Here is a 57,671-nt window from a genome sequence, read left to right as displayed (position 1 = left end):
CATCACATGTTCGTCTCCGGACAGTCGATGTACGCCAGTTTGTTTTTTTCATTAATGAGTTTTTTGGTGTCGATCCCGTCAGCGATCAAGGCCTATAACTGGACTGCGACCCTGTACAAAAGCGACCTGACGCTGCATGCGCCTTTTTTGTTCGCGCTGACCTTCATCGGGCTGTTTTTGATCGGTGGCGTGACCGGGTTGTTTCTAGCCTTGTTGGCGGCAGACCTGCACGTGCACGACACCTATTTTGTGGTCGCGCATTTTCACTACATCATGGTCGGCGCAGCGGTGGCCGGGTACTTCGGAGCGTTGCACTTCTGGTGGCCGAAAATCACCGGGCGGATGTACTCCGCGCTGTGGGGCAAGATCACCGCCGTGATGATTTTTTGCGGTTTCAATCTGACGTTTTTTCCGCAATTTCTACTGGGTTACTTGGGCATGCCCCGGCGCTACCACAGCTACCCGGCGGAATTTCAATTCCTCAATGTGTTGTCCTCGGCCGGCGCTTCTATCCTGGCGATCGCTTACGTGTTGCCGTTCTTCTACCTGTTAGCGTCGTTGCGTTATGGCGACCGGGCGCCGATGAACCCCTGGGAAGCGGCGGGGCTGGAATGGCGCATTGCGTCACCGCCGCCGACGCATAACTTCAGTGGTCCGGTGACCGTGGATTTCGAGGCGTATGACTATTCGCCGGAGGCGTCCCGTGAACCGCTCTGACGCGCAACCGCATCCGGACGAGCCCTTCGTCAGCTGGAAACAGCAACGCGAAGCCGCACAACTGGGCATGTGGTTGTTCCTTGCCAGCGAAGTCATGATGTTTGGCAGCTTGATCATGGTCGCCTGGTTTTATCGGTTCGAGCATCCCGACGGCGTGGGCGAAGCGGTGTCCGAACTGCACTACTTATTAGCCGGTGGCAATACTGCGCTGCTGTTGACCAGCAGTGTGTGCATGAGCCTGGCATTGGAAGCGGCGGGGCGCGTGCAACTGGAAAAACTGCGGCGTTACCTGTTGCTATCGGCGGCGCTTGGACTGGGGTTTCTGGGGTGCAAGCTGCTTGAATACAGCCTTGAATTTCACGAAGGACTGCTGCCGGGATTTGGTCTGAATTCGCCACTGAAACTGCCGTCGGCGCGGTTGTTCATGAACCTGTATTTCTGTGCGACGTTTCTGCACGGCATTCACGTGTTGGTGGCGGTAGGTCTGGCGCTGCATCTTTTTGTCGGGCTGAAACGTCGCTGGCTAGAATTGCCCCAGGCCAGCGTGCGCGTCGAAATGACCACCTTGTATTGGCACTTGGTGGATGCGATCTGGGTGCTGCTGTACCCGTCCCTTTACCTGATCGGGCGCTGAGCATGAACTCACTGACAACCTGGCGGGTGTATGCGGCGCTGATCGGTTTATTAGTGCTGGAACTGCTGTGTGCCCGTTCGTCACTGGCGCTGAAAAACTGGCTGGTGGCGAGTGCGGCGGTTGCTCAGTTCAGTTTGCTGCTGCTGGTGTATCTGGGGATTGGCAGGACACGGGGTTGGGTGAAGTTGTTTGGGTGCCTGTATCTGTTGTGGCTGGCGGTGATGTTCGTGTTTGTGCTGGGGGAGGCGGCGACGCGGTGAATCTGAGACACCGCATTAAGCCTCTCGCCAACACGTTGGGTCCTGCAGGGGGTTGAACTGCGCGTGAGATGCCGCCTCGTCTTCGGCACCGCGCTGAAGCCTTCCCGAATAAATTCGGTCCCACAGATAATCCGCGATCCAGGTTCGGCCGCATGGTTTCATGGGGCCTCTTTGCGCAATTTGATATTCAATTCACGGGCGATCTGTAGGCGGGCGGCCATCTGTAGCCAACGTGTTGGCAAAGGTCCTTCCGACCGCATCGCAGCCTTCGGCAGCTCCTACAGATGCAGCAGCCGGAGCGGTTCCCACAGGGCAATCCGCGATCCAACTGTGGACCTCACCAAGTGTCCACAAACCCGCGTTTTTTATCGATGGGTGCCGCTGGTTTACCCGGCACTGCGTTGACCCCGCGTGTGAGCCAGCGGCGGGTTTCTTGGGGGTCGATCACGGCATCGATTTCCAAGAAGCTGGCCATGTTGATCGCCTTGCCGTTCTGGTAGGCCTTGGCGACCATTTTGTCGAACAGTTGCTGGCGTTCTTCGAGGTTTTCCAGCGCGGCCAGTTCTTTAGCAAAGCCCAGCCGCACAGCGCCTTCGAGGCCCATGGCGCCGAATTCAGCGCTGGGCCACGCGAGGGTGAACAGGGGCGAATGAAAACTGCCGGCCGCCATGGCTTGGGCGCCGAGGCCATAACCCTTGCGCAGGACAACGGTGAAAAACGGCACCGTCAGGCTCGCGGCGGTGACGAACATGCGCGAAACGTGGCGCACCGTGGCCTGTTTTTCTGCGTCTGGGCCGACCATGAAACCGGGGGTGTCACACAGTGAAACCATCGGCAGGTCGAACGCTTCGCAAAGCTGCATGAAGCGCGCGGCCTTGTCCCCGGATTGCGCGTCGATAGCGCCCCCCAAGTGCATGGGGTTGTTGGCCAGCAACCCGAATGCTCGACCTTCGATACGGATCAACGCCGTGAGCATTCCCGGCGCGAATTGATGCCGAAGTTCAAGCACTGAGCCGCTGTCGGCCAAGGTCTCGATCAGCCCGCGAATGTCGTAGGCGCGCAGGCGGTTTTCCGGGATCAGTTGTCGCAACGCGCGTTGGTCGGCGCATGCCCATTGGCTCAACGTGCCCTGGAAATACGACAGGTAACGTTGGGCAACCTCAACCGCTTCAGCCTCGTCTTCCACCAACACGTCGATCACCCCGTTGGGCGCTTGCACGGAGGTCGGGCCGACGTCTTCAGCGCGGAAGCTGCCAAGCCCACCGCCCTCGATCATCGCCGGCCCGGCCATGCCAATGCTGGCGTTACGGGTGGCGATGATCACGTTGCAGCAGCCCAGCAGCGCGGCATTACCGGCAAAGCAACGACCGGAGACCACGCCAATCAGCGGCACCAAACCGGAGAGCTTGGCCATGCCGACGAAGGTGTGGCAATCGAGCCCGGCCACGCCAACGAAATCGGTATCTCCCGGTCGTCCGCCGCCACCTTCGGCAAACAGTATCAACGGCAATCGCCACTGTTCGGCGAGGTTGAGCATGCGGTCGGTTTTTTTGTGATTTATCACCCCTTGAGTGCCGGCGAACACCGTGTAGTCATAAGCGATGACCATGCAGCGTGCGGCTTCGTTGCCAAACTGCTGCGCGTTGACCGTGCCGATTCCGGCGATCAGGCCGTCTGCCGGGCTTTGCTGAATCAAGTCTTCAACTGAGCGACGGCGGCGTTGGGCGGCCAGCGCAAGGGTGCCGTATTCAATGAAGCTGTCGGCATCGATTAAATGGTCGAGGTTTTCGCGGGCGGTGCGCTGCCCGGTCTTGCGGCGCCGGGCCACGGCTTCGGGGCGGCGGGCGTCGCCGGTAAGGGCGTGGCGTTCGAGCGCTTCGGCCAAATCGGCGCGCAGGTGATCGAGGTCGAGGCTTTCTTCGGTGAAGGCAGCGCCGGGGTCGACATCGGCCGGCTCGATGAACAGCAGCGCGGTGCCTTCGAAGACGCTGTCGCCCGGCGCGATGACCAGGGTATGGACAATGCCGCTGTGGCTGGCCTTGACCACGAACTCCATTTTCATGGCTTCGAGAACGGCGATGGGTTCGCCGACGGCAATGGCATCGCCCACCGCCACTTCAAAACAGACCAATATGCCTTGGCTCGGCGCACTCAACGACAGGCAACCGGCGGGCGCCGTCATTTGCGTGTGCAGTGGGGCGTCGGGCAGGGCACGACTGCTGAAGAACAGCGTGCGATGCTCTGAGGCCGAGGTGTTCAGCAGTTCACCGATGTGCCGCTCGATAAAGCGCGTATCAAGGCGATTACTCGCCAGTTCGGGTCGACGCAGCAGGTTTTGCAGAAAACCGATATTGCTGGCCACGCCTTCCAGACGGAACTCACACACGGCTCGGTAGGCGCGACGCAGGGCAACGGTATAGTCATCGCCGTGGACGATCAGTTTGGCCAGCAATGAGTCGTAACCGGGGTTGCTCGTATAACCGCCATAGCCGTAGCCATCGACCCGAATGCCTTGGCCGGTGGGCGGTTCGTACACCCTGATAACCCCACCGCTGGCGCGAACGCTGCCATCTGCTTGCATGCTTTCCAGGTTGATCCGCAGCTGGATGGCGACGCCGCGCGGTGTGACCGGCTCGGTTAAACCCAGCTCAAGCAGCGTGGCGCCCATGGCTATTTGCAGTTGCGTTTGCACCAGGTCGACACCGGTAATGGCTTCGGTGATGGTGTGCTCGACCTGAATACGTGGGTTGGCTTCCATGAATACAAACTCGCCGGTGGCGTCGTCCACCAGAAATTCGAACGTACCGACTCCGCGATAGTGCGTGGCACTGGCCAAGGTCAAGGCTGCGTCGAGAATACGTTGACGCAGCAGAGGATCAAGGCCGGGGCTCGGGGCAATCTCGATGACCTTTTGCTGGCGCCGCTGAAGCGAGCAATCGCGCTCCCACAGGTGAACCACGCGCTCACCATCGCCCAGTACCTGAACTTCAATATGCCGGGCGTTTTCGATCAGGCGTTCGACGTACAGCGCATCGCTGCCGAAGGCCGAGCGCGCTTCGGATTGGCAGCGCTCGAAGGCTTGGGCCAATTCGCCGGGCTGATGCACCACGCGCATGCCCCTACCTCCACCGCCGACCAAGGCTTTAAGCATGATCGGGCCGTGGGCGAGAAACGCTTCAGCTTCTTTCAGTGTGGTGGCGCGGTTACTGCCTTGGGCCAGCGGCACGCCGCAGCGTTGGGCCAGGGCGCGGGCTTGGGTTTTGTCGCCGAACAGTTCCAGGGTGTCGGGCGTGGGCCCGACAAAGCAGATGCCCGCCTCAAGGCACAGGCGGGCGAACGCAGGGTTTTCACTAAGGAACCCATAGCCGGGGTGCAGCGCGTCGCAGCCATTGGCCAGCGCAAGGTCGATCAATTGCTGTTGATCCAAATAGGCTGCTGCACCACGGCCGTTGAGCGCAACGGCGACATCGGCTTTTTGGCAGTGCAGCGACGTTGCGTCATCTTCAGCGTATACCGCGACGCTGCGGATACCCATCTCGGCAGCCGCGCGGGCAATACGAATGGCGATCTCGCCGCGATTGGCGATCAACAGGCAACGCATGGCGTCTGGGTTCATGCAGCTCTTCTTGTTTTTGACGGGCAGGAGCAGGGATCTTAGGCGGGTGATCGCGAAAGACAAACGCGGATGAGCACACAATCCAGCGCATGAATAGGCGGTGATGGGTTGTGTTGAATCGTCGGCGCCAGTGTGGATATTTACAGTGTGCGTACGCGCCGCATTGCAAACCTGACCACTATCTGTTTAGTCGATACTGACCATCACTATTTGAGACGGGGGCTTTTCCGAAAGAAGGTTCAGGATGGCGTTCTGCCAACCGAGGCCTTGGAGACGTACATGAAGATTCGAATTGCAGCGTTGCTTGCCCTTATGGTCGTGTTGGCCGGTTGTGCTACCGGTGCTGCTCAGTCCTCCGACAATAAGGACGGCGTGTTCAGAGCGGCGACCCAAGCTTCGGGCGTTGCGTTGAAACACACCCAATCGGTTGGCGTTGTCTTCAGTGAAAACACTGTGACTAATCTGGCTTACCTTAAGCGTTACCATGCGGTCGCCCAAAACAGTCAACAACTCGATGAAGAAATACAACGAGCGTTTGTCTCAAGTTCTGACCCCGCGTTGGCCATCGACTGGTTGACGACCTCGCTGCAGGCCCAGTTCGCGTCGGTTAATTTCTACGACAACCTGGATGCGCTGATGGCCGCCAGGCCTGATGTCATCGTGTTACTCGACACCAGCAACGTGCTCGTGACACCCCGCAGCCCCGACGTACAGGCCAGTATCGTTGCCGAGTTCTTTGATGCTCAACTGAACTACATCGGTAAAGCCGAAGGCCACGCCGGCAAAGACCTCTCGCCCGTGTGGGCGCTTAGAAAGTCTGCACCTGAAGTGGCGGCCGAGATCAATGGGCAACGCGTCGTACAGGTCGACGCGCTAGAACAATTCGACGCTTCGCTTTACACCTTGCTTAACGCCAAATCGTAAGTGGGTTGGCCAAAGCTCAGCGAGCTTTCAAGCCTTCGATGATTCGTTTGATCAGCGCGCTATGTCCGGCCTGATCATCGGCCCGCGAGACCACTTGAACCACTGACATATGGTTGCCCGAACCGGACAGGAAGGTGGTGTTCAGGGTGTTGCCGCCGCCCATGGTGGCCGTGCTGTCAATCTCGCGGATGCCCAGCCCTTTGATGGTCATTCTGTTTTCGCTGGTTTGCTTGAAGCCAGGCAGGGCTTCACTCTGCTGACGCACGAAGCCAGCCACCGAGTTGTCGAGAAATACATCGTCGTTATCGCTCGCCTTCAGGCCATTCGGGAGGGCGTTTTCAGCCGCGATTATCACGCGCTTTTCGTCCTTGTTGACGTACATCGTCCCCGTCGCCCCGGCTGTTCCGTTTTTCGCATCGCCAGGCGGCAACGGGCGGGCGATGTAGCCGGTAGGCAAGCTAAAGGCGAATTTGCCCCCCAGCGTCGACAGTTTGGTGGCCGCAGCCGCAGGGGTCGCGGCGTAGCTGCTGATGCCGGCCAACAGTGCCGTGAGGCTCAGCGCCATGACAACGGTGTTCTTGCTGAAAAACGACATTCGAATTTTCCTCATTAAATAACCAACAACGCAGCATGGACAAGTGTATCCATTTGGCATGATCTCGATCGAGTTCATTGCGTTTGAATGGACAAAATGCCGTGTGCGAATAAGCGATCACGTTTATTAACCGCAGTCATCGAACTGACGCCAGCCCTCAATGCTAGCGGGGTTGGACAATAGCAATATTCAATTTCTCTTGCGCAGCGCAGCCGCTTTAACTCACCGATAACTATGACAACAGGGAGTTAAATGGATGCCATTGATGCGCGACGACGACGGGGCAAAAACCACCACGCCAACCCGGATCAGCGGCTACCGACCGGATATTGATGGTCTTCGTGCTATTGCAGTGGTGCTTGTCGCGCTGTATCACGCCAAGTTCCCGGTGTGGGGCGGGTTCGTTGGGGTGGATGTGTTTTACGTTATTTCCGGCTACTTGATCACCTCAATCATTCACCCGAAAATTAGCGCTGGCACCTTTAAATTTCGTTCCTTTTACGAACGACGAATCAAGCGGCTATTGCCCGCTTATTTATTTCTGTTGTTTTGGTTATTTTTATATTGCAGTCACTTTCTGTTTGCCGATGAGCTGATTTCGTTTGCGAAAAGCGCCATTTATTCGTTGATCGGACTCAGCAATGTGTATTTTCTGTTTGGCACCGGTTATTTCGGCTCGGCCGGTTATGAACCGTTGCTGCACACGTGGTCGATTTCGGTGGAAGAACAGTTCTATGTGTTCTGGCCGATCATCCTTATTGTCTTGTTCAAACTCAGGCGCCGGGTTTCGCCGACGTGGATTATTGCGGGAATTTTCCTGCTGTCGTTGGGGCTGTCAGAGGTGTTCTCGCACCATCATCGAAATGCGGCCTATTTGTTACTGCCGTTTCGGTTCTTTGAGTTGTTGATCGGCAGCTACCTGGCTATCGCTTCCGATAAAATTGCCAAGTACATCCATTACCCGACGCTGTACTCGGTGGTCGGGTTGGGATTGATCATCGCCAGCGCGTTCATGCTGAACGAGGGTTCGGGCTTTCCGGGAATTGATGCGTTGCCGGTGTGTTTGGGCGCGGCGTTGATCATTGCTTGCGCAATGGGGCCCCAGCCGGGAATCGTCAATCGATGGCTAAGCCTGGCGCCTGTGACCTATGTCGGCAAGATTTCTTACTCGTTGTACTTGTGGCATTGGCCCGTATTAATCCTCGCCGAATACCGTGGCATTGCGCTGACGCCATTGAATTCGACGCTGCTTCTGGCGGGCGCTTTTGCGGCGTCCTGTGTGAGTTATCACTGGGTCGAAAAACCGTTCAGGGCCATTAAGTCGGGGCAGTTTCAGAAAGTGTTCTTATCACTTTATCTAGTGCCATCGGCGGCCATTGTCGTGGTCGCATTGCTCATGGTTAGGTTTGACGGTTTCCGTTCAGAGGCTGACATGGCGGTGGCGGAACTCCAGGAACAGAACACATCCCACGTCATGCGCAGCAACTGCATGGAGGCCGCGAAAATTGGCAATATTGAGGAATGCCATTTGGGCGCCAATAAAAAGTCCATTGATGGGGTGTTGATCGGCGACTCATTTGCCAACGCCTATGCGCCCTTCATTAACGCCCTGGCTGCCGATGCGGGCTTGATGATTCACGACACGACGATGAGTTCGATGCCCTCTATCCCTGGGGTATTTGTCATGGACATTCAAAGCCAACTGTCTCCGGAAGCGGCGGCGGCGATCCTCAAATACTCCACGGACAGGTTCGAGTTCGCCAAGAAACAACGGATTGCCATTCTGTCGAACTTTTGGAACGCCTATGACCATCAAAACCCGCGTTACAGCATCCACAACGCCCAGCTTGAAGACCTGACCGAAAAAATGGATCAGTACTATTTCAATGCGGTGGGTGAATTGCTGGCGGCCGGGGTGAAAGTGGTGATCGTTGCCCAGCCGTTTGCCGAAGTCGGGCGGGTTAAAGTCAATGAGCTGCGGCTGATGAAGCTTCATCATCTGGACCTGCAAGCCATCAGATTCAAGCCTGCCGAAAGCCATTCACAACGCATCGAATACAAGATCAAAGCCAAGTACCCCGCTGTGGTGCTGATCGACCCTAACGACGAACTCTGCGCCCCTGAGTGCAGCCCGATGGTCAGCGGAAATATCATTTTCACCACCGACGGCACGCACCTTAACTCCATCGCCGCTGCTGCGTTGGGTGGTCAGTACATCAAGGACTTGGGCAATCCGCTGAAAAACCTGTGAAGAGGGTGCTAAACCCTCATTCACCGAGCCTTATCAGACTCTGAAGCGCTGGACCATTTGGTGGAGCCCCACCGCGAGGCGCGACAGCTCGTTACTGGCATGGAGGGTCTGGCGGGTGCCGTGATCACTCTGGATGGCCAGGTCGCGGATACTGGTTAAGTTGCGGTCCACCTCGCGGGCGACGCTGGCTTGCTCTTCGGACGCCGTGGCGATTTGCGAATTACGGTCATCGATTTGGCGCACTGAGTGGGTGATGGATTCCAGTGAGCGCCCGGCTTCGTCAGCAGCCTGTTTGGTCTCATGGGCCAAGTCCGCGCTGAGTTGCATGGCGGTGACCGCAGAAACACTTTGCTGCTGAATGGCAGAAATCATTTCTTCGATTTCCTGGGTTGAGGTGTGCGTGCGGTGCGCCAGTGCACGGACCTCATCGGCGACCACGGCAAAGCCTCGTCCTTGTTCGCCTGCACGTGCTGCTTCGATCGCGGCGTTTAGCGCCAGCAGGTTGGTTTGTTGGGCTATCGCACGAATTACACTCAGCACTTTGCTGATGTCTTGCGCCTGACCGGCCAGGCCTTGGATCTGTTGCGAGGTGACTTCAACTTGAGCCGTCAGGGTGTTGATAGCCTTTAACGTATCACCAACGCGCAGGTTTCCTGTCCTGGCGGACTCGGTGGACTCACGTGCAGCCTCAGAAGTGGACGTTGCGTTTTGTGCCACTTCTTCCACCGCGGCACTCATCTCGTTAACGGCGGTGGCGGCTTGCTCAATCTCGCTGTTTTGCTGGCGCAAGGTTTTGCTGGCGGCTTCGGTAATGGTCGTCATTTCAACCGCCGCGTCACTCAATTGAGTAGAAGACTTGGCGATTTCCTGGATAGTGTCCCGCAGACTTGTTTGCATCTGGGCCAAGGCTGCGGTTAAACGAGAAGCTTCATCGGTGCCGCTAATAGTAATTGGCTGCGTCAGGTCGCCTTCGGCAATGCCTTGTGCCAACTGCAACGACTCGTTAATAGGCGTGACGATACTTCGGGTTAACAGCAAGGCCAGAACAATGGTCATGATCACCGAGACGCTAACGACAATGCCGACAACTAATACGCTGTTTGAATAGGCCGCTTTAGCGGAAACACCTGATTGAGTGGCTCCTCGTGCATTAAGTTCACGAAGTTCAGATAACTTGGTCTGTATCGCTAATGCTCGCTGACGCAGTTCACCGTTAGCAAAAGCAACGGCTTGCTCAGTGTCGTTAGCACTGACTTCCTCCAATTGAGTGGTGCCTTCGATGTAGCGTGTCATCAGCGCAGCGGTGTCATTGAACAGTGTGCGTTCTGCGTCGCTTGAGATCAGGTTCGCGCGATAGTAATCAAGGCGCTCCGCCAGCGCTGAGCGGGCCTTGGTGATCTGTTGAGTTGTGCTGGCGCGCTCCTCGCCGTTGCGCGAACTCAGCAGGCGGGTGGCGGATAACCGCAGTTCCAGAAGGGCTACCTGAATGTCGTCACTGGTTCTGATGCTCGGTAACCAATTTGTTTCGATGGCTTGTTCTGCGTCTCTAAGGTTTCCCATTTGAAGGTACGAAAACACGCCTAGACCGACAACGAGTAGCGTAATCAGGGCAAAGCAGAGGCTGGCTCGAGGAGCGATGTTGAGAGACCTTAGATTCATAACGTTGATCCATAATTCACAGGCCTCATCGATCCACTTGGCAAGTGGTCTCTGGCCTATTACTAATGCTCTATAAACTAAAGGGTGTGGTATGCCTACTGGATAATCTTTATCTTGGGTGCTCGACAGGTTTCAGACAGCTAAACGCCTGTTTGATCAATAACTGTCCGGGCCGTCAACAATGTCGAATCATTAAAGCGACGCTTATTGCTGCTTGGTAAAAATCCAATTTACTGTCTTAAGGTGCGCTTAAGGTTCGGCTGCGAATTTAGCGTCGATTCCGATCCGCACTTTGAGGCAAGAGTATGAATAACAACGCTCGGTATCATGACCTGACCATCGCAATGCACTGGGCGACGGCCATAGCCATCTTTGTCGCCGTAGGTTCTGTACTGCTGCGAGAGGTGGTGGAAGACGATAATTGGCAAAGCTTGTTGATTGGCCTGCATCGCTCCATGGGTGTATCGATTTTGTTTTTGGCGGTTGTTCGACTGCTGACCCGCTTGGTCACCAATTCCAGCGGAGTTAACGCTGGCTTGTCCAAATCCGTTCGCCTTGTCGCCAAGGCGGGTCACAGCGCCCTGTATTTTTTTCTGCTGGCCGTGCCATTTGCCGGCTGGCTCCTAACCAGCGCCCAAGGGGAACCCCTCACCCTTTTCGGGGTGTACGACCTGCCGGCGCTGGTCTCTAAAAACCGCGATCTGGCGGACCAGTTAGGCGACCTTCACGAAACCGGTGGCTGGGTCTTTATCGCCTTAATCGGGCTGCACATTAGCGCTGCACTCTGGCACCACTTCTGGCGTAAAGATCAGGTGCTGCGCTCTATGCTTCTTGATTCGCCGCAATGAATCGCTCCAGGGGCGAACACGTTCGATCGTTAGAACTTCAGTGCTGGTCTGCTTGGCTTGAGCGCGGATATTCACCCCGGCACAACCTCGGGTACTACTAACAATTATCGCGACGTACGGCTGGACGCCACCTATCAGTACCTAGGTACTGGTCGGCATGTGTTTACCCTCAACAGTAGCTTGATTCGTGAAACCCAGAATCTAGGCGCTTCACTGGCGGCGGGTCTGGACTGCCCTTTAATGACTGCGAGAGGGATGAACATGCTCAAGTCCAAAACGACGACCCTAAGGTATATTTGGATGATTACGTGTCTGGCCGCAACGGGATTGACGCCTGTTGCACGCGCCGCCGACGCGACCGCGGGGGCTAAATCCTACGACGCCCATTGTGCGCGATGCCACAGCCTCGCCAATCCGTTGAAAAACAAGAAAGGTCCTGGGCTTTTCGGCGTCAGCGGGCGGGCTGCGGGTAGCGCTCCTGGCTACCGAAAGTATTCCGAGGCCATGAAGACCGCAAACCTTACATGGACACCGGACAAGCTCGACGCTTACGTGACCAACTCCAGAGCAATGTTGCCGGGCACAACTATGAAGTTTAAGGGCATAAGTGAACCTAAAGAGCGTGCCGATCTGGTGGAGTTCCTCTCGAAGCAAAAGTGATTGGCCGGCGCGCATCGTTGAAAAACCGGCTCTGATATTAAAGAGGGCCGTTGCCGTTTCGGCGGGTTACGCGGAAACGGTAACGACCCTAATCGGAGTGATGGCGTTCAGCGAGCGGCTGGAGCACCGTGGCTAGGGCTTTGAAAATTAACCAAGCGGTATTTTCAAGCTTGCACGAAGCCCACCGGACGCCAAATTGTCGAGGCTTATTTCACCGCCGACCAGCAGAGCAACCTTTTTTACGATAGCCAGCCCAAGCCCGACCCCCTGATCATTGCCCCGACTGTAGAAGGGCTCAAACAGTCGTTCGCGCTCCATCTCGTCGATACCGGGGCCTTGATCGTCGACCGTCAGCCAGTAGTGATTTTTTGAGAAAAATAAGCCCACGGTGACTTGTCCGCCGGCAGGGGAGAAGTTGACGGCATTGGTGATGAGGTTGTGGAGGGCGATGTCGATGGCCGCAAAATCGACGCTTACCTCGTGGGTCTGATCGATGCATTCGTAGGACAATTCCAGTCCTTTGTTCAGTACCCAAGGTGTCAGTTGCACAAGGCTTTCGCGCACAGCGTTGACCACGTCCACAGGCTTTTTGCTGACGGATAATGGGCTTGGTTCCAAGCGGGCGATGGTCAGCAGTTGATTAATCAATCGGGTAGTGCGATCGACACCAATGATCAGGTAGCTCAACGATTCGCGCCGCTGTTCTTCGTTACGTGCCTCCAGCACGTTTTGCGCATGAACCCTGAGAATGGCCAATGGTGTGCGCATCTCATGGGCTGCGTCAGCAATTAATCGTCGTTCGCGACTGAGTAAGTCCTGGATTTGCCCCAGTAACCTATTCAACGCGGCCTGCATCGGCTCGAGTTCGCTCGGCAGTGGCGATAGACGCAAAGGCTCCAACGAGCCAGAGTGACGCTCCCTGAGGGTACTTGCAAAGTTGGCCAGCGGTTTGAGTCCCCAGCCGATGGCCAGCCAAATAGATATGATCAGCAGCAGGCTGCCGATCATATTGGGTAAGACCGTGTGACGAACGATACGGTTGACGATGTCCGAACGTACATCATCACGCTCGCCCACCCAAATTCGCAGCCCGTGCTCTGCATCAATAAGCACAAAACAGCGCCAATTCTGTTTGTTCATGTCAATCAAATCGCTGAAGCCGGTTCCTTGCGCAGGGTTGATAAAGGCCGGTGCGCTGGCGGTATGCACCACCGATTTGCCGTCTTTGTCCCACACTTGAAAGGCAATCTTGCTTTCGTAAGGATGCCCGTCGACTCGTGGCTCCGCTTGGGCCAGCGCATGATTGAAGGCCTGATAAAGTTTTTCGTGTTCAATATGCTCCAAGGGCATGCGCATAACGCCCTCCAGCAGACGCGCATTTTGCGCCAGTTCGGCATCGTATACTTCGGCAATCTCGTGGTTGCTGTCATGCACATTGAAGACGGTCAGGATGAGTAGGCCCACCAGCAGCAGGCCGATGATCAGGGTCAGGGTGCGGTGACGGATCGAATTCAAGAGCGCTCTTCCACCAGATAGCCCACCCCTCTAATCGTACGGATCAGGTCGCTTGAGAATTTTTTGCGCAGATGGTGGATGTGCACTTCAAGCGTGTTGCTCTCGGCTTCCTCGCTCCAGCCGTACAACAATTGCATTAAGCGATCTCGCGTCATCACGCGACCAGGCGGCGAGAGCAGTTCGTACAGCAACTGATATTCCTTGGGCGTCAGGGCGACCGCCTCGTTGTTGTAGCTCACCAGCTGCGTGCTCGGGTTTAGGCTGATGCCTGCGTGCTCAATCAGCACCTTGGCGCGGCCAGCGCTGCGGCGCAACAACGCGCGTAGCCTAGCCTTCAGTTCAGAGACATCAAAAGGTTTTACTAAGTAGTCATCAGCACCAATGTCCAATCCGGCAATCCGATCCTCGGTGGCGTCGTGTGCGGTGAGGATCAGCACTGGCAGGTTCGAGCCGCTATGGCGCAGGCGACGCAACACCTCCAGGCCATCAAGCTTCGGCAGGCCAAGGTCGAGAATCGCCAGATCAAAGGTTTCACTGAGCAACGCGTGCAGTGCACTGCTTCCATCCTTTAGCCAGTCGACGGTATAGCCCTCTCGACTGAGGGCTTGATGAATGCCTTCTCCGAGTGCAACGTCGTCTTCGATGAGCAGCAAACGCATGGTGTCTCCGTTATTTAAGCTTCTTGTTCACATCGGCTAGCAATAGCTGAATTTCTTTTTTGCGGCCCGCATCCGCCTGTTCACGACCTGGGCGGCGCGGCGCCTGTAACGCTTTGTTCAACGCGTCTCGGGCTTGAGCATAATGCCCTTGACGGAACAGGTGGTCACCCCAGAAGTAAAGCGTGTCGATACCCCCGGGATTGAGCAACAACCCTTGTTCTAGAAGCTGTTGTGCCTTGTCCGAGTCACCAAAGCCTATTGGCCAGCCAGGTACGCGATCATACAGTGCCGCGAGGCTGGTATAAGCGGACCCCTGTAAAGCGTTGGGGTCTAGACTCAACGCTTTTTCCAGGTCGGTTTTCGCTTGCTTGGCTTTGCTCAACGCACCGAGTCCGCCTTGAGCGCCGGCCCAACTGCTGGTGACAATACCGGACCAGATCCACGCTTCAGCTGTATTCGGACGATCCTCAACGAAGGCCAAAGCCTGCGTTGACAGTGCTTCAAAAGCAGCGACACGTTGCTCTTGCGGCAACTCGTATTGAATACGCGCCCAATCCTGCTGGATGGCGACGAGACGTTGTTGGTCAGTAGCGTCCATCGCCCAAAGGGGCAGACTAAACATGCCTAAAAGAGCAAGTGCGATTCTTTTCATGGTGTTATTTCTCTTTTGACGGTACGTCGCTCAGGCGACGAATTAAAGGCAGGTGCTTACGCAGTGCTCGGTCGACCAAGGTTGGCAAAATGCTGTTGATCCCAACAAAAAATCGCTCCGGCCAGCCTAGATAGAGCTCTCGCTGGTCACCGGCGATCGCGTGAAGAACGGCCTTAGCTACGTGATGGGGGTCATCAACGTTGGATTTCAACGCATCATTCAACGCTTGGGCGGCGGTGCTATTCATAGCGGTTCGGGTAGCCCTTGGCGCCACATACAGAACGCCGATGCGGGTATCCGCCAGCTCACGGCGAAGCGCTTCAGAAAACCCGCGTAACGCAAATTTGCTGGCGCAATAAGTTGCGTACCCTGCATAGCCGATGGAGCCATAGGTCGAGCCGACATTCACGATCATGGCTTTTTTTGCTTGCTTTAGAACGGGCAGCATCAAGCGGGTCAATAGGATCGGCACATGCAGGTTGATCGTCAGCATCGAATCGATTTCGCTGGCCGGCAACTGTTCCAGCATCGCGAACTGGTTGGTGCCAGCTGCATTGATTAGCATATTGATGCCGTGTGGGGCTCGCGCTTGCGCGTACATCAGAACGTGCCTACGGCCATCTTCAGTTGATAAGTCCGCTTGCACCCAATGCAGCAGATGGGGATATAGCACCAACAACGGCAGCAGCGGCTCCCTATGCCGAGAGACTGCCAAGACCTCGGCACCCCCTCTGCACAGTGCTTCTGCGATGGCCAAACCAATACCACCACTGGCACCCGTGAGTACTACCCTTGTTTCAGCGAGCCGCATGAACTGAGTCCATAAGAGGGTGAGCCTGAGCGCCGGGCAGCTCGCGAAACATTTGCGTGTATAAGCGATAAACGACTTTGGACGCGTGAATCACCGCCGCTTGATCGTTTGGGTCGTCTACCCGGTCCATCAGCTTTCGGTAGGTTTCCATATGGCCAATGTCGAGGCTGCCGTGCGAACTTAAATAGCTAAATGCTGTAGGTGGAAGCTCAAGTCGTTGGCGAATGCTGTCTGCGGCGTGAGTCGCCAGTGCGATGCTGGTGCCCTCAAGGACGTTGACCATGCCAAACAGACCCACCGGGTTTGCGCGTGCGGTCAGGTCATAAAGGAACGCGACCATCAGTTCTATAGGCATTCCGGGTTGCCCATCACGCACTGCATCTGCATCAGCACCACACGCGCTCAAATCATTGAGTATCCATTGCTCATGGCCGTACTCTTCTTCGATGTACTCGCATACTGCAGCGCGCAGCCATTCCAGATGCGCGGGCAAGCGCGCACCGCAAGCCATCATCAGTGGCACGGTATGACGCACGTGGTAATAGGCTTGTGACAGGAACGCCCGGTAACTTTCCAGGCTGACTTGGCCGTGTAATGCGTGATGAATGATCGGCAGATTGAACAGGGTTTCACGTTCTTCGCGGGTGGCGTCTTGCAATGTCTGAAAAAAACTCATGATGAAAGCCCTTCGACTGGGTTCGATGAAATGAAGTGATGACCGTACTGATTCAGGATTGCGTCCCGGCGCGGTCGACCATTGGCTGTGGATAGGCCGTTGGTGGTGCTGAACGGTTGTTCGAGTCTTGTCCAACTATGAACTCTGGCGTAGTCGGGCAACGTCAGATTGGCCTGGGCGACGGCGTCGCCGAGCTCAAGATCAGTGATTTCTGCGCGGTATGGCCAGAGCAGCGCGTGGTTGTGAGCCATGGCCTCGCCGTAGACGAAAGCCTGCGCGATTTGCCCACCCTGGGTGAGTTCCGCTTCTACCCATTCAGGATTGACGTTGCGACCAAAACTGGTGACAAATTGATTTTTTTGCGACCCTTTAAGTAGAGATAACCTTGGGCGTCGAACTCACCGAGATCACCTGTCGGCCACCAAGACGGTATAGGTTGCGTATCGCCTAGATAACCGAGCATGGGCACGCTACCAATGAGTACCTCACCATCCTCAGCCAATCGCACCTGAACATGGGGAAGCGGTTTGCCCACGCTGCCCACCCGGTGCGCGGCTGGACGATTGAGGGCCACCACTGACGCACATTCCGACAGGCCATACCCTTCGTAAATCGGGATGTCCGCCGCTTGGGCGCGCAGCAGTAATTCAAGGCTGACGCGGGCACCGCCCACAGCGACGAAGCGAAGCATCGTGGAGTCGAGGGCGCCCATCTCGCAGGCCGTCACCATCAGCAACAGCAGTTGCGGTACCAGAATCATACTGTCTGGACGTCGCTGGTTCAGATACGTCAGTAAGCGCGGGGTGTCGACACCGCTGGCACCTTGAATACCCAGCGTTTGCTGACTCGCAAGGCTGATGCTGGCGCCGGCATACAACGCCGCGTAGCACCCGATATTTTCCAGCAGGATCGCCAATGGCAACAGTGTCACGTGATGCACGGGCCGAACCGGCTGGCTGGCCTCGTACAGCTCCCGAGCAACGGTCAAGAGGTTGTCAGCACTGAGGCAAACGCCTTTAGGGGCACCGGTGGTTCCTGAGGTAAAGGTTAACTTGGCAGTTTTCGGCGGCATGTTTCTAGAACTGGAAAACGTGCGCCGCCAGAACTGCCTGGATACTTCGTATTGCGCCGCTTCAAGTTCCGCGTCATAGGCACGCTCCGCTATGACTAGGTCGGCATGGCTTTGCTCCAGGCAGTGCAGTCGCTGACTGGCGCTAAAAAAAGTGGGCAATGCTATGCAGGTCAAGCCTTCGAACAGGATTGCCAAGTCCCAGATCAAAGCGTTGGGGCCGTTGTCCAGAATGAGCGCCACTACACCCGCGTCGGCGTCGCGAAGCAGCTGTCGACGTAACTCGATTTCGGCCAGAAGCGCCGAATAATCCAACTTTAGGTCATCGCCCCATAAGGCGGTTTTTTGTGGTTGTTCATTGGCAAAACTCGACAGCCGCAGCCAAAAGGCTTCACGTTCAAGCGACATAGCAGCGTTGCTCCAGAGTCAGCGGAAGACCGAAGCGTTCGAAAATGCCCATGCTGCTGAGGTGCAGGAAGCCGGACCGAATGTCGCCCACATGAACGCAAGGCTGAGTTTCGTAGTAACTGCCCCACGCGTAACGTTCATCCCCAAGGCGCAATGGATCTGCCTCACATAAGGTGACTGGACGCAACCCAAGGCGATTGAAACTGTTCACAAGGCCAGTGTTGCCGGTGAAAGAGACCCACTCCAGTCCGCCCATCGCCAGCAACCAAGTGATGGTAATAATGCTTAGTCGCGCGCTGCCCAGGCTACTGGCAGCGAGATTGCCGACTTCGACGATGCTTTGCCGATCAATAGGGCGTCCCGCAGCGACGTGAACTTGATGTTCGATGGGCTCATCAAGATAGTTCTCTAGAAATAGCTTTCCTGAAACAGCTAAGCGGACACCGGTGACAGCGCAAAGCGTGCCAGTACTGTCGATCAGGCCGAACAGCTCCGGCATGAAGTGCTGGACATCGGCGTTGTGAGCCTTGCGAAAGCGCTCCTGAATAAATAGTTCGAAGTCATCGCGCAAAGGTTCTTGCGGCAGTGCACGGATAAGTGTCAGAGCGGGTGCCCTGGCGCCGCCGAAATTCAGCGGCAAACAGATATTCCAGTTGAGATCAGACATTGGTAAGGTTCCCCCCTACAGCCAGCGAGAGGGGGAGTATCGATGCGGTTTCTTAACGGAGTCTGAAGGTGGAAAAAACGATCTGGCCGGTCTTCAGGCGGCCTTAAGATTGCCTTCAGATTGCCTTAAGACTGGGCGGTTAAACTGTATTTACATTTTACTTACGGGTCTCGTTCATGAAGCAATCCTTAGTGTCACCACGTTATGGAAAGCTATCAATGACTCTGCATTGGTTAATGCTGGCGTTATTTGTTGGTGTGTATGGCTGTATTGAACTCAAAGGCTTGCTCCCAAGAGGCAACTCGCTAAGAGGCGTTTTTCTGGGGCTGCACGGAGTATTTGGACTGTCGATTTTTGCGCTGGTGTGGATTCGTTTACTTGGACGCTTGAGTCCTGCACCGAGCATTTCGCCTCCGCCGCCCCGCTGGCAATCAGGCAGTGCTCATCTTATGCACCTGGCACTTTATGTATTGATGATTGCGACGCCGATACTTGCTTGGCTGATGCTTGCAGCATCAGGGAAGCCAGTGCCGTATTTTGAGTTTTTCTTGCCTGCGCCTGTGGCGGTTGACCCGGTGTTTGCCAAGCAGCTCAAAGGCTGGCACGAACTGCTCGGCAATGCCGGTTATTGGCTGATCGGCTTACATGCTGCGGCAGGTCTGGCTCATCACTATTTATTAAAAGACAACACGCTAGAGCGCATGCTGCCGAGACGTTAACCTGGATCGGCCCTATCCCCTGGTCCCCTATCTCATTGATACCTGTCAAGCGTCGCCCTGGGTTAGGGCCGCTGGAAATGCTCAATAGCCCGCTGTAACGCGGGCTTTCAGCGCCGGTTCAATACCTGGCAAATCCCGCTTACGATCATCTCCACTTCGTCATCGTTGATAATCAACGGCGGCAATAACCGAATGGTTTGGCCACGGGTGACATTGATCAACAGCCTGTGTTCGCGCGCTGCGATCAAGGTTAAATCCCGCAAGGGCGTGGCCAGTTCGAGGCCGATCATCAACCCCAATCCGCGTATCGCCATCACGTTTGGATGGTCGCCCAACACTGCGCGTAAGCGGGCAAGTAGTTGTTGGCCCTGACGTTCAGCATTTGTCAACAGCCCTTGGTCTTCGATGATGTCCAGTACGGTGCAGCCCACCCGGCAGGCCAATGGATTGCCACCGAACGTGCTGCCGTGGCTGCCGGGAGTGAACAGTTTCGCGACTTTTTCCCGGGCCACGCAGGCGCCAATCGGGATGCCGTTGCCCAGGCCTTTGGCCAAGGTCAGCACGTCGGGCACGATGCGTTCGTGCTCAAAGGCGAACATCAGACCTGTTCTGCCGATGCCGGTCTGGATTTCATCGAGCATCAGCAACCAGCCTCGACGACTACAGAGGTCGCGCACTGCCTGGAGGTAACCGGGGGGCGCTACTTGCACACCAGCTTCACCCTGAATCGGCTCCATCAACACGGCAGTAATTCGGTCACCGTAGGTCTCGGCGATTTTCTCGAGTGCCGCGCTGTCGCCGAACTTGACCTTAAGAAAATCCCCCGGCAGCGTGTGAAACCCCAAGCGCACAGCGGGTCCATCACTGGCTGACAGCGTGCCCAGTGTCCTGCCGTGAAACGCGTTATCCATAACCACAATCAACGGCCGCTCAATGCCCCTTTGCCAGCCATGCAGCCGCGCCAGCTTCAGCGCGGTTTCATTGGCTTCGGCCCCTGAGTTGTTGAAAAACACCCGGTCAAGCCCCGACAGTCGAGTCAGTTTTTGCGCCAGGCACTGCTGCCAATCGATGGTGTACAGGTTCGAGGTGTGCAGCAAAAGACCGGCCTGCTCGCTGATTGCAGCGACGATGCGCGGATGGGAATGACCGACATTGGTCACTGCGACACCGGCCGCAGCGTCCAAATATTCACGATTCTCTTGATCCCACAATCGCGTGCCGAGACCTCGGACAAAACTGATGGGTAAGGGTTGGTAGGTGGTCATCAGGCACGCGGTGGTCATGATATTGAGCTCCTTATTCGTTCAGATCTGCAGTATCGTTAATAACGCGTGTTGGATAAATGTGTGTTTATTTCAATCAATTTAAAGCTGAGCTTGATAATGGACCTGTTCCAATCGATGACCGTTTACGTAAAAGTGGTGGAGGCGGGCAGCATGACCGCCGCCGCGCAGCAGTGCTCGATGTCCACCACCATGGTCGGGAATCATTTGCGCGCACTGGAGCAACGTCTCGGTGTCAGTTTGCTCAAACGCAGTACACGGCGCCAAAGCCTGACCGAGTTCGGCAGTGCTTATTATCAACGCTGCCTCGAAGTGCTTGGGTTAGTGGCCGACTCCGAGCGTTTGGCCGAACAGGCCCAGGGCGTGCCGAGCGGGTTATTGCGCATCACCGCGCCGCCTGCTTTTGGCGTCGAATGCCTTGCGCCGGCCATGAGCGGCTTTGTGCAGCGCTTTCCCGAGGTCAAGCTGGACGTGGAATTGACCAATCAGGTCCTTGATCTCATCGACGGCGGGTTCGACGCGGCGATACGGTTGGGCACGTTGGAACCGTCAGGTCTTATTGCCCGGCCTTTGCAGGACTACACCCTGACCATGTGCGCTTCGGCCGCCTATCTTCAGCGCCGAGGTACGCCGCTCAAACCCCAAGACCTGCGGCAGCATGACTGCCTGGCATTCGCTTATCCGGCGGGCGATGAATGGCGCTCCGCTGCAAAGCAATGGATCTTGAAAGGTGCGGAAGGTGAGGTGGTGGTTCCGGTTTCCGGGCCAATGGCAATCAACAGCACACCCGGTTTGCGCCAAGCAGCGATCGCCGGGATGGGCGTGGTAATGATGCCCGACTTGCTGATCAGTCAGGATCTGCGCGACGGCAAACTGGTAGCGCTGTTGCAGGATTACCAACTGCCGCGTCGGCCGATGCACCTGGTGTACGCACAGGACCGTTATCGATTACCGAAACTCAGGCGTTTTGTCGATTACGCGGTAGAGCTTTGGGGGCGGGAAGGTTAGCACGTCGGCTGCGGGCGTTTGCCCGGCGTGAATCAGAGATGCAGCAATGCGATGGAAAACGAAATGACGATGGTCCAGGCAATGGCAAGGTTGAGGTACATGTGCTTTAGATCCGCGCGATTAAATAGGGCGCCATCTTCCTCTGTCAGCGAACAAATAAATAATTCCATTTAACGATTTAGATGATCACGTTAAATGATGACGGGATGTGTACCATTCTGTGCACTGCGCTTGGCGGCTCTGTAAATCGCGTGCAACTTCAGCTGGAGGCATCGGTGTCATCGTCCAGACGCGCATGCAGCGACTTGGCCATGGCATGCAACTGGACCTCAAGTGCTTCAACATTCTGACGGCTCAACCTGGTTACTTCGGGCGCTGAGCCTGCACTCAAACCCGGGCACCGCTGTTCGTTGAGGTAACGCCCAACGCGTCGCGCAATACACTGTGATGAGGGTTTGGTAGCCGATGCCTTTTTCATTCGCTTGGCCCCGAGCAGCGTGAATGACGGCATCGTTGAGCATGATTGTGATGCGCCTTTTACCCTTGGTCGGCGCTACCGCACCGCGTTTGGCAAAGGAAAAGTCGTAAATATTTTTCATTGGCATTCACCGTAATACTGTTTTAGTTCGGCCTTGTCTGGCAGGGATCAGCCTAATGAAATCTGGGTCCTGGTAGGTATAAACGAATACCAGTATTTGACGAAACTAAGCATTGCCAATGGGTGACCCAGCGCAGCTCGTGATGGTCGTAGTTGCCGACGGCCTTTAAACCACTGCGGCGATAAAGGTTTCACACCTCGCTTCAGCTCTCATCTGAGGCAATGTTTAACGGCAGCTCAAGGACGAACGTTGCGCCCTTGCCCGGCCCGTCGCTGTGGGCGCTGAGGCGTCCTTTCATTTCGATGGCGGCGAGGGCGCAACTGTGCAGGCCAAAGCCGTGGCCTTCTTTGCGCGTGGTAAATCCGTGGGCAAAGATACGGGTCATGTTTTCGGGAAGAATGCCTTCTCCTTCATCTCTTATGCTGATTCGCAAGACGGTGTTGTCGATGAATTTAACGCCCACGGTCATATTCCTGGCGCGCTCATCCATGTTGCACATCGCGTACTTGGCGTTGCTGATCAGATTGATCAGGATCAGTAACAGCCGGTGCTTGTCGGCCAGAATATCGGGAACATTACTGAAGTCCTTGATGACCTTGACGCGATGGCGGGTCAACGCGCCCGAATTCATGCGCAGGGCGTCTTCGAGCAGGTCGTTGATGTTCAAGCTTTCGGCAAGGCTGGTAATGCCCGCGTACGACTGCTGAGTTGAAACGATGTCCTTGATGTGATCGACGCTGCGGGTCAGGCGCGCCAACTCCTCGGTGATGCTCTGTTGCTCTGCGAGCAAGGCTTTGTCCAGCTGGTTGAGGTAATTCGGGAGCAACTTGCCTTTGGGGTCGCGACTAATAAACTCGCCAAGGTCGTCGGCGTGCTCGTTGATCAATTGCACCGCTTTTCCCAGACCAATGACCTTGCTGCCTGCCACCGTACGGCTGACCAGTTCAGCGGAAATGTTCACGCTGTTCAGCACATTGCCAACGTTATGCAACACGTTGGTGGCGATTTCGGCCATGCCCGCCTGGCGGGCGGTATCGAACAACTCGCTTTGGGTGTCTTTGAGTTCGCGGGTACGTTCTTCGACTCGTTGTTCGAGGTTTTCATTGGCGGCGTGCAAGGCGCTATTGATGCGGCGGTTGATCTCGGCGTAACTGCGCAGCAGACGAAACCCGAGGTACAGCATCAGCACGAACATCAGTGCTGAAAGGACCAGTAGGCAGAGGTGGTACATCCGAGCGACGCCAGCCGCTTGCTCCTGATAACCGTTAAGCAGGACATTAATGTCGTCCAGGCGTGCCGCGACCGGAACAGCGCCGATACGTTCTACCAGGTCATTGACCATCGGTTGCTCACGAAGAATCAATCGCACATGGCTGAGCAATATCTCCAGCGGAAGGTGCAACTTGGGAGGCAGGCGTTCCTTGTCCACTTCCAGTTGGTTTAGTCCCACCTGAATATCCGCTGCTTTTTCATCAGAAATAACTTGGGAGAACTCCAGGCAGTCCAGCAGCAAATCATACATATCGATCAAAGTGGGTTGCAGCAGCGGTGTGCTCCGGTCCAATTGCTGAAATTGAAACTGGATGTCGTCTTGGGCAAGGGGTAGAAAGGCTAAGGAGTTGTGCAGGATCGCGTTGTGCGACTTGAATTGCTCCACCAGCCGGGTCTTTTCGGTAATTGCATCCAGATAAGCTTCACCTGCATTACGCCAATCAATGACTGTATGACGTGTACGACCCAGCTCCAGCGGGACGAATTGTTCCCAGAGTTGGTTGATAGCAGTCAAGGGCTCGACCAGTTCGTCGTAATTTTGATTGGCGGTGATTCGCGCTTTCAAAATCGCGGTTTCCCATTGGGCGTTCAGCTGTTTGATTTGGCTAATCAAGTCCCGCGACTCGATGTAGTTGGTGGTGTTGTCGGTACTGGACTTGATATAGAGAAACAGCAGAGTAGAGGCGAGCATCAGCGTCAGGCCCCCCAGCAACAGTGAGATCAGTCGACGGGACAGCTTCATAAAGGTTTACCTGCCAGCTCCCCGGTCAAGGTTTTGAGGAACTCGATGATCAGGCTTTTATCCAGCGCTGAGGGCGTGCGCCCCAACTGATACTTAAACATCACTGCGACGGCCTCATCCAACGTTTTGGCGGATCCGTCGTGGAAGTAAGGTGCCGTCAGGGCCACGTTGCGCAGGCTGGGAACTTTAAAGACGTTGCGGTCTGCCTCGTCCTTAGTCACCAGATATCGCCCCAGATCAGCCTCAGTCGGGTGGCCACGATCATTCATGTAATCGTTCATTACGCCGAATTTCTGATACATATTGCCGCCAATATTCACGCCTTGATGGCAGGCGATGCAGCCGTACTGTTTGAAGCGCTGATAACCGTATTTTTCGTCTTGAGTCAGGATGTCTGTGTCGCCCTTTAAATAGAGATCAAAGCGTGAGTTGGGGGTTAGCAGTGTTCGCTCATAGGCGGCTAAAGCGTTTTGTACGTTGGCGGCAGTGACACCGTCCGGGTAAGCGTGGTTGAACGCGGAGCGGTAATCAGGGGTGTGGGACAGGGTGTTGATAACAGCGGCCCAGGTGTTTCCCATCGCCATGGGACTTCTGATGAATTCGTCAATTTGTGCCTCCAAAGAGTCGGCACGGCCATTCCAGAATTGCCTGAAATTCAGACTCGCATTCAAGACCGTGGGCGTATTGACGTCCGTCGGCTTGCCGTTGGCGGCAATGGAATATGCAACGTCGTCGGCACCACCTTTTTGCAGTTGATGGCAACTTGCGCACGCCACGGAATTGTTCACCGAGAGACTCTTTTCATTGAACAGCCGACGGCCTAATTCGACCTGGGCAGAATCATGTACTTGCACATCCGGAAGTGGTTTGAGCGGCTCATTCAGCGGCGCCGATATCGCCGGCCTGCAGAGGCCCAGCAGCAACGCCAATGCCGTAATCATGCGCACGGTTGATTCCTTGCTGGCTAGCAACTTGATGTTGAAGGCCCTTGAAAGACCGCTTCCATCTTCCCGGCGCTTAGTATTTCGGCGAAGGCTGCAGGTTCAATCGCGCGGCTGAAGAAATAGCCTTGGCCTTCTTCGCATTGATGCTCCCGGAGAAAGTCCAGTTGTGCCTGGGTCTCGATGCCTTCGGCAATAATATTCAGCTTCAAACTTTCACCCAGGCTGATGATCGCGTCGACCAACGCCTCGTCATTACTGTCGGTTCCCAGCGCACGGATAAACGACTGATCGATTTTCAAGACGTCGATGGGGAATCGGCGCAGATAGCTCAGGCTGGAATAGCCGGTGCCAAAATCATCGATGGCCAGATGAATGCCCATTTCCTTGATGGCCAACAGCACCAAGACGGTTGAGTCGGCATTTTGCATCAGCACCCCTTCGGTTATCTCCAACTCTAACTGGTCAGGGCTCAACCCGGTTTCATCCAGAACCGTGCGGATACTTTCGAGAAAACCTTTCTGACGGAACTCCGTGGCAGAGATGTTTACGGACACACGAATGGCCGGCAATCCGGCGGCTTCCCAGGCGCAGGCTTGGCGGCACGCCTCACGCAACACCCATTTACTGAGCGGTACGATCAAACCGCTGTCTTCGGCCACTGGAATGAAATCGGACGGAAACACCCAGCCGTGGTCGGGTTTGAACCAACGAATCAACGCTTCGGCACCAACTATCTTTCCGGTTTTCAAATTGAGTTTGGGTTGGTAATGCAGCACGAACTCATCCCGCTCCAGTGCAAGTCGAATGCCCGACTCGATGGATTGATGTGCCCGCGCGCGTTCATTGAGGTTGTCGGCAAAAAAACAGAAGTTATCCGGACCCATAAGTTTGACGTTGCGCATGGCGTTTTCAGCTTTTTTGATCAGCTCGACGGGCTCCACGCCATCGTCCGGGAAAATGCTGATACCCAGACTCGCGGTCACGGTGAGGTCATGTCCGGCGATGTAATGCGGCACTCGTAGCGCCGCTAATATTTTTTCCGCGATGCCCGTGGTTTGATGCGGGTGGTGGATGTCGGCCAATAGCAGCACGAACTCGTCGGAGCCATAACGAAAGACCGTGTCGGATTGGCGCACTGTACTGACCAGGCAATGGGCAACCTGTTTGAGCATTTCATCGCCGGTAGGGTAGCCGAGGGCGTTATTGATTCGCTCGAAGCGATCCAGACCAATGAAAAATACGGCCAATTGCAAATTGTGACGTTTGGATAAGGCCAGGGCCAATGCAAGTTGGCCCGTCAGCAGGGTGCTGTTTGGCAGCTCGGTCAGCACGTCGTATTGGAAAAGGTGTGAAACTTTCAGCGCCTCTTGTACCCGTTCGGCGATGGTTTGTTCCAACCCAAGCATTTTCGCGGCAACTTCCTGCGCTAACTGCCATTTGACGGTCAGCGCACTGGCCATTTGGCGGATGGCCAGGGTGTCAAAGGGTTTTTTCAGGATCAGCAATTGATCGCCAAATTCGAGACGCTCTGTCATAGCTTCCAATGAGTGATCAGAAAAGGCGGTACACAACGCGACTTGCAACTTCGGATCGGCGTTCCATAGACGCTCGATGGTTTCCAGGCCATCCCAGCCAGGGGGCATGCGCATGTCGATAAAGGCCAGGGAATACGGACGGCCCTCAGTCAAACCGCGTTCGACCATGGCCAACGCTTCTTCGCCCTGATAGGCCGAATCCAGCTCAAAGAGTTTACGGGGGGGGGCACGGTACCAAACAGTGCGGCCTCGGCGGAGGCCAGAGACAGTTCACTGTCCAGTTCGGGACAGAGAATTTTGCGGAAGTCCTGATGTATCGATGGGCTGTCATCGATGATCAAAATGCGCCGGTTATAGGCGATAGGAGCAGTCTTCATCGCGGACTCCAGGAGACGAAGCGATAAATCGAAAATGCGTCATCCATCGTCGAAACATGAACCGGTGCCTATGCGCTGAGGGGTAAATTCAAGCGCACGGGCAAGTCAATATTTAAAAGAGAAATGACATACGGATACCCCTTGCTGCGGCCTCGACGACGGCGACATGCAGGTCAAACTGCTAAGCGAGCATCGCGGTGGTCGAAGTGCTTCGCCGGAAACTTTACACGACAGGACAACGGCCAGTTGTGCCTGCCGCTGCCGTTTACAAAGTAGGAGGGTACAGGGGTTAGAGCCACTGCGCGCGTTGAGTTCCCATAATGAGTGAAAGAATGCGTTATTTTGTACCTTACTGTAGGTACTTATGCTCACTTGTTCTGATGTGTATTGTTTTTATAGCGGAGATCAGTGATGGCACCGGTACTTAAATTACTTTTTTAAAAACAACATGCGCGGTGGCTCGTGCATGAGAAAGTCTCGGTGCGAAATGTTCCAAGCGTAGGCCCCAGCCAATGGGAATACTAGAAGATCGTCGACGGCTAATTCAGCTACTGGTTGCTGTTTTGCCAGGACATCCTTTGGTGTACAGAGTTGGCCAACTAAGGTCACCGACTCATTGATTACCTGTGGTGGCTGCGGGCCACGCAGTATGACGACCGGGTGGTCGTGGCCTTGGGCAGCGGGTGTCCGAAAGTGGTGGGTGCCGCCCCGGCCAATCGCGAAGTAGTGACCATGGTTACGTTTAATGTCTAGCACTTGCATCAGGTAATAGCCGCACGCGGCGCTTATAAATCGCCCTATTTCAAAACGTATTTGCGTAGTGGCCATGTTTTCTTCGACGATTAGTGTATCAAGGCCTTTACAGAATAAGGGCCAATCGAAAGACCGCTGCGGATCTTGATAATTGATGCCCATTCCACCCCCGACATTAATGAGTGGCAGAGAAAACCGTTGGTCGGTACAGAGTTGGCGGAAGGTTTTGAAATAGCTGCGGATCAATCGTAAGTGGGCATTTACATCAAGTTGATGAGACAGAAGATGGAAATGTAGACCCCGCAACTCCAACCATGGCTCGTTACGCAATAGAACCAGTGCCTCTTGCAGCGCTGCTTCATCCAGGCCAAACGGCGTCGGTTTGCCGCCCATCACCAGCCGACTCTCAGGGGCTTCAACCAGCGTCAGGTTCAACCGCAGCAGTACCGGTGCTTTTCGACCGCGACGGGCCGCGATTCTCGCCAGGCTGCGCAACTCGTTCAGGCTTTCGACATGGAACGCCGATATCTGATAGTCCATGGCCATTTCCAGTTCGCTATCGAGCTTGCCAGGGCCTCCGAAAATCAGCGGCTGCCCCGGGCACTGCTCGTGCAGCCAACGAAGTTCCCCACCAGACGCGGCCTCGAAACCGTCTACCAGTGGCGCTAGTGTGCGCAGAATGGGCGCCTCCGGGTTAGCTTTGGCCGCATAGAACAGTTCGCAGTTGGCGGGCAATGTTTTGCGCATCTGTTGAACGTGTTGTTCAAGGGCCACTAAGTCGTAGACGTAAGCACATAGCGGTGACTGCTGTTGCTCGCGTAGTTGGCGGATGGCAGTGCTGACACGCACGGGCAGGGTCATGCAATGGCCTTCGTTGTGATACTGACCAGCGGATTGGGTAACGCGGTATAACCAGCCTCTCGGTCAGCGCGCATCATTAGGCGGGTCATGAAGTTTTCCTTGCTGGGCAGCGGCGCTCCTGCGCATAAGTCACGCAGTTGCGAAGGGTTATCGAGCAGTGCCTGTTGCGTTTCCAAGAGCGTGCCGATGAGTGACCACAGACGGCTTTCCACTACCGAATCGGCACAGGCCAGGTGGAAGATAGCCTCGCCCAAATTGTTCACCAGCGCGCAATAAGCCACCCGCTGCCACGCCTTGTCCTGGTCGTAGTAAAGGGAGGCGCGAGTGCGCTCGTTTAGCTCGCCGAGACGTTCAGCGGGCCAATGGCTCGCAACGAGTTTGGTGCCCTCCAGGTCACGAATCCAGACGCGGCAAGGCAGGCCGTTGTTGTCGAAACCAATCACTGTATTTTGCAAGTGCGGCTCCAGCACCACACCCTGACGAAATAAACACTGCATGACGCCGCCGAGCAGTTGCCGAGCGTAACCATCCAGCCAGCGCAGCGTGGCTTCGGCCTGGTTGATACCGAGTTGTTTGGAACACTGTTCAACCAGGCGTTGGCAAACACTGCGACCTTGTAAATCCCAGGTGAACAGCGCCATGGCGACTTGTGGTTGGTAGCGTGTGCGGGTGGCTTCATCAAGGTTTTGACGGTAAAGAATGCCGAAGCATTCAGTCACTTCCCGGGCCTGCTCAAGCGTGCCAAATGCGCTGAGGTCAAGGGTAGTGGCGGCGGGTTCTGGCATCAGCAAAAAATCGGGCATTGTAGTGGCGAGTTCGGCCATGACCGGGGCAAGTAGTCGAGTCAAGGCCACCGCGCTGTCCAGCTCGTACCATGCGTTTTTACGCACGCAATTGGTCAGGCGCACATGCATCGAAAACTTGAGGAAATACGCCAGGTCCGGATGGTAAAGAGTGCGCACCGAGGACGTTGGGTACAACGCTATCCCTTGCGGCCCGAGGTATTCCAGCAGCCCTTTTTGTTGCGCACGTTTGACCAGCGGATCGGCGAGGATGCGTTCGACTTCCCAAGGATGGCACGGGTAAAGATCGGCTCGCCCGCCATTCAGGTGTTGCAGGGTGGCGCGTGGGTCGTCGCCTTGATGCTGGATCAGCGCCGGGTCAACGCGAAACCAATGCAGTTCGAAGCATGCGCCCACTTCCGGTGAGCACGCCAACAGGGCTGCTTGCGAAATACCTTCGCGGCTCTTCGGGGTAGGGTGAAGGGCGTGGCCCCATATCTGGTGTTGTTCGGAGTTCAACAGACTGTCTTTCGGTCTCGGCGAGTAATGCGTGGCGTGCCGAAGGAAGGTTCGGGTGATTTGCAGGCTGTTATCGACCTGCTGCAGCATTTCACCCACCCGTTCTGGCTTGCTTAAGGGCACGCACAGTAGCCGGGCCAATTCAGTGGCGGTCAGGGGATGCCAGCTTTGAGCACTGCCCTTAAAGTAGGGGGCGCTGACAAAGTGGCAGCGGCCCAATGCACTGGCGCGGTCGACCCGTACCGCGAGGCGACCGCTGGGCAAGCGGATGCTGATGCATTGGCCATTATGCTGTCGCAGGCTCATCGGCAGGTCTTGAGTGCGGTCATCAAGGCTCGCTTCGTTACGTGGCAAGGCGTATTCGCGCAGGTAACAGTTGAGTAGGCATTCAATGGCATGGCGTTCAGCCTCACCATCGAGTGCGTGTTCATGCAATGAAGCATTCGTCAGAGCAAGGGTCATGCTGGAATCTCCCGCGAGGTCATAAGTAGGGGGCGGGCCACAGCCATTGCAGCGACCGCGGCCAGACAAGCAACGAGGAAGGGTGATGCGATGCCGCAGGTCTGGCTGACCCATCCGGCGGTGACACCTGCGGCGGTGCCGGCCCATTTTCCGCTGGCGTCAAACCAGCCGAACAGACGGCCGGCGCTGCCTTGGCGACTGCGCAGGCTCAAGCAGCGATGCAAACCGACGAAGCTCAACAGCATGCCGACGCCGCTGAGTAGCCGCAGGGCGAACAACGGTTCAGCCTGAGTGCTCCAGAATTGCAGGGCATTGCTGACAGCAAGCAAGCCCAGCCCAGGCAGCAGCAGGTTGGCGGTATGCCGCTGGACCCACGGCAGGGCAAACAGATAAACCAGATGCGGCAGGCTGTAGAGCAAACCGATCACCGCATCGTTGCCAATGCCCAATGCTTCGCCGTATGGGACGAAATAGGGAAACGTCACCACCATGGCGAAACTGAAAAGGAACTGCACCGTTAGCAGGCGCGGCAGGTCGGTTGGCAATTGACTCAGAGAATCTGCAGCGTTCGCTGCACGCACTGTTTGGCGCGGGGTATCGGCCGGCAGAGGCAAGATCATCACAAACGCCAACAGCGGTAGCCAAGCCAAATACCGGTATAACTCCAAGCCCAATCCTTGGGTCGTCAACAGGCCTAATAGAATAGGGCCGCTGATCATCGCCAAACGGGCCGAGTACTGCGTCCAGTTGAGGGCACGCGACAGGTCGCCGTCTTTAAACTGGGTCGACAGATACGCATTCGAGGCGGCCATCGCCCCGCCAAAGGTGCCTTGAATCATCAGTGCCAGCACGAACATGGGCAGGTTGGTGCTGAACCCCGCTAATAAAAAGCCTGCAAACAAACCGGCATGGGCCCGCAGCAGCGACAGCCGGCAACCACGTCGATCTGCCCATCGCCCCCAAAGCGGCGCGGCCAACGCCGTACACAAGGTGGGAAGTACAAACAGCACGCCAATGCTCCACCCTGGCGTGTTAGGCGCCAGATCGGCAAGGATACGAGGTAAGTACAGGGGAATTCCAAGGGCGGTAAACGCCGACAGGTAATGGCCGAGCAGGACACTGGCGATCAATCTGCGGCGCATGAACTTCCCTCCAGTAAGAAGTTTGCTGCGCTATAACCGTAAAACTTGTTGATGTCTTGGGCGCCGGAGTGAGTTTTGCTAAACAAACTGCCAGCACTCAGCAGGTATTTCACCGGCAGCGTAGGGCTGTCCAGCAAGCAGCGTCGAGCCTGCGAGCAATCGGTACCTTCATCTTCCAGCTGTTCAAGGCAGCCCAGCAGGCGCAGGCGTAAGGTTGTGTAGAGCGCTTCGCGTGGTGCCAGGCCTGCGCCAATGATCGCTTCGAGCACGGCAACAATGTTCAACTGCAACGTGATGGTGCAGAACATCTCGGCCAGCGCTTGCGGATCGTTGACACAAATGCGCTCGTCGAGCAATTGCAAAGGGCGTTGCGCAAGATCCGGGCACGCGGCTGCAAAGCGTTCGGGCCAGAGGCGAGCGGCGTCGTTGTCTTTCATTAGCAGGCGTAGCGGGCGTCCGGTTTCGAAAATCAGTACGGCATTTTGTTGATTGGCTTCCAGGGCAATCCCGTAACCCAGCCATAGGCGTAAGTGCACCTGTAACAGCAGGTCGAGATAGTCGTCGAGCCAATGCTGCATTGAACCTGCGTAGAAGTGTTCAATCAGCGGTTCAACAAACAGTCGACCGTCTGCCAGTGGACTCGCCAATGCGGCGACCGGCACCAAGGTAGTCGTCCCCAGTTGTGCGGGGTAGTGACGGGCGATGTACGCCAGATGACGGCTTTCGTCGGCATGGCCGCCATGTTCTTCGTCGACGTGCAAGTAGCGTTTGCCCAGTTGTGGATCCCGCTGCGCCAACGCCTGCAGGGTGATCTGGAACCAATAACCGTCGTACAGCGTGCTGGGCTTGATCAAGCGCAGATTGCGCGCACCCAGTGTGGTGACCAATAACGGTAACTTGAGATGCCAGTGGGGGTGCTCGACGCACATCACGGTGCGTACCGACAGCGTGGGCTCGACCTCCATGGCGCTGAGCGGTGCCTTTATCGTGCCCTCGGGAAGCCCGTATTGTTCCAGCGCGTGCCACGTCAGCGGATGCACCGGCATCAAGTGGTGACTTACGTTAAGACTTTGCTTGAGGCCCAGTTCGACAAAACTGGGCCAGTGCGTGGGCGGTGGGCTGCTGGTCGTCATGGCCGTTTTAGGCACCGCTAGCCAGTTCAGCGAGAAACGCGGTGCAAATTCCGGCGCATAGCGTTCAAGTGCTGCGCGGTCAAAGCCACTCTTCGCCCGTGCGGTGGGATAAAAGGGGTGGTCCAGGTAGCTCGCCAACTGATCGATCCCGATCAACCGTTGTGCCCAGGAGGGATGGTCAAGAATGGCGCCCAGCGCGGGGGCATGTTCTTGATAAGCGACTTGGCACAGGCGGCGATGCTGCACGGCGCAATCCGCTTCTTCTTTATAGGCTGCAAACAACTCAAGGCTGTCAGCGTCCAGCCCGTTGCCCAAGTGCTCGAGCCAGCGTCGATAGCCGTGCTCGATAAACGTCTGCCCGTCCTGCCGGCAAATCCATGCAGGGCTGGAGGTGCTCCAGGCTTGTAAAGGCGCGAAGGGGTGAACCGGTAGCCACAATTGCGCAGCGCTCAAATGCCTGATACGCAGCCAGTGCTCACTGATTGTCTCGGGCCATATTGGGCGCAATTCGCCAGGCAAGGTCTGCACCTGACCTTGGCTCAGTAGCCCGCGAATGTCTTCCCTCAGGCAGCAATCAATGATGCGCTGACTGATGGCTGCTTGATCGGCGTCGAGGGGCAAGGTGCTCATGCGATCACCCAGCGCAGGTCATCCAGCGCGGCGGCGAAGCGGGCATCGAGGCTGGTAGCGTCAGGCGATATCATGCGCAAAACACCCAGATAATCCTTATTTGAATGGCTGAGCTGAATCTCGTCGCCCACTTCTCGCAAGGCCCGGTAATCGCGCCAGTGGCTGTCTTGCAGATCACTGAAGCTGGCGGGTGCCTGCTGCAGGCGCCCGGGTGTGTCGGCGACCACATAGTGAACAAGCGCTTGGGCGTGAACCGGCTCGGCATCGAGCAGTTTCTCGCCGAGGTGAATACCAAGAATGCGGTCGAACCAACCTTGTGGCAGCAAGCGGTCGAGAAGGAATTCGCGGCCATCGCCGATGCTGCGGTAATTGATTTCTACCAGCATGGGTCCGTCGGCAGTGAGGATGAATTCACTGTGGCATACGCCAAATTGGATGCCGAAGGCAGATACCTGCGCCAGCGCATTGGCTCGATGAGCTTTGCTCAGTGGACCATTCCAGCGTGCGGATAACTCGACAAAATGCGGTGGAGGCGAGAGGGTGACATCAAAACCGCCAATGGCCTGAAAACGCCGCTGATCACCGAGGGTTTCGAGGGTGAACAGCGGGCCTTCCATATAGGCCTCCAGCAACAATGCCCGACCGGGTTGTTGCTCCCAGAACCGGTTGCAGTAATCCGAAAGCTCATGGGCGCTGTTGCATAAGCGCACGTCCAGGCTGGCCACTCCCTGAGTGGGTTTTACTACCAGCGGAAAGGGCGCGTCGGTGGGCACGGCACTGCCTGCCGTCAGCACGTGAAACCAAGGGCCGGGTAAGCCTAGGTCAAGCATTCGTTCACGCATGACGGCTTTGTTTTTTGCCGAATAACAAAGCCGCCAGTCTTTACCTGGCACCTTAAGGGCCTCGGCTACCAAGGCGGTGGCGGTCTGCAAATGATCGCTGTTGGAAAATACGGACACCGGGCGTAGGCCGTGCGCGTTGATCAGCTCGATCACCGCCAACGGATTAAACACGTCGCATTCGAGGATTTGCAGATCGTGCGCTGGCGTGTCGCACGCGGCCAGCACCCGCCTATGCTCTTGGGCATGATCGCTGATCAACACCACCGGTAAGCCGCGTGCGCGGGCGGCAGTCAAGAAACCTTCGGTGATCGCGGCATGAGGCACATGGCTGAGAATGACGAGTGGAGATTGCATGATCGTAAGATTCCTGGGGGCAGCAGTCGCCCGTCCCAGGGGATTGGGCGACTGGTTTACAGGGGCGCTACTGCGCGGTTAGAAGCGGTAATTGGCGCCAAGGGTGAGGGCGCGCTCCGGGGCTGGCTGTCGACCCCACGGGCTGGTGTCGATGCCGCGGAAGTAGTACTCGCGGTTGAACAGGTTGCTGATGCCGGCTGATGCGGTCAGTACGCTTTTGTCATCCAGCTTGAATTCGCGTTCCAGTGCGGTGTTGAAGACCACATAGGACGGAAGTCTACCGACCGAGGCGGACGCATTTTCTGCGACGCTGTTGGCGGCGTCGGTGAAGGCACTGCTGACATAGAGGCCGTCCAGGCTGTAGGTCCAATGCTCGGCGAAGCGGTACCGCGCTTCGGCATTGAATTGATTTTTCGAGGCAAACGGTACTTCGTTGCCTTTGTTATCGCCCGTGCGCTGCTTGGCGTCCAAGTACGCGTAGCTCGCATGCAGGTCCAGGTTGGGCGTCACGCTTGGGGTCCAGAACAACTCGGTTTCAATCCCTTGGTGACGGGTGCTGCCGAGGTTCACGTAGCGATCGGTGGTGGCGTTGTATTCGATCTGGTCATCGAAATCGATACGGTACAGGCCCACATCAACCCGCAGTCCTTTCCATGGGGTGTAGCGCACGCCGGTCTCGTAGTTCCAGGCAATCTCCGCACCCACGGCCCCTTCTTTGACAATCTGGGTGACTTGCGGCGGACGCAGTGACCGCTGGGCGTTGGCGTACACGTACCAATCGTCGGTCGCCTGAAAACCCACCGTCAGCCCTGGTAACCATTCTTCGGCCAGGTTGCTATGGGTGAATCCGGTCACGCTGTCGCTGTAGTCCATCCGCGCATTTTCGTAGCGAATCCCGGGCGTAATGGTCAGGCGACGATCAAACAGGCTAATGGCGTTACTCAGGTAGGCGGCTTTGGCTTCGTCGTTGAATTTCCAATCGCGGAACACGCTGGTCACGCCCGTATTGAGGGCCTGACGGTCTACCCGATAGTCGATATCTTCACTGACATAACGTGCGCCCAACAACCAGGTTTGACCAACCGTATCGCCGTCGATAGTCATGCTCAAGCGCGGTTCACTGCCCCAGACCTTGAAGTCACGCGGGCCATCTTGCTTGGTCACCGCCGTGCCATCCGGGGTGAACGGCAAGCCGACAACAAAATTGCGGTAACTGTTGTGGGCAAAGTTGGTCCAGCTGAACTGCACGGAATCGAATGGGCCCATCGCGCCCAGTTGCTGAGTGTAAGTCCCCCAGACCCGGTCGGTGTCGCCTTCGAAACGGTCCAGCGGGCGAGTCGATTGACGCGAATCGTCTTTGTAGTCCTTGACGCTCAAGGCGCCGGCAAGGTCCATGTCAGCTTTGTAGTGTTGAACACCGAAACTGAAGTCGTGATCGTCATCGATGTTCCACTGCCCGCGCAGTCGATAGTTCTGAATGTCGGTGTCTGAATGTTCGCGGCCGTACTCGCCGTTAATGGTGTTGAGGTCCAGTTGCAGACCAAAGTTATCGGTCAGATAACCGCCGGTGCCCAAGTAGGTATCGAACAGTTGATGCCCACCCGCTGAAAACGTGGTGCGCTCGGAGATCGTGGTTTGCATCTCGCGGGGAATCGGCGCGCTGATGAAGTTGATCACCCCACCGACGTTGTTCGGACCGTATTGCACGGCCGCTCCACCGCGCACGATATCTACCCTGTCGATGGTTGCCAGGGTCATGGGAAACAGCGACAACCCGGTCTGACCATAGGGCGCCAAGGCCAATGGGATGCCGTCGGACAGGGCTTGAATACGTCCACTGCGGCTTTCGTACAAACCACGAACGGAAATCTGCGGCAGCGCCCCGGTGCCGGTTTCATCGAAAATCTTGATGCCCGGCACCCGCTGCAAGGCATCGTCGATACCGCGCACGCTGCCTTTTCTCAAATCGGCGGCGTCAATCACACTTCGGCTGCCAGAGTAGGTGCGCACCTCAGGGTCGCTGGCGGTGCCAAGTACATCACCTTTGATGGTAATGGGGGCCAGGGAAATCTCAGCATTTTGCTCATCCGCCAGAGCTATTTGGCAGACGCTCAAGGAAATCAGGCTGAAGGGAAACGCAAACAGACAGTTTGTTGTTTTCATCGGGACTTGGTTCTGGCTCAGTTAGAGGATTGAAGACTGCTCAGACGCGCTTTCAGGGCGTTATGCAGCAAGCCGCGGTCTTCGCCGGCGAGAAAGCTGCGGATACCCCGGTTACACCAAAAGGCGTGCTGTTCGGGCGTGCGCGGGTTTGCGCAAAAGGGGACTTCGGCGACGGCGCAGGCATCGGCCATCGCCTGGAGTGCCAGCCAAACATCCGGGTGCAAAGGCTCCGGGCCTACCTGCATGTCGAGGGCTAGATCAAGTGCGCCTTCCAGCACCATGCCGACGCCAGGCAGTGCCAGAATTTCAGGCAGTGCCCGCAGCCCGGCAACTGATTCAATCATGGGTACGATGGGGCTTTGCTGGTTGGCCAGGTCAACGTAATCCGGTAACGGCATGCGCCCGAAACCGGTGATCCGCCCACCGCTGATACCGCGTTTGCCCCGTGGTGGGAAATACGCAGCATCGAGGGCACGGGCCACGTCGTCTGCACTTTCAACCCGAGGCAGCACAATGGCTTCAACGCCCGCATCCAGCGCACGGCCTATCAGTTTGGTGTCGATGTCCGGAATGCGCAGCCAAGCCGAGATGCCCGCGGCTTCACAGGCTCGCAAACAATGCATCAGATCTTCTTCGCTGCGTAGCAGGTGTTCCATGTCGAGAATGACGAAGTGATAGCCGGCAAAAGCGATCATTTCGCACAGGAGGGGAGAGGGTACGGAATTTAGTAATCCGTAGATGTTTTCGCCGTGTTTTAGACGGGAAAAAACAGGTGACGTCCTAATCACTGATCTCGTTCCATGAACCTTGATGTGACGCTAATGGTAATCGTTATCATTCGTTTGTAAAGTTTTTATTTTACTTTACTCGTTATTAACCCCTTGTTTAGAGCGTTTGACCCCGGTGTAGCGGGAGCAAACTACTCTAACGAACGGAAGTTTTATTTGTAACCGAGGTGTTTTTTAAGGCGAAATTTTCCTTTTCCCAATTGATCAAGTAGCCCAATTACAACCCATCTCCCAGCAGTTCCAAATACACTGGACTGTCGGAAAGGGTGTTATGGCCGCTGTCCGGGATAACGGTCATCGTTGCGACGCCGGGCTTGAAGTGAGCCAAAAGTGCTTCAGTGCTTGACCGGGGAATAACGTGATCATCCTGCGCCGCAATAAACAACGTTGGGACGCTGATCAGCGGAGCGTAGCGCCATGACTCGAAGGTGTCTCGAAGCAGCCATTTGACGGGGAACAGCGGCATTCTCTTGATCGCGATGTGCAGCAGGCTGTTGTAGGGCGTGATCAATATCAGCCGCGCGGCGGGTCGTTCGCTGGCCACGTGAATCGCCACCCCGGTGCCCAAACTCCTACCCACCACCGTGACATGGGTGTGTTCCTTATATGCGGTATCAAACAACGCTTCAGCGTCCGCAATAATGGTCGATTCGGATGGCGAACCGGTGCTGCCGCCAAAGCTTCGATAGTGCATCAGATACAGCGCTTGATCGGGGAATGCCTGTGAAAACGGCAACAAGTTCAGCGAAACATCCTCGGCGTTTCCACCGAAATAAATCATTGCGTTGGGACCCGTGTGGGGTCGGATAGAGACCTTTATAGTCGCGTCGGGCCTCGGCAACTCCATGACCGTAGCGATCCCGCCCATGGCGCGCGGTTGTGGGAAATAAATCAGCGACCGCTGAAACACCAACAATAGGCCGCAGGCCAACAGGTAGAGGACGGCGACTACCACGACCAACAGGACTAAGGTGCGCAACGTTCGAATGATCATGAGCATACGCGGCAAACCTTCTTATGACATAAGTGCCTTGAGGGTAGTCGAGTGAAGAGGTCGTAGCTGAGTGGATTCACGCCATTGGTTTGTCGTCATCCTGAAGGGCGTGGACCCACCGAAAATAAGCCGCTCACTGTATAAAAAATACGTTAGCGTTGCGTTTTGTCGGTTCGTCGCTGGTCACGCCAGCCCTTTTCAGGAGGCAATGAATGACCGCTATAAATGCAAAAGAAGCCGTTGGCGAGCGCTACGATATTGAGTCCATGAAGCACGCACAGCAAATGACTTGGCGGGCAATCGAGCAAATGGGCCTGTCGATCAAGCCCGGTATGCGCGAATCCGAAGCACGGGAGTTGAGCAAAAAAATTCTCGCCGACCTGGACACCCAACGCATCTGGCACCCGCTGCTGATTCGTTTTGGTGCCAACACCTTGAAGACATTCAAGCAGCCGTCCGAAGGTGATCCGGTATTGGGCGAAGACGACATTTTTTTTGTCGACATGGGCGCGGTCTGGCAAGGGCATGAAGGCGATGCCGGCGACACCTTTACCACCGGCAGCGACCCTGAAATGGCAGCCTGTGCCGCCGCCGCAAAAGACTTGTTCACGCGTGTCGAACACTACTGGACAACTCACCAAACGGCGGGCCGGAAGCTCTACACATTCGCCCAGGAACTGGCGACCGAGATGGGGTGGGTGTTGAATCTGGACATCAAGGGGCATCGCGTCAGTGACTTCCCCCACGCCATTTATCGGGGCGGGAACCTGGGTGATTTTGAGACCACTCCCGGCGCCGGGTTGTGGATTCTGGAAATCCAGATCGCCCATCCGAGCAAACCCTACGGCGCCTTTTTCGAAGACTTGTTGGTATAGCGCAGCGCATTAGGTCAATGCCGCACTATGGTTCGATTCACCCACTGTTAATTCGCAGGATTTACGATCATGAAAGTCAGCGCACGTAACGTATTCAAAGGAACCGTCAGCCAGGTACAGGAAGGTGCCGTGAATGCCGAGGTGGTGTTGGCGCTGCCGGGTGGCAACCAACTGGTGGCCGTGGTCACCATGGAAAGTCTGAAAAGTCTGGGCATCGCTGTCGGCAAAGAGGCGGTGGCGCTGATCAAAGCGCCGTGGGTGATGCTGATGACTGAATCCAGCGACATTCGCCTGTCAGCCCGTAACTGCCTGGAAGGCACAGTCACTAGCGTCACTGACGGCGCGGTGAACGCCGAAGTGGTGCTTAAACTGGACGGCGGCAGCGAAGTCTTCTCCATCGTCACCCGCCAAGCGGTGGTCGATCTCGGTCTGGTCCCAGGCGTCAGCGCCACCGCCGTGATCAAAGCGTCGCACATCATTTTGGGTGTGCCAGCTTAAGGCTCTCCGGGGAACCCAAACCTATAGGCGGCCAATAGCGCCACAACGATAAGTAAGGCCCAACGACGCCGAGTCATGGGTAAGGCGTCCAAGGTTTGGCAACGCTCAGGATAATTTTATAGCGCTCTTCTTCCGGGTGTTTGCGGTCCTTAAAGCGATGCATTATGAGCATGGCCTGATACTTGTCGCCCGCATACCAATCAGTCGTGCCTCCCTTGTCGCGCAACTGAGCACGCCATTGCGGCGTATCGGCAAAGGGGGGGAATTGCGGCTGCTTATTACCCATCCAACCACCTCGGCGCCATTGTTCTTGTAAATCCAGAACAACCTTCAGTGCGTCATCGAGCAACAAGGGTTCGATCTGGGGAGAAATGCGAACGTCCTCAATGATGTTGCCTCTGAATCCCATAGTGAAATGAGTGCCTATGGGGGTGATAAACCCATATTGCGGGTCGACGAACCGTAAGCGTGCGTTGGACTCTGCCCCGCCCCACGATATGCCACCGTCTGGGTAAGGTGGACTAAAGCGGGCTGATGACTGTTGTCGCATGTGCTCGTAAGTTCCACCGATCTCCATGACGATCTCTCGTTCATACCACGACCGGGCGACATCGGCGCCCCATACCGCTAGCAGTGCCCAGCAGAACCAATATCGCCGTTTCATCGGACACCCGATCCTTCGGCGATATCTTTTATTGACTGCTCCAGCAGATGTCGATTTTCGTCGCCCAACATCTCGTGGAAACGCGCCGCTGCTTGCATCACGAAGGCTATGCGCTGCTTGTAAATTGATAAGTCTGCAAACGGGTTGCTGCTGAATTCGAGGGTGCGTCCATCCTCGATTGGCTGGCATTGGCTCGCCAGGGTCAGCTCAATCGCTTGAGCCACCCCCGAAGGAAAACCGGTCACATAGGAGGCATGGTTGCCGCGAAGTAGCAGTTTAAGTTGTGGGTCTTGGTAGATGGTCGGTTGCAGGATATTGAGTTGCTCATGTTTCGCCAATTGCCTCACGCTCTCGGCAATATCTCCCCCCTCTATCGCCTCGAAGGCCTGCAGGATTTCTGGATACCGTACACCGAACTCGAGCTTCTCCTTCCCCACCGGCCACAACACCGGAAACTTCGGATGACCATAAATCCCCGCCCGCTCTTTAAGACAGGTCCTTAACTCTTCAATCCCACGCTTTTTGTAAAACGCATGCAACGGGAAGATATCCAGAAACAACGTGGTGTTGCCCAGCGCCATCATTTCGTAGACGTGCTGGAACTGTTGCTGCATCAAGGATGAGGGTTCCGGGCCCAAAGCAAGGTCGCTTAGAGGAACGGGATTATTGCTGCGGGCGGCTCGGTAATCGTCCAGCGCCTGCTGATCCGTATCGTTGAAGATATGAGCCCCGAGGAAGCCGGGATTCGATGCCGCATTGGAGTCGACCAAGCGCTGCCTGGCGTCGCGCTCAGCCTGGATAACCTCAGTCATACTCGCGGCATGCAACAACCCGCAACCGACTTGCTTGGAGGCAAAGGCTGCCAGCCCGGCCCACTGAAAGCGGTTGTCGTGCAGCCACAACCGGGCATAGGCGGCGTTGATCACGCGGTTGCGTTCGATGGGGTCGGCGATCAGGACACCGCCGGGGGCGACGATTTCTTCGGCTTCGCGCTGGAAGACTCGCCAGATTCCCGAGCAGGTCAAAAACGGCACGTCAACGACGTCCTGCATGACCCCGTACAACTCGATCCTGTGCGTCTCGCACTCTTCGATCGGTTTGGTGGGGTGGTTCAACAGCTGCGTGTCGCATTCGTGGTCCTTGAAACACTGGGTCATGGCGCTGGCTCCGGACAGGAATTTCGCCACCCTACCAGCCACAAAACCGAAGTAAAATATCGCCGAAAAAATGGAGAGACGCCCTACAAGCCAAGCTGTACAGCCTTACAAGAACCTCGGAAAAAGCTTACCACTCTCACCCCCGCTAACACCGAAACCCCATGCTGGTGAATGACCCGATCTGTAGGAGCCAACGTGTTGGCGAGAGCTTCGGCGTACAGGTTACGTCGCTTCGCCAACTAGTTGGCTCCTTGGTTGTTCGATCAGCATCTCCCACCCGTCCGCCTTATTTCAAATTCAATGAATTTTTGCAGCGGCCATGGCTCCGTTGTATATGCGCAGGCCAAACACGGTCTGACTGGAGGCGCCGAAAAGGCCCCCGTCTTTTGCTTGGAGTGGCCATGAATACCTTTCGAATCCCTGCCTTGCACGCTGTTTCCGCCGTATACCCGGCCCACGGCGAAGACGATACAAAACGGCGGTACGACGCACTGATGCAGACGCCGAGTGCGGAGGCAATCGGCGACGCCCGGGAGTTTTTGCACCAGCAGTTGGCGGCGGTAGGTGAGCATCCTTGTGACCTTCCTGATAGCCCATCGGCATTGGAAGCCTGGATTGAAACCAACGCCGCTCAGGTGGGTGAGCAGTACGCGGAGTACTTGAAAACACGACGAAATGGTGGCAATCGTCGCTACTTCACCAACAGGGCGCATGCGCTGTATTTCCTGCAATGCGTTGCACCGAGCAAAGCGGTGGACGGCGCTTGGTTGTACGGGGTATTGCGGCATTGGGACGACTACCGTTTTGACGGGCTGGTGCGTACCTACCTCGAAGAGTTGGGCGACGGTGATCCTGCGCAGAATCATGTGGTTATCTACCGCAAATTGCTCGCCGAACAGGGCTGCGAAGCTTCAATCGAATTGCACGACCAGTTCTATCTTCAGGGCGCCTTGCAACTTGCGCTGGGCTATAACGTTCGGCATTTTTTGCCGGAAGTGATCGGCTTTAATCTTGGCTACGAACAGCTGCCTTTGCACCTGCTGATTACCGCTTATGAACTCAGCGAATTGGGCATCGATCCTTATTACTTCACGCTGCACGTGACCATTGACAACGCCAGTTCCGGACATGCGCGCAGGGCGGCGCACTCGGTATCGCAGTTAATGCCGGTCGACAGTAATCCCTCTGATTTTTACCAACGGATTGCGTTGGGCTATCGGCTTAACAACCTGGGTGTGAATACGACCGCAGTGATTGCGTCCTTCGACCTCGAACATGAAGTGATTCAGATGCTGGAGCGCAAGCGCGGCTTTGGTCAGCAGATGCATTCCGACTACTGCAAGTTCGAAGGTCGGACGGTTAACCAATGGTTGCAGTTGTCAGGAAAAATCCCGGAATTCCTGGCTGCGCTAGAAAACAAAGGCTGGATCAAGCGCCATCAAGACCCGCAACTCAGCTGCTTTTGGCAACTGATCGACGGCCCTGGCGCGTCCATGTTTGGGGTGTTCAGCCCCTATGAAAAACAATTGCTGCGAGATTGGATTTCAGGCGATTGGCGCCCAGAACAGGCTCAATTCCAACCCCGTGCGCGCCCTGTAAATACCGCCAATGTGCGGTCTCGTTTCACTCCCAGCGAAGCATCACCCCAGCGTGAATCACTGGTCAGCCTGCCGGCCAAGACAGTCGACATCGACATGGACCGCCTTCGCACCGAACTGCAAACCATGAGTCAGCAGCATCAGATTTTATACCTCATCGAACGCATGTCACCGGGTCGGCATTCGACCCCTGCTGGACTGTTAGCGACTCGGCTGTTTTCTGAATTTATCGGGCAATAGGGTTTAAAAGAGGGAGATGACATGCAAGCCGATGACCAACAATTGGCCGCAGATACCGCGCTGTTGCAACTGGGGCGTCGTCTTCAGGCGGATGGATACCACTTCACCACGGTGACGCCGCTGACACACCGTCGGGTCAATGAGCGTGCGGCTTCGAAAACCGCGACCACCTTGCGCGATGTATTTGGTTGGAGCCGACTCTTTACGCCATCGCTGATGTCCGCCGACGAACTGGAGCAGATGCGCCAGGCAGGCGTTATCGAGGAGAGGCCTAAGGGAATGCTGAGCAAGGTTCGCTGGTCGACCCTGGGTGATTTGCTGTTGGTCCACTCCGGCTTTCCAACCACCGCCAACGACGCGGTTTTTTTTGGTCCCGACACCTATCGATTTGCCCAAGTGATCGAAGCCCATCTGCAAAGTAGCTTCCACGACATCAACCACGTGATCGACATTGGTTGTGGCTCTGGCGCCGGCGCCATTCTCGTTGCCAAAGCCCGGCGCGAAGCGCAAGTGTTGGCGACGGACATCAACCCCATGGCCCTACGCATGACCTCGGTCAACGCCGCGCTGGCCGGGGTCAGCAACGTATCGTGTCAGCACAGCGATGTGCTGCGAGACGTCATTGGCACCTTCGACCTCATCGTCGCGAATCCGCCCTACATGAAAGACCCCGGCCAGCGCGCCTACCGTCACGGCGGGGGTGATCTGGGGGCTGAATTATCACGGCGTATCGTAGAAGAAGCCCTGCCAAGGCTATCGGTGGGCGGCTCGCTGCTGCTGTACACCGGGGTCGCCATGGTTGACGGTAACGATCCGTTTATCGCGGCTTTGAAAGATCAATTGGACCAGCCGGATTACACCTGGACCTACCGTGAACTGGACCCAGATGTCTTCGGTGAGGAACTGGCGACCCAAGGTTATGAGAGCGTCGACCGAATCGCAGCGGTGGCCCTGACTGTGACGCGGCAGGGTTGATGGAGTGGGTTAACCCGGCCCATTATTTGCGGGCCGGGTTTGCTACCGAACGTCTAAACCGCCACCGCATCCACCGCATACCCATTCGGATTCAAGCACTGCCAACGCCAGGCATCTTCAAGCATGCAGTTCAAATCCCGTTTCGATTCCCAACCCAATTCTTCGCGGGCTTTGCTTGGGTCTGACCAGCACTGGGCGATGTCACCGCTGCGCCGTGGCTCGACGCTGACCGGCATGCGTTTACCAACGACGTTTTCGAAGGCGCGGAGCACTTCCAGTACTGAATAACCACGACCGGTGCCGAGGTTCCAGGTTGAGATTCCCGGTTGGTTGCGCAGGCGTTTGAGCGCCATCAAATGACCTTCGGCCAAGTCCACCACGTGCAGGTAATCGCGAATCCCGGTGCCGTCCGGTGTGGGGTAGTCGTCGCCGTAGATACGCAGTACCGGCAATTGCTTCAGGGCCACTTGGAGCAAATACGGCAGCAGGTTATTCGGGATGTTTTTCGGCGCTTCACCCAGCAGACCGGAAGGGTGCGCACCAATAGGGTTGAAGTAGCGCAGCAGGCCGATGGCCCAGCGTGGATCCGAGTGCGCCACGCTGCGCATCACATGTTCGGCCATGAGTTTTGAATGGCCGTAAGGATTGGTTGGCGAACCCAGTTCGGCACTTTCGCTGATGGGCATGCTTTCGCTCTCGCCATACACCGTGGCCGATGAACTGAACACCAGGGTGAACACCCCGGCATGGGCCATTGCCTGGCACAGGGTCACGCTGCCGCTGACGTTGGTTTCGAAATACCGGAGAGGTTCGCGGACGCTTTCACCTACCGCTTTTAATCCGGCGAAATGCATCACCGCATCGATTGGATAGGTGGCGAATACTTTGTCCAGTAAACGTCGATTTCGCACGTCCCCCAACACAAATTGTGGTCGGGTCCCGACCAGGCGGGCGACCCGTTCCAAGGACACTCTGGAGCTGTTGCACAGATTGTCCAACACCACGACTTCATACCCGTTTTGCAGCAATGCAAGCACTGCATGCGCGCCTATATAGCCCGCACCCCCGGTCACTAGAATCATTGGGTATTCCTCGAACCTGCAAACACTCATTGACCGGCAACGCGGACAGCCCAACCGAGCAGCGGCCTGATCGAGCTGACGTGCGCCGCTGTATACCGGGCAATAAATGCTGACGGTTCGCACAGGATTCTCGCTGCTCTTGAATAGTCGGAGAGCGAGGTTCAGCACGAGTTCAGCGCACGTTACTGACCGGTGGTGACGCTTCGTCGCTTCGTTTTTATTTGCGCTGAACGCCTGTGCCAGAGGGTCACTCCCATAGGAGTAACAGGGGGTTTTACCGGGTGTCTTGCGTCTGGCTGACAGTGTTGTTGCCTTCATGGGTATCTGCATATCCGTTGCACGATTATTGGGTGTTAGCCCTCGTTGGTAGGTAAAGAGGTAGTAATAACGAGATACGTAAAGACGTCTTTCCAGAGGAAGAAAAGATGGAAGAAGCCCAGACGCAATACCCCGACGCTCTTGATGATCAGCAAGAGATTTCCCAAGCCGTTGAGGCACTCACCGCCAACCTGCGACCGACGTTGTTGTGCCTGTCGCATTTGCGCTGGGGATTTGTTTATCAGCGTCCGCAGCATTTGATGTCGCGCTTTACCCAGGACTATCAGGTGCTTTTTTTTGAAGAGCCGTTGCGCTCGGACCGGTCGGACGCCTGGCTTGAAGAGCAGGTGCAAGCGAGTGGCGTCAAGGTGCTTATCCCCCACGTCCCGACCGGTTTAACGGCCGAGGCGGTGATTCAACTCCAGCGTCAATTAATCGACACCTATTTGGCCGCACATCCGCCTCTGGAATTACTGCTGTGGTACTTCACGCCCATGAGCCTTGCCTTCACTGAACATTTGCAGGCCCAGGTCACGGTGTTCGATTGCATGGATGAGTTGTCCGCGTTCAAAGGTGCACCGCCCGATTTGCTCGAGAAAGAACGCCAGTTGCTCGAGCGCGCCGACGTGGTATTCACGGGCGGTTATAGCCTTTGGGAAGCGAAGCGCGGTCAGCACGGCAACGTCCACCCAATGCCCAGCAGCGTCGACGTCGAGCATTTTGCCAAGGCCCGGACCATCACCGTCGAACCTGCTGATCAACGCGCCATCGCTCATCCGCGCCTGGGTTTTTTTGGTGTTATCGATGAGCGTTTCGACAGTGAGCTGTTGGCTGGATTGGCCGTGGAATATCCGCACTGGCAGTTCGTATTGATTGGACCGGTGGTGAAAATCGATCCCGCGTGTCTGCCCCGCATGAGCAATATTCACTATTTGGGCGGCAAGGATTACGCACAACTGCCGGATTACCTCAGTGGCTGGGACGTGGCACTGATGCCGTTTGCGATCAATGAATCCACGCGGTTCATCAGCCCGACCAAAACTCCTGAATACCTGGCGGGCGGCTGCCCGGTGGTGTCGACGCCGATCATCGACGTCGGGCGCATGTACGGCAACAGCCCCGTGGTTCGGATCGCCGGCGCTGCCGAGGATTTTGCCTCGGCGATCAAAGCGGCATTGGCGGACCGCAGTGATTTGCAAACCCTGTATCGGCACGCGGATGAAGCGTTAGAAGGCAAGTCTTGGGACCATACCTGGACCCAGATCAAGGAGCAGATCGCATGCCTAAAATAACCTTGGAGATGGCTGAGCAAGCCTGTCGTTACGACTATTTAATTGTCGGCGCCGGGTTTGCTGGAAGCGTGCTAGCGGAGCGGTTGGCGGCCGGGCTCGGCAAGCGAGTGTTGCTCATCGATCGCCGTGAGCACGTTGGCGGCAATGCTTACGACCACTACAACGACGCCGGAATTTTGGTTCATCGTTACGGGCCGCATATCTTTCATACCAACGCCCAGCGCATTGTCGATTACTTGTCTGAGTTCACCGAGTGGCGTCCCTATGAGCATCGAGTGTTGGCACAAATCGACGAGCACCTGCTGCCGATTCCCATCAACTTGACGACCCTCAATGGCCTGTATGGGTTATCGCTGACCGAAGCGCAGGCGCAGGATTTTCTCGCCCGTCGTGCGGAGCCGGTGGCTGATATTCGCACCTCGCAAGACGTGGTGATTAATCAGATCGGCCGCGAGCTGTATGAGAAGTTTTTCCGGGGCTATACCCGCAAGCAATGGGGCCTGGATCCTTCTGAGTTGGATAAATCGGTCACCTCGAGAATACCGACCCGCACCACCACGGATGATCGCTATTTCACCGACACTTTCCAAATGATGCCGCTGCACGGCTATACGCACATGTTTGAGCGCATGCTAGATCATCCGGGCATCGACATCATGCTTGATGCCGATTTTGAAGACGTGCGCGAACGCGTGAGCTATCGGCACTTGGTGTATTGCGGTCCGATTGATGAGTTCTTTGGTCACAGCCTCGGTCGATTGCCGTACCGCTCGTTGCGCTTTCACCATGAAACCGTGAATCAGGAACAGTTCCAATCAGTGGCGGTGGTCAACTACCCCGCAGAGACGGTGTCCTACACCCGGATCACTGAATACAAACACTTGACCGGGCAGGAGCACCCGCTGACCAGCCTCACTTATGAATTTCCCTGTGACGACGGCGATCCCTATTACCCGATCCCGCGCCCGGAAAATGCCGAACTGTATGCGCGCTACAAAGCGCTCGCTGAAGAAACCCCCGAGGTGACATTTCTTGGGCGCTTAGGGACGTACAAGTACTACAACATGGATCAAGTAGTAGGTCAGGCATTGGCGTTATACAAGCGGATCGCCGATGCAGAGACCACCGCCAGTGAAGCGCTGGCAGAGGCAGGGCAGCCCGCCCCTGTGGGGGAGTGAGCATGCACCAGGCGAAACTGTTCGACAGTTTTTTCATGGGTGGTTTCGAGTGTTCAACTCACCGTCGGCGGGATGGGCAACGCCTCGACCTCATACATTCCAGTGGCCATGATCGATGGGCCGGTGCGGATTACGCGCAACTGGCGACGGCAGGTATCAACACGGTTCGGGATGGGCTGCGCTGGTATTTGATCGAGCGCCAATCAGGTCGTTACGACTGGAGCAGCTTTTTGCCGATGCTGCGGGCGGCCAATGAGCAGAGGACGCAGGTTATTTGGGACCTGTCTCACTACGGCTGTCCCGAAGGCTTGGACATCTGGCGCCCGGAGTTCGTTGACCGGTTCGCCCGTTTTGCCGGGGCCGTGGCGACCCTGGTGCGGGAAGAGTCGGATCAGATTCCGTTTTATTCGCTTGTGAACGAGATGTCTTTTTGGTCTTGGCGGGCGGTGATGTCGGTTATTTCGAACCGAACGCTCACGGACGTGGACTGGAACTCAAGCATCAATTGGTGCGGGCCAGCATTGCAGCTATCGAATCGGTTCGGGCAGTGGAGCCTCGGGCGCGCTTTGTCCAGACCGATCCGATTATTCATGTACTGCCTGACAGTCCAAGTCACCAAGACACTGCGGCGGCCGAAGGCTATCGAATGTCACAGTTCGAAGCTTGGGATTTATTGACCGGTGAGCGCTGGCCAGGTCTGGGGGGCAAACCCGAGTACCTGGACATCGTTGGCGTTAACTATTACCCGCACAACCAATGGATTCTCAGCGGTTCTCGAATCTTTCGCGGCGACTCACGTTACCGTCCGCTGGCCGGCATGCTGGCTGAAACCTGGCGGCGTTATCAACGGCCGATGGTGATCACTGAAACCGGTTCAGAAGGCCACGACCGGGCGAGTTGGATGAGGTACATCTGCGAACAAGTGACACTGGCCATGGCGCGCGGCGTCCCGATTGAGGGCATCTGTTGGTACCCGATCCTCGATTACCCAGGCTGGGACGATGATCGGCATTGCCCGGCCGGGCTGCTGGGCTATGCCGATGGGGAAGGGAGACGACCGCTGGATGAATCACTGTCGCTGGAGCTTCAGGCCCAGCAGCGGCAATTCGCTCTGCTGGACAGTAAGCCGGCCATGGAGGCTCTCCTATTCGATAACCAGTCCCAGTAGATGAGCCGTGATCGGGCCGCGAACCGACAGTTGCCCGGCACGCCTTTTTGCGCCGGCCCTGGCAGTTTGGCGGCCTGTTTGACTGGTGATCGGTGCGGCGATATCCGCAGTGGCGGTGCAATACAGATGCAATTGTGGGTGGATGTCATGACCATTGGCGGGGTGTACGGTGCTTTTGGGTCGCCCAGGCCTTGCCGCAAAAAAGGCACCCGTGAAACCACGCGTCGCTTCATGACTGAAAACCGACTGCTGAGACTGATGTTGGCGGAACTCGCCTCCTAAGGCGGTATCCACCGATGGAGTGCCAAATGGATGTCCATCGATGGCCGTAACCGTACAAGGTGGACAATGAGCGCACCGGACAACAACGAAACAGCCGTCGTGGGCGGGTGTGAGCCAGCGCCCCCCGTGCGAAGGTTGAGCCTTGGCGCGCTCAACGGAAGCGTCGCACTGCCCAAGGCCCGGCATTGGTTCCGGCGACTGCTGGCCTTTACCGGACCGGGTTACATGGTAGCGGTGGGCTACATGGACCCCGGCAACTGGGCCACCGACATCGCGGGCGGCTCGCAGTTTGGCTATTTGCTGTTGTCGGTCATTTTGTTATCGAGCCTGATGGCCATTCTCTTGCAAGCGCTGGCTGCACGACTGGGTATTGTCACAGGCCTGGACTTGGCGCAGGCCTGTCGTGAGCACTACAGCAGGCCGGTGTGTATCGCGCTGTGGCTAGCCTGTGAAAGTGCCATTGTCGCTTGCGATCTGGCCGAGGTGATCGGCACCGCCATTGCCTTGAACCTGCTGTTTGGCCTGCCACTGTTGTGGGGGGTCATTATATCGGTCGCCGATGTATTTCTTATTCTGATGCTCATGGGGCGCGGCTTTCGTTCCCTGGAAGCGTTCGTGATTGCCTTGTTGACCCTTATTTTTGTCTGCTTTGGCGTGCAAATGCTGTTGGTCCATCCGTCCATCGGCGACATCGTGGCGGGGTTCATCCCACACACCCAGATCGTCACCGATCCCATTGCGCTGTATTTGGCCATTGGTATCATTGGCGCCACCGTGATGCCGCATAACCTCTACTTGCACTCGTCCATCGTTCAAACCCGCGCTTACCCACGGACCCTTGCCGGGCGAAAAGTCGGGCTACGTTGGGCTGTCCTGGACAGCAGTGTGGCGTTGATGCTCGCGCTGTTTGTTAACGCCGCGATTCTGATCACGGCGGCCGAAGTGTTCCACAAAGCCGGTCGCACCGACGTGTTGGACATTGAACAGGCCTACCACTTGCTCTCACCCATGCTCGGCGTCGGCGTTGCATCCACCCTGTTTGCCGTGGCGTTGCTGGCATCGGGTATCAATTCGACGGTGACGGCGACGCTGGCCGGGCAGATTGTGATGGAAGGTTTTCTCGAACTGCGAGTGCCAGATTGGATGCGCCGTCTGTTGACCCGAGGGTTGGCGGTTATTCCGGTGATTGCCGTAACCAGTCTGTACGGACCCAGTGGGACCACCAAGTTATTAGTGTTCAGTCAGGTCGTGCTGTCTATGCAGTTACCGTTCGCCGTGATTCCGTTAGTGCGGTTTGTTTCAAATCGAAAACTGATGGGTGATTTTGTGACAGGGCGTTGGTTGACGTTTATCGCCTGGGGCGTTGCTCTGCTGATTGTGGTTTTAAATGTCGAACTGTTAGTTATTACCTTTATTGAATGATGGCGTAACAGTTTCATTTTAATGGCAATTGAGTTCCAGTCCTTGTCACAATATGCCATTTGTCAGTTACTCACATTCTCTTAAAACTATTTTGCAAAAGACGATTCGTAGATAAAGCGGGGAGGTATTACTCCGCTAAAAATAAATATGAGGATTGCAATCATGCCTAACAGTGGAAACTCTAACCAAGGTAATCAAGGTGGTTTCTCAAGTGATCGCGACAAGGCTTCTGACGCCAGCAAGAAAGGGGGTCAAAGCAATGCTTCTCAGCAGGATCGCGATAAAACGTCGGGAGCAGGCAAAAAAGGTGGCGACACCGGCCAAAGCAGTACCCGCAAGCCATAAGTAAGCAGGATGTACGAGCGGGGGCCAACCCTGCTCGTACCAAATTCCACATTTTCTATTTTTTCCAGAAAGATAGTTGCGCAGTTGGCTGGACCTTTCACCACGATAAGCAATCATTAGTCCATGAATACCCAAAAAGGAACTGTGCATGCTTATCCGGTCACTGGCACTTGCTACATTATTCACGGCTGTTGTCGGCGCCGCGCTGGCCGCCGACAGCGACGATCCCTTGGCTCAAGATCGCGGTCAGTCGCGCCCGTTGATTATCATCGCCTCAAGCTCCGTCGACCCCACGGTGGTTAGTTGGAAAAAGGCGTTAGACGAGCCAGCCAATCGTGCTGCTTTCAACGAACGCCACATGGTGCTTTATACCGTGATCAATCTGATGGGCCAGCGCGACGGTAAAAGCATGGACGCACAAACCACAATGGCGTTGATTCGCGAATTGAAAATCGGTGCGGGGGGCGAGGCACGGGTGATTCTGGTGGGCAAAGACGGCGAAAAGAAAATTGAACATTCCGGCCCAATTGATCCGAAGGAGATTTTTGCCGCTATCGATCAGATGCCCATGCGCGAAAAAGAGGCTTCCGCGCCGGCCACTTCGGTCACGACTCCAACGCCTGCGCCGGATGCAGCAGCGCAGACCAGTACCAAAACCAGCAAATCAACCAAAACCGGGAAAGCGCCGCCAGCGCCACCCAAGTCGTTGGATGACTGATCGATTATTTTCGGGCTGAAGTGGTGCGCTTGGCAGCGGCAGGCTTACCTGACACCGGCTTACGTTTTTTCTTCCAGGCAGCGCCGGTACGCCCCGAGGGGCTGGCCGGACCGCTGATGGTCAATTGCAATCCGGTACAGCGCGCGACCTGTTTGGTCATCCACGCCGATTGCTTGGCAACGAAATCTTCCAGGGTCATCTCTCCACTTTGCACCATGTCCAAGGCCTGCTCCCAAATCGCAGTAGTCCCTGGATCGGCAATGGCGCGGGGCACGGCGTCGATCAGGCTGAACGCAGCGGGGGACGCGGCCAACGCTTTGCCGACTTTGTTCAGGTAACCCCGGTCGAGCAGCCCCTGAATGATCCCGGCGCGGGTCGCTTCAGTACCAATGCCGGTGGTGTCCTTCAGTTTTTGCTTGAGCCGAGGATCGCTGACCAGCTTGGCGACGTTCTTCATGGCCTTGATCAAATCGCCTTCGGTGAACGGCTTTGGCGGCTGGGTCCACATATCCTTCAGTGTGACGTTTTCAACCACGCACTCCTGGCCCTCTCTAAGCGCGGGCAATGCTTGAGGCGCAGGCGCTTCCTGGCCTTTGCTGGGCGCCATGGCTTGCGGCAAGGCGCGTTTCCAACCGGGTTCGACGATGCATTTACCGACCGCACGCAAGCTTTGCCCGGCGCACTCAAAATCGGCCTGGGTTCGATCAAATTCATGGTTTGGCAGAAATTGCGCCAGATAACGTGCGCGGATCAAGGTGTAAACCGCCCGTTGTTTGCTGGCCAAGCGGCTCAGGTCCACGGTGGCCGCCGTGGGAATAATGCCATGGTGGGCGCTGACCTTGGCGTCGTTCCAAGCCCGCGAGCGGCGCTTTGGGTCGAGGTGCTTCATCAGGTCAGCCAAGCCCGGATCCGCTCGACCCAAGCCGGCCACTATCGCCGGGGCCTCAGCGTGTTGGCTCAGTGGCAGAAAGCCGCAATCACTGCGTGGGTAAGTGATGATTTTGTATTGCTCATAAAGCGACTGGGCGATGTCCAGGGTTTCCTGTGCGCCGAGCCCGAGCTTCTTTGAGCAGACTTCCTGCAATGTGCCCAGATCAAACAGCAACGGCGGCGCTTCCCGCATCCGTTCGGTTTTCAGCTTGACCACCCGCGCGGTCGCTGTGGCGCGCAAAGCGGCTGCCGCCTCATTGGCCAGTGCCGGGTTTTGGCAACGGCCCTGTTCATCACAGCTATCGTCCGGGGCAATCCACGGGGCAGTGAACGAGGTGCCGTCGCTGAGCAACTGAACGTCGATGGACCAGTACGCAACGGGCACAAAATCGGCGATGCTACGGTCCCGGTCCACCACAAGGCGCAAGGTCGGCGTTTGCACCCGGCCTACCGGCAAGACACCCTGATAGCCGGACTGACGGCCGAGCAAGGTGAACAGGCGGCTCATGTTCATGCCAATCAGCCAGTCGGCGCGTGACCGGCCCAAGGCTGAGTGATAAAGGCTGAAGGTCTCGGCACCGGGTTTCAGCGCCCCCAGGGCTTTGCGAATAGAGGCGTCGTCCAGCGCCGAAAGCCACAAACGCTGAATTGGCCCGCGATAGCGACAATGCTCCACCAGTTCCCGGGCAATCATCTCGCCCTCACGGTCGGCATCGGTGGCGATGATCAATTCCTGAGCGTCGCCGAGCAAGCGTTTGACAGCTTTGAATTGGCTGGCGGTTTTTGGCTTGACCAGCATCTTCCATTTCGCCGGAACAATCGGCAAATCAGCCAACACCCAGCGTTTGTAGCGCTCGTCATAGGCATCGGGCGGCGCGGCTTCCAGCAAATGACCGATGCACCAGGTCACCGTGATATCCGGCCCGAGCCAACAGCCGTCGCCGCGCCGGGTAGCACCGAGCACTTTGGCGATGTCTTTGGCCTGAGAAGGTTTTTCGCACAGGAACAGCCGCATGGTCATCGATCTTTCATTGCTGCGGGAAGTGCGTGCAGCATGCGCAGTGTTGGCTTATCAGGCAAGCGTTATCTGTATGGATATACAGGTTTAGCTCGGTGGACTCATGGGTACGGGAGTCAGGACGGGCTCCCCGGCGAAATGCGCAGTCAGGTTTTGCAGCGCGAGCTGTGCGGTTGCAGCCACTGCTTCGGGCGAACGGCCAGCAATGTGCGGGGTGAAGATGATGTTGGTCAGCGTCGAAAATTCAGACGGCACGTGGGGCTCGCCATCCAGCACGTCCAGCGCTGCCCCGGCGATTTGATTTTGTTGCAATGCAGCGATCAGCGCGGCGGTGTCGACAACGCTGCCCCGGCAGATATTGATCAGAAAACCGCTTGGGCCCAGCGCCGCCAATACCGGTGCATTGACTAAGTGCCGGGTGGCTGCGCCGCCGGGGGTGGCGACCACCATAAAGTCGGCCCACGTGGCCAGCGCTTCCGGGGTCGCGCAATAGGTGTACGGCGAGTCAGCCAGTGGTGTGCGGTTGTGGTAGCTGATCTGCATGTTGAAACCGTTGGCGGCCCGTTGCGCGATTTGCCGGCCAATGTTGCCGAGCCCGAGAATGCCAAGTTTTTTGCCCGAGACCATCGGGCGCGGCTGGCGTGACTGCGCCCACTCGCCACGGCGTACTGCAGCGTCTGCTTGGGGAATGCCACGGGCGATGGACATCAATAGCGCCATGGCATGGTCGGCGACCGAGGCATCGTTGGTGCCGGCACCGTTGGTCACCACAATGTTTCGAGACAGGGCGGCAGGCAAGTCGATTTTCTCGTAGCCGGCGCCCAAGGCGCAGATGATTTCCAGCGCGGGAAACATTGCGATTTCGTCAGCGGTGAATCCGGTAGAACCATTGGTCAACACCGCGCGGATCTCGGTGCCGTACGTGCCGCTAGCGTTGGCCCGATCACTGGGCGTAGTGGCCAGGCACAGCGTGAACCCAGCGGATTCAAAACGGGATAAACCATCTGGATTGACGTCAATCAGGATCAGTAGAGGTATCGACATGTTTATCTCCCGTACCTTTTATTAATTTCTGTAGAGCCAACTTGTTGGCGAGGCGATCAACGCTTCCCGCATAAATTCGGTCCCACAGGTTAGGTAATGCACGGATTTGTAAGTGCCGAAGGCTGCGATCAGATTTCAGTGCCTACTATCCCGTGCCCGTGTCTGCCGACATCTCTGTGGGAGTTGGCTCGCCAACGAAATCGTCATTGCAAGCGCCGCAGGTTTCAGGTCGACATCAACGGCCCGATTACCGGCCTCTTCGCAGGCAAGCCTGCTCCCACAGTGTCTTTGCGGTTTGTCGGTGGGACCGAATTCATTCGGGGAGGGCGCGACGCGGTGTTTCGGGGACACTCGGCAATCCAAAAAATGCCCGTGCGCAATCGGTGGTGTGCACGGCCACATCTTCCAAACTTTCTTCACGGTGCAGCGCCACTTCGCGCAAGACTTCGGTGAGATAAGCCGGTTCATTGCGGCCGTTTTTCGGTTTTGGTCGCAAGCTGCGCGGCAGCAAATACGGCGCGTCGCTTTCGAGCATCAATCGGCCCCGTGGGATGTCTTTTACCAGCGGGTGCAAGTGCGTACCGCGACGCTCATCGCAAATCCAGCCGGTGATGCCGATGTACAGATCCAAATCCAAGTAGCTGAACAGCGCGCGCTGCTCGCCAGTAAAGCAATGGACGACGGCGGCAGGCAGGCGGTCGCGGTAGTCACGAAGTATTTCCAACAACCGTTGATTGGCATCCCGCTCGTGCAAGAACACCGGCAGTTGCAGCTCAACCGCTAACGCCAAATGCTCTTCCAGCACCTTTTCTTGTTGCGAACGCGGGGAGAAGTCGCGGTTGAAGTCGAGCCCGCATTCACCGACCGCGCGCACCCGCGCCTCTTTCAACAGCGCTCGTAACTGGCGTTCGCTGTCGGAGGTCCAATCACTGGCCGAATGCGGATGAATACCGGCGGTGCAAAACAGCCGCTGAGCGGACTCGTCGAGCCTGAGGCACAGCTCCAGCGACTGCTCGCTGCTTTCAATGTGCGTACCGGTCAACACCAACTGACTGACACCCGATTCGTAAGCGCGATCAAGGACCGCTTGCTCCTTATTGGCAAAGCTGGAGTTGGTCAGGTTGACGCCAATGTCGATGAGTTGCATGGTGCTACCTCAGGCCGAAGGCTGGTGAGAATATCAGACCTGAGCCGATATCAAAAAAACACAGCAGTTACAGCTGGTTGGAACACGTTGTTGAAGTGCTTTAGTCGTTTCGATGGGTCGCTGACTCGCGTCTACACTTGGCTTTCGACTTTTTTGCGGCTTATTTTGGCACGCATTCCCCTGGAGAGCGGATGACGCGACCCACGTTTTTGATCGTGATCTGCATACTGGCATTGTCGCCATTGCCGGCACTCGCTCGCCTGACGGGGCCGCCAGTGGTGGTGAAAAAAAGCCAGGTGCGTGACCTCTCAGCGATTCGCAGCAGCAAAGTGCTGCGGGTCCTGGTCAATCAAAGCCGCAACAGTTCGGGGGAAGTTCAAGGCGAAGAAATTGGTGTTGAGTACCATCGCCTGAGTGCCTTCGAGCAATACCTTAACGGCCATTCCCGTGACGGTCAGCAACTGACCTTAAAGATAATCCCCAAATCCAAGGATCAATTGCTGGCCGCGTTGCAACGCGGAGAGGGCGACTTGGTGGCACCCGGCGAGTTGCTCGACACCAGTGCGGCCCGACGCATAGATGCCAGCGCGCCGGTGGTCAGTCATGTGCCGTTGATTGTCGTCGGCATCAAAGGCGAGCACGGCTTCAAACACATCGAACAACTGTCGGGGCGAACAGTGACCCTGTCCACCGGCAGTGCGGCGGACGACGCGGTCCGTCAACTCAATCAGAAGCTCGCCCTGCGCAAACTACCCCCGGTCAAGATCGAATGGGTGGATCCCAGTCTCGCAGTGGAAGACGTGCTGGAGATGGTTCAGGCCGGGGTCTATCACCTGACCGTGGTCGAGCAACCCATCGCCGAACGCTGGGCCAAAGTCATGCCCAAGCTGCGGGTAGACCGCTCATTGGTGCTCAGCAACAGCGGCGACATGAACTGGTACGTGCGCCGCGACGCTACCATGCTACGCGCCAGTATCAACCGGTTTCTAAAGCAGTATCAGGTGCCTTCCGACGAAGATTTTGCTTTCGAAAAGGCCTACCGAGGTCTGTATCAAGTGCATTACCCGCTGGCCAGCGAAGACCGCCAACGCCTGGAGAAATTGCGGCCGGTATTACAGCGCTGTGCTGACGAGCAGGGCATGGATTGGCTGAACCTTGCGGCGTTGGCTTTTAAAGAGTCGGCGCTGGACCCAAGCG

General features: G+C 56.5%; 45 protein-coding genes and 5 pseudogenes (2 of these 50 only partly in view). 21 read left to right on the top strand and 29 right to left on the bottom strand.

The genetic code is table 11. The features are described 5' to 3' along the window. The 3 genes in view from RHM59_RS05675 to RHM59_RS05665 are tightly spaced (at most 2 nt apart) and all read left to right on the top strand, a layout consistent with a single transcriptional unit that may run on beyond the window. On the top strand, positions 1-717 hold the 3' portion of the coding sequence (locus tag RHM59_RS05675) for a cytochrome c oxidase subunit I (protein ID WP_322286149.1). Its footprint begins 903 nt before the window's first position; 717 of the gene's 1,620 nt are visible here — the last part of the coding sequence; the start codon falls outside the window, past its left edge; the stop codon is at positions 715-717. Continuing rightward, positions 704-1,351 carry a cytochrome c oxidase subunit 3 gene (locus RHM59_RS05670; protein WP_322286148.1) on the top strand — a complete coding sequence of 216 codons (648 nt, stop codon included), beginning with the start codon at positions 704-706 and terminating at the stop codon, positions 1,349-1,351. Before RHM59_RS05675 ends, RHM59_RS05670 begins: the two co-directional genes overlap by 14 nt. 2 nt (positions 1,352-1,353) lie before the next feature. Next, entirely contained in the window at positions 1,354-1,611 is a 258-nt protein-coding gene (locus tag RHM59_RS05665) for a hypothetical protein (protein WP_322286147.1), read from the top strand. Between the two features lie 337 nt (positions 1,612-1,948). Here RHM59_RS05665 and RHM59_RS05660 read toward each other — a convergent pair whose 3' ends face one another. Further along, the gene (locus RHM59_RS05660) at positions 1,949-5,227 is read right to left on the bottom strand and encodes a carboxyl transferase domain-containing protein (RefSeq protein WP_322286146.1); all 3,279 of its coding nucleotides are present in this window, start codon (positions 5,225-5,227) and stop codon (positions 1,949-1,951) included. 267 nt (positions 5,228-5,494) lie between these two features. On the opposite strand from RHM59_RS05660, the gene RHM59_RS05655 reads away from it, so the two are divergent. After that, positions 5,495-6,151, top strand: coding sequence for an ATPase (locus RHM59_RS05655; protein ID WP_416195081.1), 657 nt, complete (start codon positions 5,495-5,497; stop codon positions 6,149-6,151). Between the two features lie 16 nt (positions 6,152-6,167). Here the strand turns inward: RHM59_RS05655 and RHM59_RS05650 are convergent, their stop codons facing one another. Then, positions 6,168-6,746 carry a hypothetical protein gene (locus tag RHM59_RS05650; protein WP_322286144.1) on the bottom strand — a complete coding sequence of 193 codons (579 nt, stop codon included), beginning with the start codon at positions 6,744-6,746 and terminating at the stop codon, positions 6,168-6,170. 265 nt (positions 6,747-7,011) lie between these two features. On the opposite strand from RHM59_RS05650, the gene RHM59_RS05645 reads away from it, so the two are divergent. Continuing rightward, positions 7,012-8,997: an acyltransferase family protein gene (locus tag RHM59_RS05645; RefSeq protein ID WP_322286143.1), complete on the top strand. Its 1,986-nt coding sequence runs from the start codon at positions 7,012-7,014 to the stop codon at positions 8,995-8,997. A 33-nt stretch (positions 8,998-9,030) separates the two neighbouring features. Here the strand turns inward: RHM59_RS05645 and RHM59_RS25385 are convergent. Together RHM59_RS25385 and RHM59_RS25380 are read right to left on the bottom strand one after the other, a co-directional pair. Continuing rightward, positions 9,031-9,630, bottom strand: a pseudogene (locus tag RHM59_RS25385) (methyl-accepting chemotaxis protein); the annotation flags it as partial. A 303-nt stretch (positions 9,631-9,933) separates the two neighbouring features. Continuing rightward, positions 9,934-10,656 (bottom strand): annotated as a pseudogene (locus tag RHM59_RS25380) (MCP four helix bundle domain-containing protein); the annotation flags it as partial. A gap of 305 nt (positions 10,657-10,961) precedes the next feature. On the opposite strand from RHM59_RS25380, the gene RHM59_RS05635 reads away from it, so the two are divergent. Then, positions 10,962-11,504 (top strand): cytochrome b, encoded by a 543-nt coding sequence (locus RHM59_RS05635; protein ID WP_322286141.1) that lies wholly within the window; start codon positions 10,962-10,964, stop codon positions 11,502-11,504. A gap of 57 nt (positions 11,505-11,561) precedes the next feature. Next, positions 11,562-12,164: a c-type cytochrome gene (locus RHM59_RS05630; RefSeq protein WP_322286140.1), complete on the top strand. Its 603-nt coding sequence runs from the start codon at positions 11,562-11,564 to the stop codon at positions 12,162-12,164. Between the two features lie 147 nt (positions 12,165-12,311). Here the strand turns inward: RHM59_RS05630 and RHM59_RS05625 are convergent, their stop codons facing one another. From RHM59_RS05625 to RHM59_RS05595, 7 genes and pseudogenes are all read right to left on the bottom strand, one after another. Next, the gene (locus RHM59_RS05625) at positions 12,312-13,679 is read right to left on the bottom strand and encodes an ATP-binding protein (RefSeq protein ID WP_322286139.1); all 1,368 of its coding nucleotides are present in this window, start codon (positions 13,677-13,679) and stop codon (positions 12,312-12,314) included. Next, positions 13,676-14,338 (bottom strand): response regulator, encoded by a 663-nt coding sequence (locus RHM59_RS05620; RefSeq protein WP_322169761.1) that lies wholly within the window; start codon positions 14,336-14,338, stop codon positions 13,676-13,678. The genes RHM59_RS05625 and RHM59_RS05620 overlap by 4 nt, the downstream gene beginning before the upstream one ends. A gap of 10 nt (positions 14,339-14,348) precedes the next feature. Then, on the bottom strand, positions 14,349-14,990 hold the full coding sequence (locus RHM59_RS05615; RefSeq protein ID WP_322286138.1) for a hypothetical protein: 642 nt from the start codon (positions 14,988-14,990) through the stop codon (positions 14,349-14,351). Positions 14,991-14,994: 4 nt separating this feature from the next. Next, the gene (locus RHM59_RS05610) at positions 14,995-15,801 is read right to left on the bottom strand and encodes an SDR family oxidoreductase (RefSeq protein ID WP_322286137.1); all 807 of its coding nucleotides are present in this window, start codon (positions 15,799-15,801) and stop codon (positions 14,995-14,997) included. Beyond that, positions 15,788-16,477: an iron-containing redox enzyme family protein gene (locus RHM59_RS05605; protein ID WP_322286136.1), complete on the bottom strand. Its 690-nt coding sequence runs from the start codon at positions 16,475-16,477 to the stop codon at positions 15,788-15,790. Before RHM59_RS05605 ends, RHM59_RS05610 begins: the two co-directional genes overlap by 14 nt. After that, positions 16,474-17,954, bottom strand: a pseudogene (locus RHM59_RS05600) (AMP-binding protein). Before RHM59_RS05600 ends, RHM59_RS05605 begins: the two are co-directional and overlap by 4 nt. Next, positions 17,944-18,621 carry a thermostable hemolysin gene (locus tag RHM59_RS05595; RefSeq protein ID WP_322169769.1) on the bottom strand — a complete coding sequence of 226 codons (678 nt, stop codon included), beginning with the start codon at positions 18,619-18,621 and terminating at the stop codon, positions 17,944-17,946. The pseudogene RHM59_RS05600 and the gene RHM59_RS05595 overlap by 11 nt, the downstream one beginning before the upstream one ends. A 176-nt stretch (positions 18,622-18,797) precedes the next feature. On the opposite strand from RHM59_RS05595, the gene RHM59_RS05590 reads away from it, so the two are divergent. After that, positions 18,798-19,340, top strand: coding sequence for a cytochrome b (locus tag RHM59_RS05590; protein ID WP_322169771.1), 543 nt, complete (start codon positions 18,798-18,800; stop codon positions 19,338-19,340). A 107-nt stretch (positions 19,341-19,447) separates the two neighbouring features. On the opposite strand, the gene RHM59_RS05585 is transcribed toward RHM59_RS05590, so the two are convergent. Then, positions 19,448-20,623: an aspartate aminotransferase family protein gene (locus RHM59_RS05585; RefSeq protein ID WP_322286135.1), complete on the bottom strand. Its 1,176-nt coding sequence runs from the start codon at positions 20,621-20,623 to the stop codon at positions 19,448-19,450. Positions 20,624-20,722: 99 nt separating this feature from the next. Between RHM59_RS05585 and RHM59_RS05580 the strand changes: the two genes are divergently transcribed. Then, the gene (locus RHM59_RS05580; protein WP_322286134.1) at positions 20,723-21,631 is read left to right on the top strand and encodes a LysR family transcriptional regulator; all 909 of its coding nucleotides are present in this window, start codon (positions 20,723-20,725) and stop codon (positions 21,629-21,631) included. An 801-nt stretch (positions 21,632-22,432) separates the two neighbouring features. Here the strand turns inward: RHM59_RS05580 and RHM59_RS05575 are convergent. The 11 genes and pseudogenes from RHM59_RS05575 to RHM59_RS05525 form a co-directional block, all read right to left on the bottom strand. After that, the gene (locus RHM59_RS05575) at positions 22,433-24,244 is read right to left on the bottom strand and encodes a DAHL domain-containing protein (protein WP_322169777.1); all 1,812 of its coding nucleotides are present in this window, start codon (positions 24,242-24,244) and stop codon (positions 22,433-22,435) included. Then, a complete protein-coding gene (locus RHM59_RS05570; protein ID WP_322286671.1) occupies positions 24,241-25,185 on the bottom strand; it encodes a cytochrome-c peroxidase in 945 nt (314 codons plus the stop codon). The genes RHM59_RS05575 and RHM59_RS05570 overlap by 4 nt, the downstream gene beginning before the upstream one ends. Before the next feature lie 23 nt (positions 25,186-25,208). After that, positions 25,209-27,100, bottom strand: a pseudogene (locus RHM59_RS05565) (putative bifunctional diguanylate cyclase/phosphodiesterase). 429 nt (positions 27,101-27,529) lie between these two features. Then, entirely contained in the window at positions 27,530-28,714 is a 1,185-nt protein-coding gene (locus RHM59_RS05560; RefSeq protein ID WP_322286133.1) for a type III PLP-dependent enzyme, read from the bottom strand. Then, entirely contained in the window at positions 28,711-30,477 is a 1,767-nt protein-coding gene (locus tag RHM59_RS05555) for an IucA/IucC family protein (RefSeq protein ID WP_322286132.1), read from the bottom strand. Before RHM59_RS05555 ends, RHM59_RS05560 begins: the two co-directional genes overlap by 4 nt. Then, positions 30,474-31,619 (bottom strand): MFS transporter, encoded by a 1,146-nt coding sequence (locus RHM59_RS05550; protein ID WP_322286131.1) that lies wholly within the window; start codon positions 31,617-31,619, stop codon positions 30,474-30,476. Before RHM59_RS05550 ends, RHM59_RS05555 begins: the two co-directional genes overlap by 4 nt. Continuing rightward, a complete protein-coding gene (locus RHM59_RS05545) occupies positions 31,604-33,382 on the bottom strand; it encodes an IucA/IucC family protein (protein ID WP_322286130.1) in 1,779 nt (592 codons plus the stop codon). The genes RHM59_RS05550 and RHM59_RS05545 overlap by 16 nt, the downstream gene beginning before the upstream one ends. Further along, positions 33,379-34,578, bottom strand: a complete 1,200-nt coding sequence (locus RHM59_RS05540) for a siderophore biosynthesis protein PvsA (protein WP_322286129.1) — start codon at positions 34,576-34,578, stop codon at positions 33,379-33,381. Before RHM59_RS05540 ends, RHM59_RS05545 begins: the two co-directional genes overlap by 4 nt. A 78-nt stretch (positions 34,579-34,656) precedes the next feature. Beyond that, positions 34,657-36,741, bottom strand: a complete 2,085-nt coding sequence (locus RHM59_RS05535; protein ID WP_322169791.1) for a TonB-dependent siderophore receptor — start codon at positions 36,739-36,741, stop codon at positions 34,657-34,659. Positions 36,742-36,758: 17 nt separating this feature from the next. Then, positions 36,759-37,436, bottom strand: a complete 678-nt coding sequence (locus tag RHM59_RS05530) for an HpcH/HpaI aldolase family protein (RefSeq protein ID WP_322286128.1) — start codon at positions 37,434-37,436, stop codon at positions 36,759-36,761. A gap of 310 nt (positions 37,437-37,746) precedes the next feature. After that, positions 37,747-38,529 carry a hypothetical protein gene (locus RHM59_RS05525; RefSeq protein WP_322286127.1) on the bottom strand — a complete coding sequence of 261 codons (783 nt, stop codon included), beginning with the start codon at positions 38,527-38,529 and terminating at the stop codon, positions 37,747-37,749. A gap of 206 nt (positions 38,530-38,735) precedes the next feature. Here RHM59_RS05525 and RHM59_RS05520 point away from each other — a divergent pair, with 206 nt between their 5' ends. After that, a complete protein-coding gene (locus RHM59_RS05520) occupies positions 38,736-39,398 on the top strand; it encodes a M24 family metallopeptidase (protein ID WP_322286126.1) in 663 nt (220 codons plus the stop codon). Between the two features lie 69 nt (positions 39,399-39,467). Next, on the top strand, positions 39,468-39,896 hold the full coding sequence (locus RHM59_RS05515) for a TOBE domain-containing protein (protein ID WP_322286125.1): 429 nt from the start codon (positions 39,468-39,470) through the stop codon (positions 39,894-39,896). 73 nt (positions 39,897-39,969) lie between these two features. Here the strand turns inward: RHM59_RS05515 and RHM59_RS05510 are convergent, their stop codons facing one another. Together RHM59_RS05510 and RHM59_RS05505 are read right to left on the bottom strand one after the other, a co-directional pair. Beyond that, complete coding sequence (locus RHM59_RS05510) at positions 39,970-40,560, bottom strand: hypothetical protein (RefSeq protein WP_322286124.1); 591 nt, start codon at positions 40,558-40,560, stop codon at positions 39,970-39,972. Continuing rightward, positions 40,557-41,717, bottom strand: coding sequence for a DUF2515 family protein (locus tag RHM59_RS05505; protein WP_322286123.1), 1,161 nt, complete (start codon positions 41,715-41,717; stop codon positions 40,557-40,559). The genes RHM59_RS05510 and RHM59_RS05505 overlap by 4 nt, the downstream gene beginning before the upstream one ends. Before the next feature lie 401 nt (positions 41,718-42,118). On the opposite strand from RHM59_RS05505, the gene RHM59_RS05500 reads away from it, so the two are divergent. Together RHM59_RS05500 and RHM59_RS05495 are read left to right on the top strand one after the other, a co-directional pair. Beyond that, a complete protein-coding gene (locus tag RHM59_RS05500; RefSeq protein WP_416195055.1) occupies positions 42,119-43,555 on the top strand; it encodes an iron-containing redox enzyme family protein in 1,437 nt (478 codons plus the stop codon). Between the two features lie 21 nt (positions 43,556-43,576). Then, a complete protein-coding gene (locus RHM59_RS05495) occupies positions 43,577-44,530 on the top strand; it encodes a class I SAM-dependent methyltransferase (RefSeq protein ID WP_322286122.1) in 954 nt (317 codons plus the stop codon). A 53-nt stretch (positions 44,531-44,583) separates the two neighbouring features. Here the strand turns inward: RHM59_RS05495 and galE are convergent, their stop codons facing one another. Then, positions 44,584-45,612, bottom strand: coding sequence for a UDP-glucose 4-epimerase GalE (gene galE / locus RHM59_RS05490; protein ID WP_322183928.1), 1,029 nt, complete (start codon positions 45,610-45,612; stop codon positions 44,584-44,586). A 425-nt stretch (positions 45,613-46,037) separates the two neighbouring features. Between galE and RHM59_RS05485 the strand changes: the two genes are divergently transcribed. The 7 genes and pseudogenes from RHM59_RS05485 (at position 46,038) to RHM59_RS05455 (ending at position 52,335) form a co-directional block, all read left to right on the top strand. After that, positions 46,038-47,222, top strand: coding sequence for a glycosyltransferase family 1 protein (locus tag RHM59_RS05485; RefSeq protein ID WP_322286121.1), 1,185 nt, complete (start codon positions 46,038-46,040; stop codon positions 47,220-47,222). Continuing rightward, the gene (gene glf, locus RHM59_RS05480) at positions 47,210-48,400 is read left to right on the top strand and encodes a UDP-galactopyranose mutase (protein ID WP_322286120.1); all 1,191 of its coding nucleotides are present in this window, start codon (positions 47,210-47,212) and stop codon (positions 48,398-48,400) included. Before RHM59_RS05485 ends, glf begins: the two co-directional genes overlap by 13 nt. A gap of 2 nt (positions 48,401-48,402) precedes the next feature. Beyond that, a pseudogene (locus RHM59_RS05475) lies at positions 48,403-49,568 on the top strand (beta-glucosidase). Beyond that, positions 49,569-49,850 (top strand): hypothetical protein, encoded by a 282-nt coding sequence (locus RHM59_RS05470; RefSeq protein ID WP_322286119.1) that lies wholly within the window; start codon positions 49,569-49,571, stop codon positions 49,848-49,850. It begins immediately after the preceding pseudogene. A gap of 66 nt (positions 49,851-49,916) precedes the next feature. Then, positions 49,917-51,272, top strand: a complete 1,356-nt coding sequence (locus RHM59_RS05465; protein WP_322169827.1) for an Nramp family divalent metal transporter — start codon at positions 49,917-49,919, stop codon at positions 51,270-51,272. Positions 51,273-51,434: 162 nt separating this feature from the next. Next, positions 51,435-51,617 carry a KGG domain-containing protein gene (locus RHM59_RS05460; protein WP_322286118.1) on the top strand — a complete coding sequence of 61 codons (183 nt, stop codon included), beginning with the start codon at positions 51,435-51,437 and terminating at the stop codon, positions 51,615-51,617. Between the two features lie 148 nt (positions 51,618-51,765). Beyond that, positions 51,766-52,335, top strand: coding sequence for a DUF4174 domain-containing protein (locus RHM59_RS05455; RefSeq protein WP_322169831.1), 570 nt, complete (start codon positions 51,766-51,768; stop codon positions 52,333-52,335). Positions 52,336-52,339: 4 nt separating this feature from the next. On the opposite strand, the gene RHM59_RS05450 is transcribed toward RHM59_RS05455, so the two are convergent. From RHM59_RS05450 to RHM59_RS05440, 3 genes are all read right to left on the bottom strand, one after another. Further along, positions 52,340-54,280, bottom strand: a complete 1,941-nt coding sequence (locus RHM59_RS05450; RefSeq protein ID WP_322286117.1) for a DNA topoisomerase III — start codon at positions 54,278-54,280, stop codon at positions 52,340-52,342. 90 nt (positions 54,281-54,370) lie between these two features. Beyond that, positions 54,371-55,327 carry a 2-hydroxyacid dehydrogenase gene (locus RHM59_RS05445; protein WP_322286116.1) on the bottom strand — a complete coding sequence of 319 codons (957 nt, stop codon included), beginning with the start codon at positions 55,325-55,327 and terminating at the stop codon, positions 54,371-54,373. Between the two features lie 313 nt (positions 55,328-55,640). Continuing rightward, complete coding sequence (locus RHM59_RS05440; RefSeq protein ID WP_322286115.1) at positions 55,641-56,474, bottom strand: TatD family hydrolase; 834 nt, start codon at positions 56,472-56,474, stop codon at positions 55,641-55,643. Positions 56,475-56,665: 191 nt separating this feature from the next. Here RHM59_RS05440 and RHM59_RS05435 point away from each other — a divergent pair, with 191 nt between their 5' ends. Then, a protein-coding gene (locus tag RHM59_RS05435; RefSeq protein WP_322169837.1) for a transglycosylase SLT domain-containing protein crosses the window boundary here: on the top strand, positions 56,666-57,671 show its 5' portion. Its footprint extends 437 nt past the window's final position; 1,006 of the gene's 1,443 nt are visible here — the first part of the coding sequence; its start codon is at positions 56,666-56,668; the stop codon falls past the right edge of the window.

It is taken from the genome of Pseudomonas sp. MH10, from assembly GCF_034353045.1.
Lineage (GTDB): Bacteria > Pseudomonadota > Gammaproteobacteria > Pseudomonadales > Pseudomonadaceae > Aquipseudomonas.
The sequence above is the reverse complement of the archived record's forward strand: the minus strand, read 5'-3'. Positions and strand labels throughout refer to the sequence as shown.

Excerpts from the sequence above, each read along its gene's own strand:
- RHM59_RS05665 (WP_322286147.1), top strand. The coding sequence starts at position 1,354 with ATGAACTCACTGACAACCTGGCGGGTGTATGCGGCGCTGATCGGTTTA.
- RHM59_RS05660 (WP_322286146.1), bottom strand. The coding sequence starts at position 5,227 with ATGAACCCAGACGCCATGCGTTGCCTGTTGATCGCCAATCGCGGCGAG.
- RHM59_RS05650 (WP_322286144.1), bottom strand. The coding sequence starts at position 6,746 with ATGTCGTTTTTCAGCAAGAACACCGTTGTCATGGCGCTGAGCCTCACG.
- RHM59_RS05645 (WP_322286143.1), top strand. The coding sequence starts at position 7,012 with ATGCGCGACGACGACGGGGCAAAAACCACCACGCCAACCCGGATCAGC.
- RHM59_RS05635 (WP_322286141.1), top strand. The coding sequence starts at position 10,962 with ATGAATAACAACGCTCGGTATCATGACCTGACCATCGCAATGCACTGG.
- RHM59_RS05620 (WP_322169761.1), bottom strand. The coding sequence starts at position 14,338 with ATGCGTTTGCTGCTCATCGAAGACGACGTTGCACTCGGAGAAGGCATT.
- RHM59_RS05615 (WP_322286138.1), bottom strand. The coding sequence starts at position 14,990 with ATGAAAAGAATCGCACTTGCTCTTTTAGGCATGTTTAGTCTGCCCCTT.
- RHM59_RS05610 (WP_322286137.1), bottom strand. The coding sequence starts at position 15,801 with ATGCGGCTCGCTGAAACAAGGGTAGTACTCACGGGTGCCAGTGGTGGT.
- RHM59_RS05605 (WP_322286136.1), bottom strand. The coding sequence starts at position 16,477 with ATGAGTTTTTTTCAGACATTGCAAGACGCCACCCGCGAAGAACGTGAA.
- RHM59_RS05595 (WP_322169769.1), bottom strand. The coding sequence starts at position 18,621 with ATGTCTGATCTCAACTGGAATATCTGTTTGCCGCTGAATTTCGGCGGC.
- RHM59_RS05590 (WP_322169771.1), top strand. The coding sequence starts at position 18,798 with ATGAAGCAATCCTTAGTGTCACCACGTTATGGAAAGCTATCAATGACT.
- RHM59_RS05585 (WP_322286135.1), bottom strand. The coding sequence starts at position 20,623 with ATGACCACCGCGTGCCTGATGACCACCTACCAACCCTTACCCATCAGT.
- RHM59_RS05580 (WP_322286134.1), top strand. The coding sequence starts at position 20,723 with ATGGACCTGTTCCAATCGATGACCGTTTACGTAAAAGTGGTGGAGGCG.
- RHM59_RS05575 (WP_322169777.1), bottom strand. The coding sequence starts at position 24,244 with ATGAAGCTGTCCCGTCGACTGATCTCACTGTTGCTGGGGGGCCTGACG.
- RHM59_RS05570 (WP_322286671.1), bottom strand. The coding sequence starts at position 25,185 with ATGATTACGGCATTGGCGTTGCTGCTGGGCCTCTGCAGGCCGGCGATA.
- RHM59_RS05560 (WP_322286133.1), bottom strand. The coding sequence starts at position 28,714 with ATGACCCTGCCCGTGCGTGTCAGCACTGCCATCCGCCAACTACGCGAG.
- RHM59_RS05555 (WP_322286132.1), bottom strand. The coding sequence starts at position 30,477 with ATGACCCTTGCTCTGACGAATGCTTCATTGCATGAACACGCACTCGAT.
- RHM59_RS05550 (WP_322286131.1), bottom strand. The coding sequence starts at position 31,619 with ATGCGCCGCAGATTGATCGCCAGTGTCCTGCTCGGCCATTACCTGTCG.
- RHM59_RS05545 (WP_322286130.1), bottom strand. The coding sequence starts at position 33,382 with ATGAGCACCTTGCCCCTCGACGCCGATCAAGCAGCCATCAGTCAGCGC.
- RHM59_RS05540 (WP_322286129.1), bottom strand. The coding sequence starts at position 34,578 with ATGCAATCTCCACTCGTCATTCTCAGCCATGTGCCTCATGCCGCGATC.
- RHM59_RS05535 (WP_322169791.1), bottom strand. The coding sequence starts at position 36,741 with ATGAAAACAACAAACTGTCTGTTTGCGTTTCCCTTCAGCCTGATTTCC.
- RHM59_RS05530 (WP_322286128.1), bottom strand. The coding sequence starts at position 37,436 with ATGATCGCTTTTGCCGGCTATCACTTCGTCATTCTCGACATGGAACAC.
- RHM59_RS05525 (WP_322286127.1), bottom strand. The coding sequence starts at position 38,529 with ATGCTCATGATCATTCGAACGTTGCGCACCTTAGTCCTGTTGGTCGTG.
- RHM59_RS05520 (WP_322286126.1), top strand. The coding sequence starts at position 38,736 with ATGACCGCTATAAATGCAAAAGAAGCCGTTGGCGAGCGCTACGATATT.
- RHM59_RS05515 (WP_322286125.1), top strand. The coding sequence starts at position 39,468 with ATGAAAGTCAGCGCACGTAACGTATTCAAAGGAACCGTCAGCCAGGTA.
- RHM59_RS05510 (WP_322286124.1), bottom strand. The coding sequence starts at position 40,560 with ATGAAACGGCGATATTGGTTCTGCTGGGCACTGCTAGCGGTATGGGGC.
- RHM59_RS05505 (WP_322286123.1), bottom strand. The coding sequence starts at position 41,717 with ATGACCCAGTGTTTCAAGGACCACGAATGCGACACGCAGCTGTTGAAC.
- RHM59_RS05500 (WP_416195055.1), top strand. The coding sequence starts at position 42,119 with ATGAATACCTTTCGAATCCCTGCCTTGCACGCTGTTTCCGCCGTATAC.
- RHM59_RS05495 (WP_322286122.1), top strand. The coding sequence starts at position 43,577 with ATGCAAGCCGATGACCAACAATTGGCCGCAGATACCGCGCTGTTGCAA.
- galE (WP_322183928.1), bottom strand. The coding sequence starts at position 45,612 with ATGATTCTAGTGACCGGGGGTGCGGGCTATATAGGCGCGCATGCAGTG.
- RHM59_RS05485 (WP_322286121.1), top strand. The coding sequence starts at position 46,038 with ATGGAAGAAGCCCAGACGCAATACCCCGACGCTCTTGATGATCAGCAA.
- glf (WP_322286120.1), top strand. The coding sequence starts at position 47,210 with ATGCCTAAAATAACCTTGGAGATGGCTGAGCAAGCCTGTCGTTACGAC.
- RHM59_RS05470 (WP_322286119.1), top strand. The coding sequence starts at position 49,569 with ATGAGCCGTGATCGGGCCGCGAACCGACAGTTGCCCGGCACGCCTTTT.
- RHM59_RS05465 (WP_322169827.1), top strand. The coding sequence starts at position 49,917 with ATGAGCGCACCGGACAACAACGAAACAGCCGTCGTGGGCGGGTGTGAG.
- RHM59_RS05460 (WP_322286118.1), top strand. The coding sequence starts at position 51,435 with ATGCCTAACAGTGGAAACTCTAACCAAGGTAATCAAGGTGGTTTCTCA.
- RHM59_RS05455 (WP_322169831.1), top strand. The coding sequence starts at position 51,766 with ATGCTTATCCGGTCACTGGCACTTGCTACATTATTCACGGCTGTTGTC.
- RHM59_RS05450 (WP_322286117.1), bottom strand. The coding sequence starts at position 54,280 with ATGCGGCTGTTCCTGTGCGAAAAACCTTCTCAGGCCAAAGACATCGCC.
- RHM59_RS05445 (WP_322286116.1), bottom strand. The coding sequence starts at position 55,327 with ATGTCGATACCTCTACTGATCCTGATTGACGTCAATCCAGATGGTTTA.
- RHM59_RS05440 (WP_322286115.1), bottom strand. The coding sequence starts at position 56,474 with ATGCAACTCATCGACATTGGCGTCAACCTGACCAACTCCAGCTTTGCC.